Raw genomic sequence first — 56141 nt, 5'->3', positions numbered from 1 at the left:
CTTGTAGCCGCGACGGTATTCGAACTTGTCCACCGCCTTCATAAGGCCGATGTTGCCTTCCTGGATCAGGTCGAGGAACTGCAGGCCGCGGTTGGTGTACTTCTTGGCGATGGAGATCACCAGACGCAGGTTCGCCTCGACCATCTCTTTCTTCGCGCGGCGGGCCTTGGCCTCGCCGATCGACATGCGACGGTTGATGTCCTTGATCTCGGCGATGGTCAGGCCGGTTTCGGTCTCCAGCGCGACCAGCTTCTGCTGGCAACGGATGATGTCCGGCTGCAGGCGGGCAATGGCTTCGGCGTACTTGCCTTTGCCTTTGGCCAGGGCGTCGGACCAGCTCTCGTCGACTTCGTTGCCCGGGAACTGGCGCAGGAAGTCGGCACGCGGCATGCGGGCATCACGCACGCACAGCTGCATGATCGCGCGCTCTTGCTGACGCAGGCGGTCCAGGGCGCTGCGGACACGCTCGACCAGGCCTTCGAATTGCTTCGGCACCAGTTTGATCGGCATGAACAGGTCGGCCAGGACCAGCAGTTCGGCAATCGCCGCCTTGTTGTGGCGACCGTGCTTCTTCAGCGCCTTGCGGGTGATTTCCATCTGCTCGGCGACAGCGCCGAAACGCTGGGCGGCGATGACCGGATCCGGGCCGCTTTCGGCTTCTTCTTCGTCATCGGAAGATTCGGCCTCGTCATCGTCGTCGGACTCTTCCTCTTTCGCGGCCTTGGCGTCGAGCGGCGGCGGCACTTCGGCGGCCGGCGGCGCGGTGCCGTCGTCCGGATCGATGTAGCCGCTCAGCACGTCGGACAGGCGGCCGCCTTCGGACGTGACGCGGTCGTACTCGGAGAGGATGTGCTCGACGGTGCCGGGGAAGTGGGCGATCGCGCTCATCACTTCACGGATGCCTTCTTCGATCCGCTTGGCGATCTCGATTTCGCCTTCGCGGGTCAGAAGCTCGACCGTACCCATTTCACGCATGTACATGCGCACGGGATCCGTGGTGCGACCGATGTCGGTCTCCACCGCCGCGAGCGCGGCGGCTGCTTCTTCCGCAGCGGCCTCGTCGGTATCGGCGTCGGCCAGCATAAGGGCGTCCGCATCCGGAGCACTCTCGTGTACGGGGATCCCCATGTCGTTAATCATGCGGATGATGTCTTCCACCTGCTCCGGATCTGAAATATCCTCGGGCAGGTGGTCGTTGACCTCGGCGTAAGTCAGATATTTCTGCTCACGGCCCAGTTTGATCAACTCAATAATACGAGACTGCTGTTGCGCTTTTCCGGACATAACACCCTATCCACTGAAGGTCTTGGCGGGCAAAAAACAAGCCGAGGATTATACCTGAGCTATGACCTCACGCGCCAGTTGAGGTCGGGTTTGATGCGGGAGCATTGCGACTCAACAGGTCGCGCAGCTGGTTTTTTTCGTCGCTGCTCAGTTCGCTTTGACGGGCTTTCCTGAGCAGTTGTTCCAGATTCCGTTCGCGTTGACGGGCTGACAGACTGGAAATGGTGTCGAAAAACTGTTGTTCAAGGTTGTCTCCGTCGATCAGCCATTCCTTCTCGGCCAGCGCCCTGAGCAGGCGACCCTGTTCGGTTCCGTGCCATCGCGCGATCAACTGAATTGAGTTTAGCTTGGGATTCTTCTGTACGGCTTCGAGCAGGGCCACCAGCAATTGTGCGTTGGTCTGGCTTTCGTCCGCGAAGTGCCCGGCGTCCTCGACCTTGTCCGCCAGTTGCGGATGATGCAGCAAGGTCCGCAGGGCGGCCTGGATCGGCGGCTCGACGGCGGCAGGCACCCGAGGGGCGCGCGGCTGGTCGCGGTCACCGCCGCGCTTGCCGTTCTTGTCCCAGGGCTTCTTTTCCCATTTCTTGCCGCCGGAACCGGATTTCTTCGGCGTCCACTCCTGCTGCGGCGCGTACATGTCCGCCGCCTGCGGTTGATGGTAGTCGCTGTAGTCCGGCATCGCGCCGTAATCGATGCCGGGATCGTACGCCGGCGGCGCTTCCTGCGGTGCGCTCTGGGCCAGCTGGCTGACGGTTTCGCTGTTCAGGCCGGTGATTTCGGTCAGGCGCTGGCGCATCAGGATCCGCAGGTTGGCGCCTGGCACCTTTTCGATCAGCGGTGCCGCCAGTGTGACCATGTGCGCCTTGCCTTCGAGCGAACGCGGATCGGCCTCTTCGGTCAGTTGCTGGAAGAAGTAGTCCGCCAGCGGCTGCGCATGTTGGTTGATCCGGGCGCGGAAGGCATCGGTGCCCTCGGCGCGGATCAGCGTATCCGGGTCTTCGCCTTCGGGCAGGAACAGAAAGCGCGCGCGGCGGCCGTCCTGCAGGCTCGACAGCGTGGCTTCCAGCGCCCGCCAGGCGGCGTTGCGGCCGGCCTGGTCGCCGTCGAAGCAGAACAGGACGTTGGGCACCACGCGGAACAGGCGCTTCATGTGCTCTTCGCTGGTTGCCGTGCCGAGCGTCGCGACGGCGTTGCGCAGGCCTTGCTGGGCCAGGGCGATGACATCCATGTAGCCCTCGACGACGATGATCTCGTCGAGGTTGCGGTTGTTCTTGCGGGCTTCGTACAGGCCATAGAGTTCCTGGCCCTTGTGGAACACCGGGGTCTCCGGCGAGTTCAGGTACTTGGGCTTGTCGTCCCCCAGCACCCGGCCGCCGAACGCGATGATCCGGCCGCGGGTGTCGCGGATCGGGAACATCACCCGGTCGCGGAAGCGGTCGTAGCGCTTGCCGGTCTCGGCGTTCTCGATCAGCAGCCCGGCATCGATCATGGCCTTTTGCTGCAGGGTGTCGCTGCTCAAGTGCTTGAACAGGTTGTCCCAGCCCGGCGGGGCGAACCCCAGGCCGAAGTCCCGGGCGATCTCGCCGGTCAGGCCGCGGCCCTTGAGGTAGTCCACGGCGGCCTTGCGCGCCGGGTGGCTCTTGAGCGCCTGGCGGTAGAAATCGGCGGCCGCGGTGAGCAGCGGGTACAGCGGCGAATCGGTCGGCTGGCGCGGCTTGTGCGAGCGGCTGCCTTCCTCCCGCGGGACTTCCATGCCGGCGGCCTTGGCCAGGTCCTCGACCGCCTGGGGGAAGTCCAGGTTGTCGTGGTCCATGAGGAAGCCGAGGGCGTTGCCGCCCGCGCCGCAGCCGAAGCAGTAGTAGAACTGCTTGTCGGGGCTGACGCTGAACGACGGGGTCTTTTCCTTGTGGAACGGGCAGCACGCGGTGAAGTTCTTGCCGGCCTTCTTCAATTGCACGCGCGAACTGACCACGTCGACGATGTCGGTGCGGTTCAGAAGGTCGTCAATGAAGCTCTGGGGGATCAACCCGGCCATGGCGTTCTCGTCGTCTGCGCTCAAAGGATCCGATGCGATGGGCGCAAAGGACGTGGCTCATCCGGCGGGGCGCGTGCTTTCGGCGGCTCGACCGGTGTCGTCTGCGTGATCGCTGTCGGGAAGTGTATCTGCCGAAATTCCCTTGGCGTTAGCAGCCATCGGATTTCGACCGTTTGAAAGTGTTGCGCTGAATCCGCTGACGGCCGGATTGCGGCCTCGGATAGCTCATGAAGCAGGCAGGTGCCTTGGGCTGATCGTCGTGAGAGGAATCAGTGGGTGTGCTCGTCGGCAGCCTCGAAAGGCCCGTCAGAAAAGACGTGCACCGCTGGCAAAGAAGCCAGGCCTGACGCGGTGAAGCGGATTTGTCTCGGTCGCATGTGCGGCTTCGACGGTGAAGCATCAAGCGTTTTCCGCAAATGCCATAAGCCCGGCGGAAGGCCGGGCTTGGCAGAAGCTTGCTACGAACGTCTGTGTATCAGTACAGACGAACGGCGCGGCGCTGTTCGCGCTGAACTTTCTTGGCGTGACGCTTAACAGCGGCTGCTGCCTTGCGCTTACGCTCGGAAGTTGGCTTCTCGTAAAATTCGCGGCTACGAACCTCAGCCAGTACACCGGCTTTTTCGCAGGAGCGCTTGAAACGACGCAGAGCTACGTCGAAGGGTTCATTCTCTTTAACTTTGACGGCTGGCATCCAGAGCTACCTTCATTCATTACCGGGGTCAACATCCTCGCGGCAAAAGAGCACTTGAAGACGTCGGTTTTTAAGGGTTGCGGATGTTAACCCCTCAACGCTCGGAATGCAAAGCCTCTGATCGAAAACCGCTGGTCGGGGCATCACGCGGCGACTATCATGCGCGCCTTCGAATTTAGCCTAAACAAGGCCAGAACCCATGCTAGTACTGGGATTGGAAACGTCCTGCGACGAAACCGGCGTCGCGCTCTACGACAGTGAACGCGGCCTTCTGGCGGACGCGCTGTTCAGTCAGATCGACCTGCACCGCGTCTACGGCGGCGTGGTGCCGGAGCTGGCCTCCCGCGATCACGTCAAGCGCATGCTGCCGCTTATCCGGCAGGTGCTGGCGGAGGCCGACTGCGTGCCGACCGAGATCGACGCGATCGCCTACACCGCAGGCCCAGGCCTGGTCGGGGCCCTGCTGGTGGGCGCCTCCTGCGCCCAGGCGCTGGCGTTCGCCTGGGGCATTCCGGCGCTGGGCGTGCACCACATGGAAGGCCATCTGCTGGCGCCGATGCTCGAGGCGCAACCGCCGGAGTTTCCGTTCGTCGCTTTGTTGGTCTCCGGTGGCCATACGCAGTTGGTCCGGGTCGATGGCATCGGCCAATACGCCTTGCTTGGCGAAACCCTCGACGATGCCGCCGGCGAAGCCTTCGACAAGACCGCCAAGATGATGGGCCTGAACTATCCAGGCGGGCCCGAGATCGCCAAGGCCGCCGAGCGGGGCGTCGCCGGCCGGTTCACCTTCCCGCGTCCGATGTGCGACCGTCCGGGTCTGGACTTCAGCTTCAGCGGCCTGAAGACATTCGCCCTCAACACCTGGCAGCAGAGCGTCAGCGCCGGGGACGACGGCGAGCAAGCCCGTTGCGACATCGCGCTGGCGTTCCAGCAGGCCGTGGTGGAGACTTTGACCATCAAGTGCAAGCGTGCCCTCAAGCAGGCCGGCATGAAGCGCCTGGTGATCGCCGGCGGCGTCAGCGCCAACCGGGCGTTGCGTGCGTCGCTGGAGAAAATGCTCGGCGACATGAAGGGCAGCGTGTTCTATGCCCGTCCGCAGTTCTGCACCGACAACGGCGCGATGATCGCGTTCGCCGGTTGCCAGCGGCTGCAGGCCGGCCAGCAGGAAAGCCTGGCGATCACCGTGCAGGCGCGCTGGCCGATGGAGCAGTTGTCCGCGTTGGGATGAGCGTCGTTCAAGGGCGGCATTCAAAAATGCCGTTCGCGCCCGGCGAACAGGTCGCGTAGATTGCCCCGGTGCCGCCAGACGATCAGCAGCGTGAGCGTGCTCATCGGCAGCAGGGCGGCCGGTTCCTGCCAGGCCAGCAGCGGCAGGGTGAGGGGGGTGGCGATGAGGGCCGCGAGCGAGCTGGTGCGGGTCAGGTAGAACGTCAGCAGCCAGGCGGCTATGGCCAGCAGTGCGGCGGGCGGATACAGCCCCAGCAGCATGCCGGCCGCCGTGGCGACGCCTTTGCCGCCGCGGAAACGGAAATACAGCGGGAACAGGTGACCGATCACGGCGCAGACGCCGATCCAGGCCTGGTCCTGCGGCGACAGGCCTGCCGCCGAGGCGATCAGCACCGGCAGCAGGCCTTTGCACAGATCGCCGAGCAAGGTCAGGACCGCCAGTTTGCGGCCGGCCAGGCGCAGCATGTTGGTGGCGCCGGCATTGCCCGAGCCGCTCATTCGCGGATCCGGGTTTCCGGTCAGGCGGCTGAGCAAGATGGCGAAGGACAGCGAGCCGAGCAGGTAGGCGAAAACCGCCAGTGACCAAAACATGCTAACTATTCCGGGCGAGGACGCCCTGATTCTAACGGCGCAACGCGCCCTTGTCGTGCAACGGAGAAAAGTGCTTGGACAGAGTGTTTATCGAGGGCCTGGAAGTCGACACCGTGATCGGTGCCTACGACTGGGAGCGCGGCATCCGACAGTGCCTGCGCCTTGATCTGAGCTTCGCCTGGGACAATCGTCCGGCCGCCGCCGGCGACGACCTGACCCTGGCGCTCGACTACGCCAGCGTCTCCACGCGGATCCAGGCCTTCGCCGAGCAGGCGCAGTTCCAGTTGGTCGAGACCTTCGCCGAACGGCTGGTCGAGACGCTGATGGACGAATTCAAGATCACCTGGGTGCGCCTGAAGCTGACCAAGCCGGGCGCCGTGCCGGCCGCCAAGGGCGGCGTGGGTGTGGAGATCGAGCGCGGATGTCGCTGACTCAGGTCTACCTCGGCCTCGGTAGCAATATCGAGCGTGAAACCCATTTGCGCGCCGGGCTCGAGGCCTTGGCCGCGTTCCTGGTGGATATCCGCTGTTCGGCGGTGTTCGAGAGCCAGCCGGTGGGCATCAAGAGCGGTCCGTTCTTCAATTTCGTGGTGTCGGCGTTCACCGACCTGCCGCTGATGGAGCTGGATCGCCGCTTGAAGTTCATCGAGGCGGACAACGGCCGTTACGCGCCGGACCGCAAGGGCCTGCCGCTGGACATCGACGTGCTGCTGTACGGCGACCTGACGGGCAATTTCGACGGGCTGGTCCTGCCGCGGGCGGAGATCCTGAAAAACGCCTTCGTGCTGTGGCCGCTGTCGCTGATTGCGCCGGAGCGGGTGCATCCGGGCGTGGGAAAAAGCTTTGCTGCGCTGTGGGCAGAGGCGCAGATCGATCAGGAACTGGCACCGGTGGCCTTTGAGTGGCGGGGCGAGCCGTTGACCCCCGAGGATCTGTTGTCGGCCTGAGCGGTGTCTTCACTGACGCCCTCTTCAGCAGGCTGGCTCCCTCACTTTTGGGGGAGCACAGAATCCGTGAGCGCCGCCGTTCCCTGCGGGAGCGGCGGCGCGACGATTCGGACTGCCCGTTTCAGGAGGCCGCCGCCTCCTTGTACGCCTTCAACGCCTTGAGCCGTTCGCGCTTGAGCGCCTCGCCCAGTTCCGGGCCTTTGAAACCTTTCTCCAGCAACGGCTGTACCGCCACGCTGCGCGCCACCGTCGCGGCGCCGCGCAAGTAATCCGCCTGTGGATAACTGCGCTGTTCCAGGCCTTTTCGCCCGCGGGCGTCCATCTCGCAAGCGGCAATGAACTCCTCGAAACGCTGCGGCCGGCGGTAGACGTCGAAGCTCTGCAGCAACTCCAGCAGCGTCGTGGCTTTCAGCTCAAGGGCGCGGTGCCCGTGGGTGTGGTACTGGCCGACCAGCAGTGCCAGTTCCTGGCACTCCTTCGGAGCCTTGAAGCGTTCGTTGACCGCTTTGATCAACTTCAGCCCTGTGTGCTCGTGGGCGATATGCCTCGGCCATTCCTCTTGCGGCGTCAGGCCTTTGCCCAGGTCGTGCAGCAGGCAGGCCCAGCGCACGGTCAGCGGTTGCCTGTGCAGCGCCGATTGCTCCAGCACGCTCAAGGTGTGGATGCCGCTGTCGATTTCCGGGTGATGGGCTTCCGGCTGCGGCACGCCGAAGAGCGCATCCACTTCCGGCATCAGCACCTTGAGCGCGCCGCAGTCGCGCAGCACCTGAATGAACACCTGCGGCTGCTCTTCCATCAGGGCGCGGGAAATCTCCTTCCAGCTGCGTTCGGCGGTCAGGGCTTCCAGCTCCCCCGATTCGCTGAGGGTGCGCATCAGTTCAAGGGTCTCGGGCGCGACGGTGAACCCCAGTGCCGCATAACGGGCGGCGAAACGCCCCACCCGCAGCACCCGCAGCGGATCTTCGGCGAACGCCGGGGAAACGTGACGGAGTATGCGGTCTTCAAGGTCGCGCTGGCCGTTGTAGGGGTCGGTCAGGTTCTGACCGTCGTCCTCAGCCATGGCGTTGATGGTCAGGTCGCGGCGGATCAGGTCTTCCTCAAGCGTGACCTCGGGGCTGGCGTGGAAGGTGAACCCGCCATAACCGCGGCCGCTCTTGCGCTCGGTGCGGGCAAGGGCGTACTCCTCGCCGGTCTTGGGGTGAAGGAACACCGGGAAGTCCGCGCCGACCGGGCGAAAGCCCTGGGCGAGCATCTCTTCGGTGGTCGCGCCGACCACCACCCAGTCGATGTCGGTGACCGGTTTGCCCAGCAGGCGATCGCGCACGGCGCCGCCGACCTTGTAAATCTGCATAAAAAACCTCCGTTGGCCCGACAGGATAACCCTTGCGCCGGACTTTCGGAGGCTGGAACGGGATCAAAGATGAATGACGGCCAAGTCGAGCCGACCGTAGTCCCCTTCGCTGTGCTCGTTTCGCGGCGGCACATGGTGGGTCTTCATCACCTGGTCGCCCTGCAGGGTCTCCAGGTGGATGTCGAAGCCCCACAGCCGGTGCAGGTGCTTGAGCACTTCTTCCGTGGAATCGCCCAAGGGCTTGCGGTCATGCTGCTGGTGGCGCAGGGTCAGCGAGCGGTCGCCGCGGCGGTCGATGCTGTAGATCTGCACGTTCGGCTCGCGGTTGCCGAGGTTGTACTGCGCCGCCAGGGTCTCGCGGATGATCCGGTAGCCGCCCTCGTCATGGATGGCCGGCACCAGCAGGTCGTCCCGCTGGTCGTCGTCGAGGATGCTGAACAGTTTGAGGTCGCGGATCACCTTGGGCGACAGGTACTGCAGGATGAAGCTCTCGTCCTTGAAGCTGCTCATGGCGAACTTGATGGTCGACAGCCAGTCGGAGCCGGCGATCTCCGGGAACCAGCGGCGGTCTTCCTCGGTGGGCTCCTCGCACATGCGCCGGATGTCCCGGTACATCGCAAAGCCCAGGGCGTAAGGGTTGATGCCGCTGTAGTAGGGGCTGTCGAACCCGGGCTGGAACACCACGCTGGTGTGGGACGTCAGGAACTCCATCATGAAGCCGTCGGTGACCAGGCCTTCGTCGTACAGGTCGTTCATCAGCGTGTAGTGCCAGAAGGTCGCCCAGCCTTCGTTCATCACCTGGGTCTGGCGCTGCGGGTAGAAGTACTGGGCGATCTTGCGCACGATGCGCACGATTTCCCGTTGCCACGGCTCCAGCAGCGGCGCGTGCTTCTCGATGAAGTACAGGATGTTCTCCTGCGGCTCGGCGGGGAACCGGGCGTTGTCCTTGTCGCTGAGCTTGTCGGTGCCCTTGGGGATGGTGCGCCACAGGTCGTTGATCTGCTTTTGCAGGTGCTCTTCGCGGTCCTTCTGCCGCCGCCGTTCTTCCTCGGCGGAAATCGGATACGGCCGTTTGTAGCGGTCCACGCCGTAGTTCATCAGGGCATGGCAGGAATCGAGCAGATCCTCCACCGCATCGATGCCGTGGCGCTCCTCGCACTGCATGATGTACTGCTTGGCGAACACCAGGTAATCGATGATCGAGCTGGCGTCGGTCCAGGTGCGGAACAGGTAGTTGCCCTTGAAGAAGCTGTTGTGGCCGTAGCAGGCGTGGGCCACCACCAAGGCCTGCATGCAGATGGTGTTCTCTTCCATCAGGTAGGCGATGCACGGATCCGAGTTGATCACGATCTCGTAGGCCAGGCCCATCTGCCCGCGGCTGTAGGATTTTTCGGTGCTGAGGAAGTGCTTGCCGTAGGACCAGTGGTGATAGCCCAGCGGCATGCCGACCGACGCGTAGGCGTCCATCATCTGCTCGGCGGTGATCACCTCGATCTGGTTGGGGTAGGTGTCCAGCGCATAGCGGGCCGCGATGCGGGCGATTTCGCGGTCATAGGCCTGGATCAGCTCGAACGTCCATTCGGAGCCGGTGGAGATGGGTTGGCGCTTCTGCTCTTTGGCGGTCATGTCACTAACCTGCGCTGGAAGAGTTCACGGAAGACCGGATAGATATCCCCGGCCGAGACCAGTTGCTGCTGGGCAAACGTGTCGGAAAAGGCTTCGGCGATGCGTTCGTACTCGTACCAGAGGGCCTGGTGCTCGCGGGGGGTGATCTCCACATAAGTGTAGTACTGCACGAACGGCATGATCTGGTTGATCAGGATGTCGCGGCAGATGGGCGAATCGTCGTTCCAGTTGTCGCCGTCGGAGGCCTGGGCGGCGTAGATGTTCCACTCGTTGCTCGGATAGCGCTCGGCCATGATTTCCTGCATCAGCTTCAGGGCGCTGGAGACGATGGTGCCGCCGGTTTCCCGCGAATAGAAGAACTCTTCCTCGTCCACTTCCCGGGCGCTGGTGTGATGGCGGATGAACACCACGTCGATCTTGTCGTAGTTCCGCTTGAGGAACAGGTACAGCAGGATGAAGAAGCGCTTGGCGATGTCCTTGGTCGCCTGGGTCATGGAGCCGGACACGTCCATCAGGCAGAACATGACCGCCTTGGAGCTGGGGTTGGGCTGCTTGATCAGCAGGTTGTACTTGAGGTCGAACGTGTCGAGGAACGGCACCCGATGGATGCGGGCGCTGAGTTTCTCGATTTCCGCTTCCAGATCCTGGATATCGCCGAAGTTGTCCGGCTCTTCGCGTTTCAGCCGGGCCAGTTCTTCCTTCACCTCGCGCAGTTTCGCCCGGCTGCTGCCGGACAGCGCGATGCGCCGGGCATGGGCCGAGCGCAGGGTGCGGATGATGTTGATGCGCGAGGGGTTGCCCTCGTTGCTGATGCCGGCGCGCACGGTCTTGAAGGTGTCGGTGCCGGTCAGGTTGCGTTTGACCAGGTTCGGCAGTTCGAGGTCCTCGAACATGAATTCGAGGAATTCCTCCTGGGTGATCTGGAAGACGAACTCGTCCATGCCTTCGCCGGAGTTGCCGGCCTTGCCGGGCCCCCGGCCTCCGCCGCCTCCCGGCGGGCGGGCGATGTGTTCGCCGGCGGTGAACTCCTTGTTGCCGGGGTGCACGACGGTCTGCTTGCCCCCGCGGCCGTGGTGAAGCACCGGTTCGTCGATGTCGCGACCGGGGATGCTGATCTGCTCGCCGTGCTCCATGTCGGTGATGGAACGCCGGCTGACGGCTTCTTCGACAGCCTTCTTGATGTGGTCACGGTAGCGCCGCAGGAAGCGCTGGCGGTTCACCGTGCTCTTGTTCTTGCCATTGAGGCGTCGGTCGATCACATAGCTCATGACTGCTCCTTAGAAGCTGTCCTGCAAAGGGCCGAGCGCTCATGCAGCATTGAACCGAATGCCAAGGGACGTACACGCTCCCCCAAGCGCTTTGGGTGCTGCCTGAACCCCGCTACCGCCTTTGGAACACCTTCCTGAGGCCTGTGTAACAGAAAATGCGCACACAGGCCCCGGGCTGACGACAACCGGTCTGACCGGCCGCGGGTTACTGTGATTTCCTGACCCGCAGGTACCACTCGGAGAGCAGCCGTACCTGTTTGTCGGTGTAGCCGCGTTCGACCATCCTGGTGACGAAGTCGTTGTGCTTTTGCTGGTCCTCTTTGCTGGCCTTGGCGTTGAAGCTGATGACCGGCAGCAGGTCTTCGGTGTTCGAGAACATTTTCTTCTCGATGACCACCCGCAGTTTCTCGTAGCTGAGCCAGGTCGGGTTCTTGCCGTTGTTGTTGGCGCGGGCACGCAGCACGAAGTTGACGATCTCGTTGCGAAAATCCTTCGGATTGCTGATGCCGGCCGGTTTCTCGATCTTTTCCAGTTCCTCGTTGAGGGCGACGCGGTTGAGGATCTCGCCGGTTTCCGGATCGCGGTATTCCTGGTCCTGGATCCAGAAGTCCGCGTACAGCACGTAGCGGTCGAAGATGTTCTGGCCGTACTCGCTGTAGGACTCGAGGTAGGCGGTCTGGATCTCCTTGCCGATGAACTCGATGTAGCGCGGGGCGAGGTACTCCTTCAGGTAGCGCAGGTAGCGTTCGCGGGTCTCGGCCTGGAACTGTTCCTGTTCGATCTGCTGTTCCAGCACATAGAGCAGGTGCACCGGGTTGGCAGCGATCTCGTGCGGGTCGAAGTTGAACACCTTGGACAGGATCTTGAAGGCGAACCGAGTCGACAGACCGTTCATGCCCTCGTCGACGCCCGCCGCATCGCGGTATTCCTGGATCGACTTGGCCTTCGGATCGGTGTCCTTGAGGTTTTCCCCGTCGTACACGCGCATCTTCGAGTAGATGTTGGAGTTCTCGGGCTCCTTGAGGCGCGACAGCACGGTGAACTGCGCGAGCATCTTGAGGGTGTCCGGCGCGCAGTGGGCCCGGGCCAGGGAGCTGTTGAACAGCAGCTTGTCGTAGATCTTCACCTCATCGCTGACCCGCAGGCAGTAAGGCACCTTGACGATGTAGATCCGGTCGATGAAGGCTTCGTTGTTCTTGTTGTTGCGGAAGGTGTGCCACTCCGATTCGTTGGAGTGGGCCAGCAGGATCCCGGTGAACGGAATCGCGCCCAGGCCTTCGGTGCTGTTGTAGTTGCCTTCCTGGGTGGCGGTCAGCAACGGGTGCAGCACCTTGATCGGCGCCTTGAACATCTCGACGAACTCCATCAGGCCCTGGTTGGCCCGGCACAGCGCCCCGGAATAGCTGTAGGCGTCGGCGTCGTTCTGCGGGAATTCCTCCAGCTTGCGGATATCGACCTTGCCCACCAGTGCGGAGATGTCCTGGTTGTTCTCGTCGCCCGGTTCGGTCTTGGCCACGGCGATCTGGTTGAGGATCGAGGGGTACAGCTTGACCACGCGGAACTGGCTGATGTCGCCGCCGAACTCGGCCAGGCGCTTGGTCGCCCAGGGCGACATGATGGTGTTCAGGTAGCGGCGGGGGATGCCGAAGTCCTCTTCGAGGATCGCGCCGTCTTCGGTGGCGTTGAACAGCCCCAGGGGCGATTCGAACACCGGCGAGCCCTTGATGGCATAGAAGGGCACCTTCTCCATCAGTTGCTTGAGCTTCTCGGCCAGGGACGACTTGCCGCCGCCCACCGGGCCGAGCAGGTAGAGGATCTGTTTCTTCTCTTCCAGGCCCTGGGCCGCATGGCGGAAGTACGACACGATCTGGTCGATGCATTCTTCCATCCCGTGGAAGTCCTCAAAGGCCGGATAGCGGCGGATCACCTTGTTGGAGAAGATGCGTGACAGCCTCGAATTGGTCGAGGTGTCGAGCAGCTCGGGTTCGCCGATGGCCAGCAACAGACGCTCGGCGGCGGAAACGTAGGCGCTGCGGTCCTTTTTGCACAGTTCCAGGTATTCCTGCAGCGAGAATTCTTCCTGGCGTGTGGACTCGAAGCGTTGTTGGAAGTGGCTAAAGATACTCATGACGTCACCTCGCTCGATACGTGGAGCCGACGCCGGATCACTCAGTCGATGCTGGCAAGCAGCCGCTTGAGCAGCTGTTGTTTACCCCCCAGAACTCTTCCGCGCCGACAACCGCGAAAGCTACTCCCGATGACCCGTGCGCCGGTGTACCGGCTCTCCCCTGTTTTGGATGGCCTGGGCTTAAGGATAGTTGGGAATTGGCGAGGTAAAGGCGAGATGCGTAATTAGTTGTGGCAGACCGTTCGTCCGCCACCGTGCAAGCCCGCGGGAGCCGGGGCTTGCAGGTCGCAAAAAAATTATTCGGCGGCGCCTTGGGCGGTTTCCGAAGGATAGGTCGCACGCCACAGCTCGAAGCCGCCGTCCAGGCTGTACACGTCGGAGAAGCCCTGGCCCACCAGGTAGGCGGCCGCGCTCTGGCTGGAGTTGCCGTGGTAGCAGACCACCACCGTCGGGGCGTCGAGGTCGGCGTTGCGGATGAAGTCGGCGACCGAGTGGTTGTCCAGGTGGTGCGATCCGGTGACGTGCCCGCTGGCGAAGGCTTGCGGGTCACGGATGTCGACCACCACGGCGCCTTGCTCGCGCAGGGCCTTGGCCTGTTCCGGGGGGATGCGTTTGAATTCGCTCATGGCGGGTTCCTGTGGTCCGGCGGGTGACGCAGTCTAGCGCGGGGCGCTGGCTGACGTGGAGTGGGGGATAAGGGGGGCGACGGTCGGCAGGGCGTTGCCGTGGTCGTCGCATTTGCACGACAGGCGCTCGCCGCTGTCGACGTTCATCAGGGTGAGGCTGCCGCCCCACACGCAACCGGTGTCGAGGGCGCAGATGCCGGGCTCGTGGACGATGCCTTCGAGCGCCGCCCAATGGCCGAAGATGATCCGCAGGCCGCGGGTCCGGCGCTCCTTGTGCTGGAACCACGGCTTGTAGCCGGGCGGGGCGGTGTCCAGGCCTTCCTTGCTCTTGAGGTCGAGCTTGCCCTCGGGGGTGCAGAAACGCATCCGGGTGAAATAGTTGGTGATCACCCGAAGGCGCGTCACGCCCTTGAGGCTGTTGTCCCATTTCGCCGGATCGTTGCCGTACATGCCGTCCAGGTAGGCGGGGAACAGGTTGTCGTCGCGCAGGGCCGACTCGACCTCTTCGGCGCACTTGAGCGCCTTGCGCAGCGACCACTGCGGCGGGATCCCGGCGTGCACCATGGCGATCTCGCGCCGCTCGTCGTAGTGCATCAGCTTCTGCCGGCGCAGCCAGTCCAGCAGCTCGGGGCCGTCGGGGGCTTCGAGGATCTCGCGCAGGGTGTCGCTCTTCTTCATGCGCTCGATGTTCTGGCCGGCGGCCAGCAAGTGCAGGTCATGGTTGCCCAGCACGCACACCAGCGAGTCGCGCAGCCCGTACAGGTAGCGCAGGGTCTCCAGGGACTGCGGGCCGCGGTTGACCAGATCGCCCACCAGCCACAGACGGTCCAGCGCCGGGTCGAAGGCGACCTGGCCGAGCAGGCACTTGAGCGGTTCGAGGCAGCCTTGCAGGTCGCCCACGGCGTAGGTCGCCATCAGTGCAGGGCTCCGGGCACGGCGAGGCGGAAAGGCTTGATGACGGCGTCGAAATGCTTGCCGTCGTCGGCGACCATTTCGTAGGAGCCCTGCATGGTGCCGACCTGGGTGGTCATCACCGTGCCGCTGCTGTAGGTGTGGCTCTGGCCCGCTTCGATCAGCGGTTGCTGGCCCACCACGCCGGCGCCGCGGACTTCCTCGACATGCCCGTCGCCATCGGTGATGACCCAGTGCCGCGACATCAGTCGGGCCGGTCGGTCGCCGTTGTTCTGCACGGTGATGGTGTAGGCGAAGGCGAAGCGGTCGTGCTCGGGTTGCGATTGGTCTGCCAGGTAGCGGGTGACCACGCTGACGTCGACCTGATAACGGGGATCGGACATGCAAAAGGCCTTAAGAGCGAAGCGCAACGCAGGGGTGCGGCTGATGGGGATTCAGTCTAGGCAAGTATCGGGCAACAGACCAGCGCGGCGGTTGCCCGATGACGCCGTCAGTCGGCCTTGGGCGGCTGCTGGGGTTTCTCGGCGAGCTGGTCGGCCAGGCGTACGAACGCCGCCAGGTCCAGTTGCTCGGGGCGCAGGCTGCCGTCGACGCCCGCCGCTTCGATCTCGGCGCTGGTGAGCAGTTGCTTGAGGGTGTTGCGCAGGGTCTTGCGGCGCTGGTTGAACGCCTCGCGCACCACGCGCTCGAGCAGCCGGTGATCCTTGGCCGGGTGCGGCAGCACGGCGTGGGGCACCAGGCGGACGATGGCCGAGTCGACCTTCGGCGGCGGGTTGAACGCGCCGGGGCCGACGTTGAACAGATGTTCGACCCGGCAATGGTACTGGACCATGATCGACAGGCGACCCCAGTCGCCGCCGCCGGGGCCTGCGGCCAGGCGCTCGACCACTTCCTTCTGCAGCATGAAGTGCATGTCGCGGATCAGGTGCGAGTTGTCCAGCAGGTGGAAAATCAGCGGGGTGGAGATGTTGTACGGCAGGTTGCCGACCACCCGCAGCGTGTTCGGCGCGGCGTTGAGGGTGTTGAAGTCGAACTTCAGCGCATCGCCCTGGTGCAGGTTGAAGTTGCTCTTGCCGGCGAACTGACTGTTGAGGATCGGGATCAGATCCTTGTCCAGCTCGACCACGTCGAGCTGGGCGCCGGCGCCGAGCAGGCCTTCGGTCAATGCGCCCTGGCCCGGGCCGATCTCCAGCATGCGGTCTTCGGGCTTGGCGTGGATGGCGCGCAGGATGCGGTCGATGATGCCCGCATCGTGCAGGAAGTTCTGGCCAAAGCGTTTGCGCGCCTTGTGTTGGTATTGCTCGGTCATAAACGGGTCTCGGCCATCTGGTAGGCGGTTTCCAGGGCGACCTGCAGGCTGCCGGTGTCGATCCGGCCGCTGCCGGCCAGGTCCAGGGCGGTGCCGTGGTCGACGGAGGTGCGGATGATCGGCAGGCCCAGGGTCACATTGACCGCTGCGCCGAAGCCTTTGTACTTCAGCACGGGCAGGCCCTGGTCGTGGTACATCGCCAGCACCGCGTCGCAGTGCTCCAGATATTTGGGGGTGAACAGGGTGTCGGCCGGCAGCGGGCCGCGAAGGTCCATGCCTTCGCTGCGCAGACGCTCCAGCGTCGGTTCGATGATGTCGATTTCTTCATGGCCCAGGTGGCCGCCTTCGCCGGCGTGCGGGTTGAGCCCGCAGACCAGGATGCGCGGCCGGGCGATGCCGAACTTGTCTTGCAGGTCGGCGTGCAGGATCCGCGTGACCCGCTCCAGCCGCTGCGGCGTGATCGCGTCGGCGATCTCGCGCAGGGGCAGGTGGGTGGTGACCAGCGCCACGCGCAGGCCGCGGGTGGCGAGCATCATCACCACCTGGGCGGTGTGGGTCAGGTCGGCGAGGAATTCGGTGTGCCCGGAGAAGGCGATGCCGGATTCGTTGATCACGCCCTTGTGCACCGGGGCGGTGATCATCCCGGCGAAGTCGCCGTTCAGGCAGCCTTGGCCGGCGCGGGTCAGGGTTTCGAGGACGAACGCGGCGTTGGCCTTGTCCAGTTGCCCGGCGACCACCGGGGCGCTCAGCGGCGTGTCCCAGACGTACAGGCTGCCGGCCGGCGCCGGAGCGTCCGGCCAGTGGTCAGGGGTGACGGCCAGCACGTCGACGGCCAGCCCCAGCTGCGCGGCCCGCTCAAGGAGCAGGTCGCGGCTGGTGATGGCGATCAGGGGGTGCGGCTGGGCCTGCGAGGCGAGCAGCAGGCACAGGTCGGGACCGATGCCGGCCGGTTCGCCGGGTGTCAGCGCGAAACGCTTGGGTTTCACTGCGCTGCCTGGTCTGCGCCAGGGAGTTTGATTTCAACGTAGGCTTCGTCACGGATCTGACGCAGCCAGGTCTGCAGCTCTTCGTCGTACTTGCGGTTGCGCAGCACGGTCATCGCTTGCTGCTCCCGCGCCTGGGCGGTGCTGTCGGTGGCGCGGCGGCCAAGGACTTCCAGCACGTGCCAGCCGTACTGGGTCTGGAACGGCTTGGACAGCTGACCCTGCGGGGACTTGGCCATCACGGCGCGGAACTCCGGCACCAACGCGTTCGGGTCGATCCAGTTCAGGTCGCCGCCGTTGAGGGCGGAACCCGGATCTTCCGAGTACTTCTTCGCCAGCTCGGCAAAGTCTTCGCCGGCTTCGATGCGGTTGTACAGCGACTGGGCCAGCTCTTTGGTCTTCGCCTCGTCACGGACCGGACTTGGCTTGACCAGGATGTGGCGCACATGCACTTCGTCGCGCACCTGGCCTTCACCGCCGCGCTTCTCCAGCAGCTTCAGGATGATGAAGCCGCCCGGGGTGCGGGCCGGTTGGGTGATTTCGCCCGGCGACATGCTGCTCAGTTCGCGGTCGAACGGCGGCGGCAGCTGGGCGGCCTTGCGCCAGCCCATGTCGCCGCCTTCCAGCGCGTTGTCGCTGGCGGACTTGGCCACGGCCATCTGGCCGAAGTCGGCGCCTTGCTTAAGCTGCTGGTAAACGTCCATGGCCTGGCGGGCGGCGCTCTGAATCGCTTCGGAGTTGGCGCTTTCCGGGGTCGGGATCAGGATGTTGGCCAGGTGCAACTCTTCGGAGAGCTGCATCTTGCCCAGGTCCGAGGCCAGGAAGTTCTTCACTTCCTGTTCCGACACCTGGATGCGTTCGGCCACACGGCGCTGACGCACGCGGCTGATGACCATCTCGCGGCGGATCTGGTCGCGGGCTTCGTCGTAGGACAGGCCGTCGCGGGACAACGCGGCGCGGAACTGGTCCACGGTCATGTTGTTGCGCTGGGCGATGGTGCCTACGGCCTGGTTCAGCTCTTCGTCGGTGATGCGGATGCCGGAGCGTTCGCCGATCTGCAGTTGCAGGTTCTCGACGATCAGGCGTTCCAGCACTTGCTGGTCCAGCACGCCCGGAGGCGGCAGGCCGCCGCCGCGCTTGGCGATGGTTTTCTGCACCTCGTGGACGCGTTGGTCCAGCTGGCTCTGCATGACCACGTCGTTGTCGACGATGGCCACCACTTTATCGATGGACTGCACCGCGGCGCCGGCCGAAGTACCGAGGAACAGCGCGCCCAGCATCAGCGGGCGCAGACAATCAGAAAGCTTGGTCTTCACGTTGACGATAACCTTGGATGCCTTTGTCGAGGAAGCTCTCTACCTTGGTGCCTACGACACCGCCGAGGCCTTTCAGGACGATTTGGAGGAAGACGCCGTGGTCGCCTTTTTCGTTTTGCGGAGCCTGCTGACTGAACTCGTCGTAGGACACCCAATAACGGTTGATCAGGCGCAGTTTCCAGCAGCAGTTGTCGTACTCGAAACCACCGAAGGCTTCCAGCGTGCGATTGCGGTTGTAGTCGTACTGCCAGCGGCTGATGGCGCTCCACTGCGGCACGATCGGCCAGATCGCCGAGAAGTCGTGCTGCTTGATCTTGTAGTAGTCCTTCACGTAGTTCGGATCGCCCGGTACGCCGTAGTCGCCGCCGCCCACCGACCATTTGCCGGTGTTCTGGTCGTAGCGGACCTGGTCGTTGCGGTAGCGGTAACCGAAGTTGACCACCTTGTTCGGGTTGTCTTCAGGCTGGTAGTGGAACATCGCGCTGCCCGAACGCGGGCTGCGGCTGTCCGGATCCCAGTTGTAGTCCGCGGTGGTGCGCCAGTCGCGGTTCCAGCGGTACTCGTATTCCAGCGCGTACGGCGAGACGTTGGAGTGCGCGTCGTCGCGGGTCTTGGCGTCGATGCCCGGCAGCTGGACTTCGCGATCCTTGAAGTAGAGGGCCTGGCCGACGCTGATGCGTTGACGCTCGAAGCCGTCGTCCTCGATCCAGCGGCTGGTCACGCCCAGCGACAGCTTGTTCTCGTCGCCGACGCGGTCGGCGCCGGAAAAGCGGTTGTCGCGGAACAGCGAGGCATAGTTGAACGTGTATTCGCTGGTGTCGAATACCGGGATGTCCTCTTGGTCGACCTCCGGTACGTAGAGGTAGAACAGGCGCGGTTCCAGGGTCTGGCGGTAGTTCTTGCCGAAGTAGGACGTGTCGCGGTCGAAGTACAGGCCGCTGTCGATGCTGGCGATCGGTACGCCGCGGTTCTGGTTGCTGCCGAACTTGCCGCCGAGGTACTTGGTGCCGGCAGCGGCTGCCGCCGCTTCCTGCTGCACGATCTGGTTCTTGCCGGTGCTGTCCAGGTCCAGCTGGTACTGGGTGTACTGGTACTTGAGCGATGGCTTGAGGAAACCATAGGTCCAGTTCAGCGGCAGGCTGACACCCGGCTTCAGGTTCAGGCGGTCGCCGTTGGCGCGGGCCAGGCCGGTAACGTTGTTGTCGAGACGGCTTTCGACGCTGCCGTCCTCGTTCACGAAGTTGCCGTTCTTCAGGTCACGGTCGAAGCGAACCAGCTCCGTCTCGTAGTCGAAGTCCAGGCCTTCCGGATGGTAAGGCAGCTGGCCGTTGAAGGTGATCTGCGGCAGGCGGTCATACGGCGTGATGTTCGACACGGTCGCCAGTTGGTAAGCCTGGGCGTTCAACCGGGCGGTGTAGCTGTCGCCGCGGTAGGTGACCGAGCCTTGCTGGTTTACGTAGTCGGCGCTCTTCACGCCGATCTGGTCGGTTTCCAGGTCTTGGAAGTAGTACGGGTCGCTGATCTTGGTGTAGTCGACCTGGGTGAACACGCGGGAGTCGAGACCGCCCTTGTGCTGCCAGTTGTACATGTACCGGTTCTTCTGGTAGTCGGTCTGCTTGCTGCGGTCGGTGTCCTCGTCATTGAGGTACGCCGCACCGAACTGCCCTTCGCTGGACTTGGTCAGGTAGCGGAACTCGCCTTCCATCAGCAAGCCGCGCTTGGCCATGTAGCGCGGGTACAACGTGGCGTCGTAGTTCGGCGCCAGGTTGAAGTAGTACGGGGTGACCAGCATGAAGCCGGTGTCGCTGCTGGTGCCGATGCTCGGCGGCAGGAAGCCCGACTGGCGGCGGTCGTCGATCGGGAAGTAGATGTACGGGGTGTACAGGACCGGAATGTCCTTGACCCGCAGCGTCACGTTGGTCGCGGTGCCGAAGCCGGTGGCCGGGTTCAGGGTGATGTTGTTGCCCTTGAGCTGCCAGGCGTTGCTGTTCGGTTCGCACGTGGTGTACGTGCCGTCCTTGAGGCGGATGATCGCGTTCTCGGCCCGTTTGGCGTACAGCGCGTTGCCGCGGATGCGCGACTTGTGCATCACGTACTCGGCGTTGTCGACCTTCGCTTCACCGGTGTCCAGCTGCACGTCGGCGTGGTCGCCGACGATCAGCGCGCCGTTGTCGCGGATGCGCACGTTGCCCGCCAGTTCGCCGCGGCTCTCGGCCTGGTACAGGTTGGCCTCGTCGGCCTCGACCTGCATGCTGCCCTGACGCATGACCACGTCGCCGGCCAGGCTCGCGACCTGCGAATCCTGCTGGTAGCGGGAGGCCTTGGCGCCGATGAAGGTCGGTGCGTCACTTTTGTTCGTCTTGTCATTCATGCCAGGACGAATCGGTTCGATATAGGAACCAGAGCAGTAAGGACCTGTTTCGGCCAGTTGGGCGGCGGTGAGCTTCTCGCGCGGCACCCAGTCGAGGTGACTGTAGTCTTCGCTGCGGGATTTCAGGCCACGGCCCTTGGACTCGGTGACGAGCACGGGTTTGGGGCCGGTGTCCTGGCTGGCGCCGCTTTCGGCCGGCGCTTCGCCGGCGGCGCTGACGGCGCTGCCGTCATGCACCGGACGCGGCGGCAAGGCAGCGGCCGTGGACTTGGGCGCACAGGCCCAGCCGCCCGACTCCGAGACGGAGCAGTCATACTGCTCGGCCGCGGTGACGAAGGAACTGGCCAGAGGTTGCATGGCCAGCAGGCTGCCGGTCATCAACAACGGAAATTTTTTACGAAACGCGGGGGATTTCAATGCCATCTTATTAGTCCGGGCTTCCTGCGTGCCATCTGCCCGCGGTGTGGGCCGCACGCCTCTCGATGGTCTGAAAAAGATGCTGGATAATAAAGCATGACCCGCTTGACGGCTAGCGCCGTCGGAGACCCTTGCAATGCCTGACCAAGATGTACGCTTGCAACACCTGAAAGTTTGGCTCGACGAACAGCTGGCGACGCTTTTCGCCGAGCAGCAGTGGGGCGCCGTCCCCCCGGCCACCTTGACCGCGGCCAGCAGCGACGCGAGTTTCCGCCGTTATTTCCGCTGGGAAGGCGCCGGGCGCAGCTTCATCGTGATGGACGCCCCGCCGCCCCAGGAAAACTGCAAACCCTTCGTGGATATCGCGTTTCTGCTGGCCAAATCCGGCATCAACGTGCCGAAAATTTATGCGCAGGACCTGGAACGCGGCTTCCTTTTACTCAATGACCTGGGTAACAAGACCTATCTGGACGTGATCGGCAGCGACAACGCCGACGCGCTTTTCGACGATGCCCTGAAGGCGCTGCTGGCGTTTCAGCAGTTGCCGATGGTGGCGCCGCTGCCCAGTTACGATGTCGCCTTGCTCACGCGCGAGCTGGAGCTGTTCCCGGAGTGGTACGTCAAGCGCGAGCTGGGCATCGAGTTCGATCCGGCCCAGCAACGGCAGTGGCAGCAGGTCAGCGAGCTGCTGATCGACAGCGCCCTGGCCCAGCCCAAGGTGCTGGTGCACCGCGACTACATGCCGCGCAACCTGATGCTCAGCGAGCCGAACCCCGGCGTGCTGGATTTCCAGGACGCCGTGTACGGCCCGGTGACCTACGACGTGACCTGCCTGTTCAAGGATGCCTTCCTCAGCTGGCCGCCGGAGCGTGTGCGCGGCTGGCTGCATGGCTACTGGCAACAGGCCTCGGCGCTGAACATTCCGGTGCAGCCGGATTTCGAGGCGTTCCTGCGTGCCAGCGACCTGATGGGGGTGCAGCGCCACCTCAAGGTCATCGGCATCTTCGCCCGCATCTGCCACCGTGACGGCAAGCCGCGCTACCTGACCGATGTGCCGCGCTTCTTCGCCTATATAGATGAAGTGATCGCCCGCCGTCCGGAGCTTGAGCCGTTGCAGGCGCTGCTCGTCAGCCTGCGTGCCGGGGTGAATGCATGAAGGCGATGATTCTGGCGGCAGGCAAGGGCGAGCGCATGCGCCCGCTGACCCTGACCACCCCCAAGCCGCTGGTGCGCGCCGGCGGCATCCCGCTGATCGAGTACCACCTGCACGCCCTGGCGGCGGCCGGTTTCGATGACATCGTGATCAACCACGCCTGGCTCGGCCAGCAGATCGAGGACTACCTGGGCGACGGCTCGCGCTACGGCGTGCGCATCCGCTATTCGCCGGAAGGCGAGCCGCTGGAGACCGGCGGCGGGATATTCCGGGCGTTGCCGCTGCTGGGCGACGAGGCGTTCCTGGTGGTCAACGGCGACATCTGGACGGACTACGACTTCAGCGTGCTGCATCAGCCGATCGCCGGTCTGGCGCACCTGGTGCTGGCGGACAACCCGGCCCATCACCCGGCCGGCGATTTCGTCCTCGACAACGGGCGTGTCCAGGATGGACAGCCACAGGCGCGGACCCTGACCTACAGCGGCATCGCCGTCCTGCACCCGCAGCTGTTCGACGGCTGCGGGGCGGGCGCGTTCAAGCTCGCGCCGCTGCTGCGCGACGCCATGGCGCGCGGCCAGGTGACGGGCGAACGGCTGAAGGGGCAGTGGGTGGATGTCGGCACCCATGAACGTCTGGCCGAAGCCGAAAAACTGATAGAAGCGAGCCGTTGATATGTTGTGGCCAGGGACTCTGATTGGAGCCGGAGCGGGTTTTGCGATCGCCAGCATTCCGGGGGCCATGCTTGGGGCGTTGTTGGGGCAAGCGCTGGATCGGCGCCTGCACCTGCAGAGCTGGGGACATTTGCGCGAACGGCTCGGCGGCAGGCCGATGCTGCGCAACGATGAATTGCTGTTCGTGCTGCTGGGGCGTCTGGCCAAGAGCGACGGGCGCGTCACCGACGGGCATATCCAGCAGGCGCGCCACGAAATGCGTGCGCTGGACATGGGCGAACCGGCCCAGCGCCGGGCGATCGCCGCGTTCAACCGCGGCAAGTCCGGCAACGACAACCTGCGCAGCTATCTGCGGCGGCTGGGGGCCCAGCCCCATGCGGCCGAAGGCGTGCTGCGCGCGTGTTGGCGGATGGTCTGGGCCGACGGCCGGGCCGGCGTGAGCGAGCGCGAACTGTTGGCGCAGTGGGGCAAGTGGCTGGGCTGGACGACGCATCAGGTGCAGGCGCTGGCGACGGACTACGAGCCGCACAAGCGGCCCATCGTCAGTGCGGCGGTGAGCTATCAGGAAGCGATGCGCCTGCTCGGGGTGTCGGCGACCAGCGAGCCGGCGCAGATCAAGCGGGCGTACCGGCGGCTGCTCAGCCGCCATCACCCGGACAAGGTCGCCGGCAGCGGCGCGACGCCTGCGCAAGTGCGTGAAGCCACGGAGAAGACCCGCGAACTGCACACCGCCTACACCTTGATCCGTGAGCGGCGGGATTTTCGCTAGGCACGGTGTTCCGGGGTGTTTGGATCAGTCGAATCGCGAGCAGGCTCGCTCCTACAGTTGACCGTGTTCAAACTGTAGGAGCGAGCCTGCTCGCGATGGGTTCGACGGGTTCTCTCAGTCCGCGCTCTGCGGATTCAGCCAGCCCTTCACCCGACGGAACAGTTGTTCCTGCTCGGCCTTCTTGTCCGGCAGCGCCTTGAGCCCCACCTGGCTGAACGCCGAGGTCTTCAGGCGTTTGCTGGCTTGCAGGCGCTCCAGAGCCGCGTTGCGGTCCGGCGCCTTGTCCATGTAGTAGAGGTCGGCCGTCGGCAGTTTCAGGGTCGGCGTCAGTTCCGCCAGCTCAGGCTTGGCCTTGAGCGGTGCCTGGGCGGCGACCATCACCAGTTTTTCCACTTGCGCGGTCTGCCGTTCGCTCAGGTAGCGCGCCGCCCAATAGGCGCCGGTGCCGTGGCCGAGCACGACGACGCTGCGGGCGCTCTGCTGTTCGGCGTAGGCGATGGCGGCGTCGATGCGGGCGAAGATCCGCTCGGCGTCGGCCTTGGCCTGCTCTTCGGTGGTTTCGGCGACGACCTTGTCGGCCACCTCGGCCTCGCCGCCGGCGGCCTGTTCGATCGGCTCGGCGGTGGTGGAGTCCTTGCTGCCGGGATCGGCGGCTTTCGGCGCCGCCGGCGCTTCGGCGGTGCGCGGCGCGATGGCGTCGCCTTGCAGGTCCGGCAGGGTGATGCTGAGGCTGCTCCACTGCGCATCCGGCAGCTTCTGCCGCAGCGGCGCGATCGCCTGGGGCCAGTCGGCGGTTTCGCCGGCGCCGGGGACGATGATCACCGCACCTTTGGGTTCGGCGGTATTGGCGGGTTTCCACAGGGCGAGGAAACTGTCGCCGCCGGCCTGCAACTGCTGCTGTTCCTGCGCCGGAACCTTGCGTTCGAGTGCCGCCGACTCTTCCTGACTACGCTCAGGCAGTGGCTGGCGTTCGGCCGGCTTCTCGCCGGCAGGTTGTTCTGCCTGGGCGGCAGGGGCCGTATCGGCGGCTTCGACAGAAAACGCACAAGGCAGGATCAGCGACAGGCACAATGCTGGCATTGCCAGGCGGTAGACAGGGGGCATCGGTTATTCCAGGCCAGAAAGTATCCCGGCAGCCTAATGGGTTGGTCAGAATTTGTCAGTGTACGAGACTTCGATGATGCGATTTTGCTGCCTGTGGGTTATCGGCTGTTTGTGGTTTCCCTTGATGGGCTGGGCTGCGCCTGCGCCCACGGCCCATGCCGCGCAGTTGACAACCGGCGAGCGGCAATGGCTGGCGCAGCACCGCGAGCTGCGGGTCGGCCTGGTGCTGCAGGCGCCGTATGCGCAGTACGACCGGCGCCTGCAGCGGTTGTCCGGGCCCAACGTCGACCTGATGAACTGGCTGGCCAAGGCCCTCGACGTCGAACTGACCTGGCGTAACTTCCCTGACCTGGCGCAGTTGGAGGCCGCCGCCCAGGACGGCGAGATCGACATCGCGCCGGGCCTGACCCAGACGCCGGCTGCGCTGCGCCTGTGGCAGTTCTCCGATCCGTACATGCGCGTGCCGCAACTGGTGGTCAGCGACCAGAAGGCCGGCGGCACGGTGGAGCTGGAGAAGCTCGACAGCCAGACCCGCGTCGCCGTGCGCATGCCGAGCGTGACGGCGGACTATCTGCGCAGCAACTACCCGCACCTCAACCTGCAAGGCGTGCCGATGGAGCGTCAGGCCCTGCAATTGCTGCTCAGCCAGCAGGCCGGCTACGCGGTGGTCGACGAGGCGCAGCTGGGGCGCCTGTCGGTGGAGCCGGAGTTCTCCGGTCTGGTGGTGGTCGGCGACATCGGCCTGCCGCAATTGCTGCGGGTGGCCACGCGCCGGGACTGGCCGGAGCTGGCCGGCATTGTCGAAAGCGCGCTGCGGTCGGTTCCGGCCAAGGATCTGGAGCGTCTGCACAGCCGCTGGCTGCAGCCCAAGTATCCGCGGCTGACGGAGTCGCCGGGGTTCTGGCAGAACCTGAGCCTGCTGTTCGCGGTGCTGCTGCTCATCTGCGCGGCCCTGGTGGCCTGGCAGCGGCGCCAGCAGCACAGCCTCGAACAGCGCCTGCTGGCCGCACGGGAGGACATCGCCCTGCGCGCCGCCAGCGAAGAGGCCCTGCGCCTGACCCAGTTCTCCATCGACCAAAGCACCGTCGGCATCCTCTGGGTCAACTGGGACAGCCATGTGCGCTACGCCAACCGGGCGGCGGAGACCATGCTCGGCTATCCGCCGGGCGGGATCATCGAGCGTCCCCTGATCGACTTCGAACCGGGCCTGCACATGGATCGTTGGCTGAACCTGTGGAAGCGCGCCAGGACCCGCGAGGAAGAACCGCTGAGCTTCGAAAGCCTGTGCGTGCGGGCCGACGGCAGCGTGCTGCCGGCGGATGTGTCGCTGAGTTTCCTCAGGTTCCGCGACAGCGAGTACCTGGTGGTCTACCTCACCGACGTCACCGAACGCCGCCGGGCCCTGGCGGCCTTGCAGGAAAGCGAAGCGCGGCTCAAGGGCATCGCTGCCAACGTGCCGGGCCTGGTGTTCCGGCTGGAGCGGGCGCCGGTGACCGGGCAAATCGATTTCGCCTACATCAGCGAAGGCAGCGAGACCCTGGTGGGCTACGCCCCGGCCGCCATCGCCCACCGCGACATGGGCCTGCGCAGCCTGGTGCATCCGGATGACCGGGCCAGCTATCACCAGACCCAGGATCGCGCCCTGGACACCGACAGCGACTGGTCGTGGCAGGGCCGCATCCTCACCCGCCAGGGCGAGCAGCGCTGGGCCGAGATCAAGGCGATCACCCGTCGACTGGAGGACGGTGCCTACGTCTGGGACGGCATCGTCTGGGACATCAGCGAAAGCAAGCGCATCGAACTGGAGCTGGCGGCTTCCCGCGAGCAGCTGCGTGAACTGTCGGCGCACCTTGAGAGCGTGCGCGAAGAGGAAAAGGCGCGCATCGCCCGGGAAGTGCACGATGAGCTGGGGCAAATGCTCACGGTGCTGAAACTGGAGACATCGATGTGCGAACTGGCCTACGCGCAGCTCGACCCTGGGCTGCACGAACGCCTGAACAGCATGAAGCGCCTGATCGCCCAGCTGTTCCAGTTGGTGCGCGACGTGGCGACGGCGCTGCGCCCGCCGATCCTCGACGCCGGGATCGCGTCGGCCATCGAGTGGCAGGCCCGGCGCTTCGAGGCGCGCACCCAGATCCCGTGCCTGGTGCAAGTGCCGGACAACCTGCCGGCCCTCAGCGACGCCAAGGCCGTCGGCCTGTTCCGGATCCTCCAGGAGGCGCTGACCAATGTCATGCGCCATGCCCAGGCGCATACTGTGGAAGTGACGCTGGCCCTTGAAGGCGACGAACTGTGTCTGACGGTCAGTGACGATGGCGTAGGATTTGTCGCCGCAGCCGGCCGGCCGACATCGTTCGGCCTGGTGGGCATGCGCGAGCGGGTGTTGATCATGGGCGGCAGCCTGCAGCTCGACAGCGAGCCGGGAGAGGGCACCAGCCTGGTGGTGCGGGTGCCGGTGAATGAGGCCTGACGGTGCGGCGCCTTGTCCGCGAATGAAATGGGCTCTGAAACAACAAGAATGGAGAGCGACGTGATCCGTGTACTGGTAGCCGAAGACCACACCATCGTGCGCGAGGGCATCAAGCAATTGATCGGCCTGGCCAAGGACCTGCAGGTGGCGGGGGAGGCGAGTAATGGCGAACAGTTGCTCGACACCCTGCGCAACGTGCCGTGCGAGGTGGTGCTGCTGGACATCTCGATGCCGGGCGTCAACGGCCTGGAGGCGATTCCGCGGATCCGTGCGCTGAACAACCCGCCGGCGATCCTGGTGCTGTCGATGCACGACGAGGCGCAGATGGCCGCCCGGGCGCTGAAGGTCGGCGCCGCCGGCTACGCCACCAAGGACAGCGACCCGTCGCTGCTGCTGACCGCCATCCGCAAGGTCGCGGCGGGCGGGCGCTACATCGACCCGGAACTGGCCGACCGCATGGTCTTCGAAGTCGGCCTGACCGATGCCCGGCCGTTGCATTCCTTGCTGTCGGAGCGCGAATTCTCCGTGTTCGAACGCCTGGCCCAGGGCGCCAACGTCAACGACATCGCCCAACAACTGGCCTTGAGCAGCAAGACCATCAGCACCCACAAGGCGCGGCTGATGCAGAAGCTCAACATCACCTCCCTCGCTGAACTTGTGAAGTACGCCATGGAACACAAGCTGCTCTGACCTTTGCCGTTGCCCTGTGGCCGCCATCGCCAGCAGGCTGGCTCCCACAGGGGGTTTGGTTGAACGCAACGTTTGCGGTCACTGTAGAACCCTGTGGGAGCGGGCTTGCCCGCGAAGGGGCCGTCACATTCAACACCCATGCTGGCAGGTCCGACGCTTTCGCGGGCAAGCCCGCTCCCACAAGGAAAGGTGTCGGCATATCCATCCGCGACACGGCCCCTGCCCGCACTGGCGGCACGTAGCTGCAAGCGTGCCGCTGCATTTGCCCAAACGCGCCATCCTTGTAGGGCGATCCCTACCCCCAACCTTCCATCCGGCTGAGGCGAATCTCTCCTGCACCCCGATTTGCGCGGCTGGGGACAGCCACTAGGCTTAAGCCCACAGCAGTCATCAACAACAAAGGTGCGGGTATGAGCCAGGTCGAAACAAACGCAGGGGCCAGCGATGTGCTGGTCAGCTTTCGTGGAGTGCAGAAGAGCTACGACGGCGAGAACCTGATCGTCAAAGACCTCAACCTGGACATCCGCAAAGGCGAGTTCCTGACCCTGCTCGGGCCGTCCGGGTCGGGCAAGACCACCAGCCTGATGATGCTCGCCGGCTTCGAGACGCCGACCGCCGGGGAAATCCTGCTGGCGGGCCGTGCGATCAACAACGTGCCGCCGCACAAGCGCGACATCGGCATGGTGTTCCAGAACTACGCCCTGTTCCCGCACATGACCGTGGCCGAGAACCTGGCGTTCCCCTTGACCGTGCGCGGCCTGAACAAGAGCGACGTCACCGACAAGGTGAAGAAGGCCCTGGGCATGGTGCAGCTCGATGCGTTCGCCCAACGCTATCCGGGGCAGTTGTCCGGCGGCCAGCAGCAGCGTGTGGCCCTGGCCCGCGCCTTGGTGTTCGAGCCGCAATTGGTGCTGATGGACGAACCTCTGGGCGCCCTCGACAAACAGCTGCGCGAACACATGCAGATGGAGATCAAGCACCTGCACCAGCGCCTCGGCGTGACCGTGGTCTACGTGACCCACGACCAGGGCGAAGCCCTGACCATGTCTGACCGCGTCGCGGTGTTCCACCAGGGCGAGATCCAGCAGATCGCGCCGCCGCGCACCCTCTACGAAGAGCCGAAGAACACCTTCGTCGCCAACTTCATCGGCGAGAACAACCGCCTCCACGGCCGACTGGTCAGCCAGGACGGCGAGCGCTGCGTAGTCGAGCTCGGCCGCGGGGAGAAGGTCGAGGCGCTGGCGGTCAATGTCGGCCAGAGCGGCGAGCCGGTGACCCTGTCGATCCGTCCGGAGCGGGTGAGCCTCAACGGCTCCAGCGACCGCTGCGTCAACCGCTTCTCCGGACGGGTGGCCGAATTCATCTACCTGGGCGACCACGTCCGGGTGCGCCTGGAAGTCTGCGGCAAGACCGACTTCTTCGTGAAACAGCCGATCGCCGAGCTCGATCCTGCGCTCAGCGTCGGCGACGTGGTGCCGCTCGGCTGGCAGGTCGAGCACGTCCGCGCGCTCGACCCTCTTCAAGAGGCGCATTGATCGCCCCCGCAACACCAACACCAACCTGCACGTGGAGAGAACAATAAATGTTGAGATCCCTGAAGTTCACCGCCCTGACCCTGGGCCTGATGGGTGCGGCAAGCGCTATGGCCGCAGGTCCCGACCTGACGGTGGTGTCGTTTGGCGGTGCGAACAAGGCCGCGCAAGTCAAAGCCTTCTACGCCCCGTGGGAAGCGGCGGGCAACGGCAAGATCGTCGCCGGCGAGTACAACGGCGAGATGGCCAAGGTCAAGGCCATGGTCGACACCAAGAGCGTGTCGTGGGACCTGGTGGAGGTCGAGTCGCCGGAGCTGTCCCGCGGTTGCGACGAAGACATGTTCGAGCAGCTCGACCCTGCGCTGTTCGGCAAGGGCGAAGACTACGTCAAGGGCGCGATCCAGCCGTGCGGCGTCGGCTTCTTCGTGTGGTCGACCGTGCTGGCCTATAACGCCGACAAGCTCAAGACCGCACCGACCAGCTGGGCCGATTTCTGGGACACCAAGAAATTCCCGGGCAAGCGCGGCCTGCGCAAGGGCGCCAAGTACACCCTCGAATTCGCTCTGATGGCCGACGGCGTCGCGCCCAAGGACGTCTACAAGGAGCTGGCCAGCAAGAACGGCCAGGATCGTGCCTTCAAGAAACTGGACGAGCTGAAGCCGAACATCCAGTGGTGGGAAGCCGGCGCCCAGCCGCCGCAGTACCTGGCCTCCGGTGACGTGGTCATGAGCTCGGCCTACAACGGCCGGATCGCGGCGGTGCAGAAGGAATCCAACCTCAAGGTCGTGTGGAACGGCGGCATCTACGACTTCGACGCCTGGGCCATCCCGAAAGGCCTGGACAAGGCCCGCGCGGAAGCGGCGAAGAAGTTCATCGCGTTCTCGGTGCAGCCGCAGCAGCAGAAGACCTACTCGGAAAACATCGCCTACGGTCCGGCCAATACCCAGGCAGTGCCGCTGCTGGCCAAGGATGTCCTGAAGGACATGCCGACCACCCCGGAAAACATCGCCAACCAGGTGCAGATCGACGTCAGCTTCTGGGCTGACAACGGCGAGCAACTGGAGCAGCGCTTCAACTCCTGGGCAGCGAAGTAACACGCCCCGCAGGGGTGGGTTCGCCCCCACTCCTGCGGGAGCGAGCCTGCCCGCGAAAGCGCTCGTCCGGTCAGCCTGAAAGTTGTACGTGCTGACCTCTTCGCGAGCAGGCTCGCTCCCACATTACCGATCCCGAAGATTTGCGGAGTACGTCATGGCCATCGCCGTTCCCCTGAACGAGGGCAACAGCCCCACCTTGAAGCAGCGGCTCAAGCACGCCGAGCGGGTCAACCGCTGGAAGGCCCAGGCGCTGATCGCGCCGCTGGTGCTGTTTCTGTTGCTGGTGTTCCTGGTGCCGATCGTGGCGCTGCTCTACAAGAGCGTCGGCAACCCGGAGGTGGTCGGCGGCATGCCGCGCACCGTGGCGGCCATTGCCGGCTGGGACGGCCGCGGCCTGCCCGCCGAAGCGGTCTACAAGGCGGCCGGCGAAGACCTCGCCGAGGCCCGCAAGAATCAGACGCTGGGCGATCTGTCCAAGCGCTTGAACATGGAGTTGGCCGGCTACCGCAGCCTGCTGACCAAAACCGCCCGGGGCCTGCCGTTCGCCACCGAACCCGCCTCCTATAAAGAAGCGCTGGAAGGCCTCGACGAACGCTGGGGCGATCCGGCCTACTGGCAAGCGGTGAAGCGCAACACCAGCAGCCTCACCCCGTTCTACCTGCTGGCGGCGGTCGATCACCGCATCGACGACCTCGGCGAACTGGCCCCGGCCACCCCGGACCAGGCGATCTACCTGGACATCTTCGCCCGCACGTTCTGGATGGGGCTGGTCATCACCGGCATCTGCCTGGTGCTGGCCTATCCGCTGGCGTACCTGCTGGCGAACCTGCCGTCGCGTCAGAGCAACCTGCTGATGATCCTGGTGCTGCTGCCGTTCTGGACCTCGATCCTGGTGCGGGTCGCCGCGTGGATCGTGCTGCTGCAGTCGGGCGGCCTGATCAACAGCGCGCTGATGGCCATGGGCATCATCGACAAGCCGCTGGAACTGGTGTTCAACCGCACCGGGGTCTACATCTCGATGGTGCACATCCTGCTGCCGTTCATGATCCTGCCGATCTACAGCGTGATGAAGGGCATCTCGCCGACCTACATGCGCGCCGCGATCTCCCTCGGCTGCCATCCGTTCGCCAGCTTCTGGCGGGTGTACTTCCCGCAGACCTACGCCGGCGTCGGCGCCGGTTGCCTGCTGGTGTTCATCCTCGCCATCGGCTACTACATCACCCCGGCGCTGCTGGGCAGCCCGAACGATCAGATGGTCAGCTACTTCGTCGCGTTCTACACCAACACCAGCATCAACTGGGGCATGGCCACCGCGCTCGGCGGGCTCTTGCTCCTGGCCACCGTGGTGCTTTATCTGATCTACAGCTGGCTGGTGGGCGCAAGCCGCCTGCGCCTGGGCTAAGGGGAATACCGAGATGCTGAGTCCTTACATGTCGCCCGTCGAACGGGTGTGGTTCTACAGCCTGCGGATCCTCTGCGGCCTGATCCTGCTGTTCCTGATCCTGCCGGTGCTGGTGATCGTGCCGCTGTCGTTCAACTCGGGGAGTTTCCTGGTGTACCCGCTGCAGGGCTTCTCGCTGCAGTGGTACCACGATTTCTTCGCCTCGGCCGAATGGATGCGTTCGCTCAAAAACAGCATCATCGTCGCCCCGGCAGCGACCGTGCTGGCGATGGTGTTCGGCACCCTGGCGGCCATCGGCCTGACCCGCGGGGACTTCCCCGGCAAGTCGCTGGTGATGGCGCTGGTGATTTCGCCGATGGTGGTGCCGGTGGTGATCATCGGCGTGGCCAGCTACCTGTTCTTTGCGCCGCTGGGGCTGGGCAACAGCTTCTTCTCGCTGATCGTGGTGCATGCGGTGCTGGGGGTGCCGTTCGTGATCATCACCGTGTCCGCGACCCTGCAGGGCTTCAACCACAACCTGGTGCGCGCCGCCGCCAGCCTCGGCGCCTCGCCGCTGGTGACCTTCCGCCGGGTGACCTTGCCGCTGATCGCGCCGGGGGTGATCTCCGGGGCGCTGTTCGCCTTCGCGACGTCGTTCGACGAGGTGGTGGTGACCCTGTTCCTCGCCGGCCCCGAGCAGGCGACGCTGCCCCGGCAGATGTTCAGCGGCATCCGCGAAAACCTCAGCCCGACCATCGCCGCCGCCGCCACGCTGCTGATCGCCTTTTCGGTGATCCTGCTGCTGACCCTGGAATGGCTGCGCGGGCGCAGCGAGAAACTGCGTACCACCCAGGTCTGAGGCCGTCCCATCCACTGCGGGAGCCACTGTCTTGCGGCGCCTTCACCGGCGCCATCGCCAGCAGGCTGGCTCCCACAGGGATACTCGCTGGATACGGCATCCGCATTCAACGCAGCCAACATTGTGGGAGCCAGCCTGCTGGCGATGGCATCCGCGCGGCGGCCATTCATGCGCTGAATGGCAGACAACCCCGAATCCCCAGCTACGCTTGTGCTCAGCTCCCATACCTATAAGAGGCTGCGCACAATGAGTCTTTCCTCGTTCAAGATCGCTCACAAACTGATCACCGGCGCCGGGGCCATCGAGCAACTGGCGGCGGAACTGACGCGGCTGGATGTCGACAACCCGCTGATCGTCACCGACGCCGCGCTGGTCAAGTCCGGCACCGTGGAGCTGGCGCTGGCGCAGATGGGCGGGCGCGACTACGAGATCTTCGACCGGGTGCAGCCGGATCCGGAAACCGCCATCGTCGAGGACTGCATGCGCACCTACCGCGAGGGCGGGCACGACGGGCTGATCGGCCTGGGCGGCGGCAGCGCCATCGACATCGCCAAGAGCGTCGCGGCGTACGCCGGCTACCACGGGGCGCTGGAGGACCTGTTCGGCGTCGACCAGGTGCCGCGCAAGGGGCCGCCGCTGATCGCCATCCCGACCACCGCCGGCACCGGTTCGGAGGTCACCAACGTCGCGATCCTCTCGGACAAGGCCGCGCAGCTGAAAAAGGGCATCGTCAGCGACTACCTGTTGCCGGACGTGGCGCTGGTCAGCCCGCAGATGACCCTGACCTGCCCGCGCGGCGTCACCGCCGCCAGCGGCATCGATGCCCTGGTGCATGCCATCGAATCCTACCTGTCGGTCAATGCCTCGCCGATCACCGATTCCCTGGCCATCGGCGCGATCCGGCTGATCGCCAAGGCGTTGCCCAAGGCCTACGCCAACGGCGCCAACCTGCAGGCGCGGGAAGACATGGCCACCGCCAGCCTGATGGCCGGCATGGCGTTCGGCAATGCCGGGGTGGGCGCGGTGCATGCGCTGGCCTACCCGCTGGGCGGGCGCTTCAACGTCGCCCATGGCCTGAGCAATGCGTTGCTGCTGACCCATGTCATGACCTGGAACAAGATGGCCTGCGTCGAGCGGATGCAGGATATCGCCGAAGCCATGGGGGTGAAGACCGCCGGCCTGAGCCTCAACGAAGCGGCGGACAAGGCCGTGCAGGCCATGGCCGAGCTGTGCGCGGCGGTGGAGGTTCCGGCGGGGCTGCGCAGCGTCGGCGTCACGCAGGAGGCGATCCCGGCCATGGCCGTGGAGGCCGCCGGGATCGAGCGCCTGATGCGCAACAACCCGCGCCGGCTCAGCGCCGCCGACATCGAGAAGATCTACCGCGCAGCCTACTGAGGCGCGGCGGCCGTCCGTCATGGCACAACCCAATCATCGCGGTCACGGTGCGCGCGCCAAAGCATGAGGCTACAATGCGCGCCATCGTGATTTGGCTCAGAAAAGGTGCGTCATGCAGCCCTTCGTAATTGCTCCGTCGATTCTCTCCGCCGACTTCGCCCGCCTGGGCGAGGAAGTGGACAACGTCCTGGCCGCCGGCGCCGACTTCGTTCACTTCGATGTCATGGACAACCACTACGTGCCGAACCTGACCATCGGCCCGATGGTCTGCGCGGCGCTGCGCAAGTACGGCGTCACCGCACCGATCGACGCGCACCTGATGGTCAGCCCGGTGGACCGCATCGTCGGCGACTTCATCGAGGCCGGCGCCACCTACATCACCTTCCACCCGGAAGCCTCGCTGCACGTCGACCGTTCGCTGCAGCTGATCCGCGAAGGCGGCTGCAAGTCGGGCCTTGTGTTCAACCCGGCCACGCCGCTGGACGTGCTCAAGTACGTGATCGACAAGGTCGACATGGTGCTGCTGATGAGCGTCAACCCAGGCTTCGGCGGGCAGAAGTTCATTCCCGCCACCCTCGACAAGCTGCGCGAGGCGCGGGCGATCATCGACGCGTCGGGCCGCGACATCCGCCTGGAGATCGACGGCGGCGTCAACGTCAACAACATCCGTGAGATCGCCGCGGCCGGCGCCGACACCTTCGTGGCCGGCTCGGCGATCTTCAACGCGCCGGACTACAAGGAAGTCATCGACAAGATGCGTTCCGAACTGGCGTCGGCCCGTCCATGAGCGGTTTTGAGCAGCTGTTCCCGGGGCAACTGCCGCGGTTGGTGATGTTCGATCTGGATGGCACGCTGATCGATTCGGTTCCTGACCTGGCGGCCGCTGTGGACAACATGCTGCTCACCCTCGGCCGCGAGCCTGCTGGCCTTGAGGCGGTGCGCGAATGGGTCGGCAACGGCGCGCCGGTGCTGGTGCGCCGGGCGCTGGCCGGCGGTCTGGACCATTCGGCGGTGGACGACGCCGAGGCCGAGCGGGCGCTGGAGGTCTTCATGGAGGCCTACGGCGCCAGCCATGAGCTGACCGTGGTCTACCCCGGCGTGCGCGACACCCTCAAATGGCTGCACAAGCAGGGCGTGGCCATGGCCCTGATCACCAACAAGCCGGAGCGTTTCGTCGCGCCGCTGCTGGACCAGATGAAGATCGGCCGCTACTTCAAGTGGATCATCGGCGGCGACACCCTCCCGCAGAAGAAGCCGGACCCGGCGGCGCTGTTCTTCGTCATGAAGATGGCCGGCATCCCGGCCTCGCAGTCGCTGTTCGTCGGCGACTCGCGCAGCGATGTGCTGGCGGCGAAAGCGGCGGGGGTCAAGTGCGTCGGCCTCACCTACGGTTACAACCACGGGCGGCCGATCGCCGAGGAGTCCCCGGCGCTGGTGATCGACGATTTGCGCACGCTAATTCCCGGTTGCCTGGATCCGGCCGCTGGGATAACGTTGCCCGACGCTTCTCAATCCCCTTCTGGAAACGCCATCGTGGTGGTCACCCGCAAACTCTGGATGAAAGTCATCAAGGCCTTGGCCCGTTGGCGTTGGCGCGCCTGACGTGATCCTGGCCGGCCCTGCCGGCGCGTTTGCACACCTGACCGATTTGCACCTCACACCACGAGGCACCCCATGATCCGCGAAGAATTCCTGCGCCTGGCCGCTGCCGGCTATAACCGCATCCCGCTGGCCTGCGAAACCCTGGCCGACTTCGACACGCCGCTGTCGATCTACCTGAAACTGGCCGACCAGCCCAACTCCTACCTGCTCGAATCGGTGCAAGGCGGCGAGAAGTGGGGCCGCTACTCGATCATCGGCCTGCCGTGCCGCACCGTGCTGCGGGTCCATGACCACCACGTGAGCGTCACCGTCGACGGCGTCGAGACCGAAAGCCACGACGTCGAGGATCCGCTGGCGTTCGTCGAGGCCTTCAAGGCCCGCTACAACGTGCCGACCATCGCCGGCCTGCCGCGCTTCAACGGCGGCCTGGTGGGCTACTTCGGCTACGACTGCGTGCGCTACGTGGAAAAACGGCTGGGCAAATGCCCGAACCCGGATCCGCTGGGTGTGCCGGACATCCTGCTGATGGTCTCCGACGCCGTGGTGGTGTTCGACAACCTCGCCGGCAAGATGCACGCCATCGTCCTGGCCGATCCGTCCCGGGCCGACGCCTATGAGCAGGGCCAGGCGCAGCTGCAGGCCTTGCTGGAGAAACTCCGTCAGCCGATCACCCCGCGCCGGGGCCTGGATTTCGGCAAGCAACAGGCGGCCGAGCCGGTGTTCCGCTCCAGCTTCACTCAAAACGACTACGAAAAAGCCGTCGACACCATCAAGGAATACATCCTGGCCGGCGACTGTATGCAGGTCGTGCCGTCCCAGCGCATGTCGATCGACTTCAAGGCCGCGCCCATCGACCTGTACCGCGCGCTGCGCTGCTTCAACCCGACGCCGTACATGTACTTCTTCAACTTCGGCGACTTCCACGTGGTCGGCAGTTCGCCGGAAGTGCTGGTGCGGGTCGAGGACAACCTGATCACCGTGCGCCCGATCGCCGGCACCCGCCCGCGCGGGGCCACCGAAGAGGCGGATCTGGCGCTGGAAGAGGACCTGCTGTCGGACGACAAGGAAATCGCCGAGCACCTGATGCTGATCGACCTGGGCCGCAACGACACCGGGCGCGTCTCGGAAGTCGGCTCGGTGAAGCTCACCGAGAAGATGGTCATCGAGCGCTATTCCAACGTGATGCATATCGTCTCCAACGTCACCGGCCAACTGAAGGAAGGCCTGACCGCGATGGACGCGCTGCGGGCGATCCTGCCGGCCGGCACCTTGTCCGGCGCGCCGAAGATCCGCGCGATGGAAATCATCGACGAGCTGGAACCGGTCAAGCGCGGCGTGTACGGCGGCGCGGTGGGTTATTTCGCCTGGAACGGCAACATGGACACCGCCATCGCGATCCGCACGGCGGTGATCAAGGACGGTGAACTGCATGTGCAGGCCGGCGGCGGCATCGTGGCCGACTCGGTGCCGGCGCTGGAATGGGAAGAGACCATCAACAAGCGCCGGGCGATGTTCCGTGCCGTGGCGTTGGCCGAGCAGGCCCCGGACTGACATCGGGTCACCCTCGCCACAAAAAGAAAGCGGCGCCTGAAAAGGCGCCGCTTTTTTGTTGCCTGCCTGTCAGAAGTCCAGGCTCACCCCGACATTCACCCCTTGCTGGGTGAAGTCGTCGTCCTTGCGGATGTTGTAGCTGGCGCGCAGGGCGACTTCCTTGCTGAGGTTGTGGCTCACGCCCAGGTTCAGGCGGTTGAGGTTGGTCTGCGGCTTGTAGCCTTCGAGGGTGAAGCGGTTGTTCGGCAGGCTGTTGAGGTTGATGGTCAGGTCCTGGGCATCGTCGTTGTATTCGCGCTCATGGGCGAATTCGCCGAACACCTGGGTCTGTGCAGTGACCTGGTACTTGCCCTGGATGCCGAGGCCCAACCGGCGGGAGATGCGCGACTGGTCGTCGAAGGTCAGCGCCGTGGCGTCCGCGCCTTTTTCCGAGTAGCCATCCACCTGCGCCTTGCCGAAGTCGGCGCTGACGAACGGCGACAGGTGCCACGGACTGCTCGCCTCGGGCGCGATGTCGTAGCCCACGCGGCCGCCGATGGCCAGCACGTAGCCGTCGGTGTCGCCTTTCTCCCCGCGCTCGTTGACCCCCAGCTGGAACTTGCGCTTGAGGCTGTCGTAGTCCAGCCGGCCGGCGGTCATCGCCAGGTCGCCCCACCAGCGGTTCTGCTGGTACTGGGCGAACACGGTGCCCATGTAGGAATTGAGCTTGTAGTCCGAGTCGTTGTCGCCGGCCTCGAGCTTCTGGTGATAGAGCCCGGCCGCGACGCCGACGCGCCAGGCGTCGTCGAGGCGGTAGCTGGCGCCGATGTTCAGGTTGTAGCCGTTGCCGTCGGCGCTTGCCCCGGCGCTCTGGTCGTCGAAGTCCTGATGCTGGCCGCCGGCGGCCACGATGGCCCGCCATTGGCCCACGCCCTGCCAGTTCTCCCAGTCGGCCAGCCATTGGTTGCGCAGCTCGTCCTGGTGGGCGCGCAGCGAGCCCTGGGCCATTTCCGGCAGCAGGGTCAGTTCCCACGGCGCGGCCAGCAGCGAGTAGGCGTAATCGGCGATCAGGCGTTGCCCGGCCTCGGTCGGGTGCACCGAGTCGTTGAAGATCAGTTTGGTCGGATCCGGCGTGGCGCTGTTGATGCCGTACCGGGCGTTCTCGGTGCAGCCGCTGCCGCTGAAGCAGGTGGCGACCAGGTTCTGGTCGGTGGCCAGGCCGAACTGGGCCGGGTTGGCGAACACTTCGCCCAGCAGCAGCGGAATGTTCAGCGGAATGACGTTGGCGTTGACGCCTTGCAGCTGGCTGACCAGTTCGTTGTTGAACTGGGCGCTGAGCTGCGACGTGAAGGCTTGCAGCGGCGAGCCGTTGATGGCCGGGGTCAGGCCGATGTCCGGCAGCAGCCAGACCATGATGTAGCGGGCGCCGGCGCCTTGCAGGGTCTGCACGCTGTCGACCAGTCGGTCGGCGGCGGCGCTGGCCTGGGCGAGGCTGGTGACACGGCCCTGGAGGAAGTCGTTGCCGCCCCCCGTCAGGTAGTACAGCGCGTTCGGATCGGCGCGAAAACCGTTGGACGGCAGGTAGCCGGTGCGGGTGCGTTCGCCGGAGGCGGACGAGCTGGTGATCGAGTCCAGGATCTGGTCGGTGCGGTAACCGCCGACGGCCCAGTTGTTGCCGTCCGGCAGGCCTTGGTTGGCGCGCACCGCCGAGTCGGCGGAGGCGGTCTGGTCCGGCGTGAAACCCAGCCGTCCGCCGAGCAGTTGGGTGGCGTTGAGCGAATAGAATTCGCCGCTGCCGTCCCGGTAGGCGGGACCTGTGCGGTTGGTGAAGCGCTTGCCCGAGCCGGCCGGGCCGCCGCTGTCGGTGAACGTCCCCGCGTCGCTGAGGCTGTCGCCGAAGACGACGAAATTCGAGTAAGGGTTTGGGGCGGCGACCGCCTGGGCGCAGGCCATCGCGAGCAAGCATCCGGCCAGCGGTACGAACAACGTCTGTTTGATCATGAGCAAGTCCGTTTATTTATTGTTGTAGTGAACGAAACGACAGTACCAAAAACATCCGGCGTTTTGCCATCTGTCGCGAACACTCCCCGGGTTTGACGCGCTTTGTCCGATTTGGCCGCCGGCCGGCCCCGCCATCATATTGCACGCTCTGCCCAGCTAAGTTACTGTGCCGGAACGTATGAACGAGACCTTCCCCGTGTTGATCGTCAGCAAACTCCTGGATCAAGTCATCAAGGCGCACGCCCGCTGGCGTTGGCGCGCCTGAATCTTCTCTGCCGGCCCCGCCGGATCTGTACTGCTTTGCCTTCCTTGCCTGTCTGAACCGCCGCTGTGCCGACGCGATCCGCGCGTCCGACATCGTGCAGCGCCCTGCGGGCAAACCGTTCGAAGGCTGTCTCCAAGCCAGAATTCAAGAGGTTCGAAACGCCATGTTGCTGATGATCGACAACTACGACTCCTTTACCTACAACGTTGTGCAATACCTCGGCGAACTGGGGGCCGAGGTCAAGGTCGTGCGCAACGACGAACTGACCGTCGCCCAGATCGAAGCGCTCAACCCGGAGCGCATCGTGGTGTCCCCGGGCCCCTGCACCCCGACCGAAGCCGGCGTCTCCATCGAGGCGATCAAGCACTTCGCCGGCAAGCTGCCGATCCTCGGCGTCTGCCTCGGGCACCAGTCCATCGGCCAAGCCTTCGGCGGTGACGTGGTGCGTGCCCGCCAGGTGATGCACGGTAAGACTAGCCCGGTATTCCACGAGGACAAGGGCGTGTTCGCAGGCCTGAACCGGCCGTTGACCGTCACCCGCTATCATTCCTTGATCGTCAAGCGCGAGACCTTGCCCGACTGCCTGGAACTGACCGCCTGGACGCAGCGCGAGGACGGCTCGGTGGACGAGATCATGGGCCTGCGCCACAAGACCCTGAACATCGAAGGCGTGCAGTTCCACCCGGAATCGATCCTGACCGAACAGGGCCATGAACTGTTCGCCAACTTCCTCAAACAGACCGGCGGCGTGCGCTAAGGACCTCTCATGAACATCAAGACAGCCCTGAGCCGCATCGTCGACCACCTCGACCTCAGCACCGATGAAATGCGCGATGTGATGCGCGAGATCATGACCGGCCAATGCACCGACGCGCAGATCGGCGCGTTCATGATGGCCATGCGCATGAAGAGCGAGAGCATCGACGAGATCGTCGGCGCGGTCTCGGTCATGCGCGAGCTGGCGGACAAGGTCGAACTCAAGACCCTCGACCGCGTGGTGGATGTGGTGGGCACCGGCGGCGACGGCGCCAACATCTTCAACGTCTCCACCGCCTCGTCGTTCGTCGTCGCGGCGGCCGGCTGCACCGTGGCCAAGCACGGCAACCGCGCGGTGTCGGGCAAGAGCGGCAGCGCCGACCTGCTGGAAGCCGCCGGCATCTACCTGAACCTGACCCCGACCCAAGTGGCCCGCTGCATCGACAACGTCGGCATCGGCTTCATGTTCGCCCAGACCCACCACAAAGCGATGAAGCATGCCGCCGGCCCGCGCCGCGACCTCGGCCTGCGCACCCTGTTCAACATGCTCGGCCCGCTTACGAATCCGGCCGGTGTGAAGCATCAGGTGGTGGGCGTGTTCACGCCGGCCTTGTGCCGGCCGCTGGCCGAAGTCTTGCAGCGCCTGGGCAGCAAGCATGTACTGGTGGTGCATTCGAAGGACGGCCTGGACGAGTTCAGCCTTGCGGCGCCGACCTTCGTCGCCGAGCTGAAGGATGGCCAGATCAGCGAATACTGGGTCGAGCCGGAAGACCTGGGCATGAAGAGCCAGAGCCTGCACGGCCTGTCGGTCGAAGGCCCGGAAGCGTCGCTGGCGCTGATCCGCGATGCGCTGGGCAAGCGCAAGACCGAGAGCGGCCAGAAAGCCGCTGAAATGATTGTGCTTAACGCCGGTGCGGCGCTGTACGCCGCCGACCTGGCCAGCAGCCTGAAAGAGGGCGTGGCGCTTGCGCACGACGCCCTGCACACCGGCCTCGCTCGGGAGAAGCTCGAGGAGCTGGGCGCCTTTACCGCGGTATTCAAAGTGGAGAATGAGGGATGAGTGTACCGACGGTTCTGGAAAACATTCTGGCCCGCAAGTTTCAGGAAGTCGCCGAGCGCAGCGCCCGTGTGAGCCTGAGCGAGCTGGAAAGCCTGGCCAGGACGGCCGATGCACCCCGCGGATTTGCCGGCGCGCTGCTGGCGCAGGCCAAGAAGAAACAGCCGGCGGTGATTGCCGAGATCAAGAAGGCTTCGCCGAGCAAGGGCGTGATCCGGGAGAACTTCGTGCCCGCCGACATCGCCAAGAGCTACGAGAAGGGCGGGGCGACCTGCCTGTCGGTGCTGACCGACATCGACTACTTCCAGGGCGCCGACGCCTACCTGCAGCAGGCCCGCGCGGCCTGTGCGCTGCCGGTGATCCGCAAGGACTTCATGATCGATCCGTACCAGATCGTCGAAGCCCGGGCCCTGGGCGCCGACTGCGTGCTGCTGATCGTCTCCGCCCTGGATGACGTGAAAATGAAGGAGCTGGCGTCGGTCGCCAAGGACGTCGGCCTCGACGTGCTGGTGGAAGTCCACGACGGCGATGAGCTGGAGCGCGCGCTGAAGACCCTCGACACGCCGCTGGTGGGGATCAACAACCGCAACCTGCACACGTTCGATGTCAGCCTGGAAACCACCCTCGACCTGCTGCCGCGCATCCCGCGCGACCGCCTGGTGATCACTGAGAGCGGCATCCTCAACCGCGCCGACGTCGAACTGATGGAAATCAGCGACGTTTACGCGTTCCTGGTCGGCGAAGCGTTCATGCGTGCCGAAAGCCCGGGCACCGAGCTGCAGCGCCTGTTCTTCCCGGAACGCGGCGTTCCGGTGAGCGGTTCGACCCTCGACTGATTTTCCGTTCGTCCAGTCAAGCTTTTCGCGAGCAGGCTCGCTCCTACAGGTTTTGCGCTGTCCCTGTGGGAGCGGGCTTGCCCGCGAAGGCGGCATAAGATTCACCTCAGACCGCAAGTCCCATGGAAACCTTATGATCCCCACCTCCCTGACCATTGAATCCGGACTGCAAGCCGAACAGGACTTGCTGGCCTCCGTCTGCGCCGGCGATTCCGAATGCGGCCTGCTGTTCTGGCAGCCGAGCGACCGGGCGCTGGTCATGCCGCGCCGCCTCAACCGCCTGCCCGGTTTCGATCGGGCCTGCGAAGTGTCGGCCGCGGCCGGCTGGCCCGTGCTGCTGCGGGAAACCGGCGGCGAACCGGTGCCGCAGTCGGCCTCGACCGTCAACATCGCACTGGTGTACGCGCCGCCGCGCAGTGAGGGCGACCTGAACCGGATCGAGACCGGCTATCGGCGTTTGTGCGATCCGATATGCCAGCTGTTGGATGAGTTGGGTGGCATGTCTTCCCTGGGCGAGATCGACGGTGCGTTCTGCGACGGCCGGTTCAACGTCAACCTCGACGGACGCAAGATGGTCGGCACCGCCCAGCGCTGGCGCCAGAGTCAGGGCGGTCAGCGGCCGGTGGGGCTGGTGCACGGGGCGATGCTGATGGATGACGAACGTGAGTCGATGGTCGCGGCCGTCAACCGCTTCAACGAAGCCTGCGGGCTGGAGCAGCGGGTGCGTGTGCAAAGCCACATTGCGCTGCATGAGAAATTTCCGGATGCGCAGGCCTTGGCGCGGCTCGACGTGCTCTTGCGGGCAATGCTGGCGCAAATCTACGCTTGAGCCTGCGGGCTCAGCGTGTCCCGAAGACCACCATGGTCTTGCCTTTCACGTCCACCAGGTTGCGGTCCTCGAGATCCTTGAGCACCCGGCCGACCATCTCCCGCGAGCAGCCGACGATCCGCCCGATTTCCTGACGTGTCACCTTGATCTGCATACCGTCCGGGTGGGTCATCGCATCGGGCTGCTTGCACAGTTCCAGCAGGCAGCGGGCCACGCGGCCGGTCACGTCGAAGAACGCCAAGTCGCCGACCTTGCGTGTGGTGTTGCGCAGGCGTTGTGCGATTTGTCCGCTGAGCACGTAAAGAATGTCCGGATCCTGTTGCGACAGTTCGCGGAATTTCGCGTAGCTGATTTCCGCGACTTCGCATTCGACCTTGGCCCGCACCCAGGCGCTGCGCTCCTGTTCCTGGCCGGCCTGTTCGAACAGCCCCAGTTCGCCGAAGAAGTCCCCGGCGTTGAGGTAGGCGATGATCATCTCCCGGCCGTCGTCATCCTCGATCAGGATCGTCACCGAACCCTTGATGATGAAGTACAGCGTGTCGGAACGGTCGCCGGCGCAGATGATGTTGCTCTTGGCCGCATGGCGGCGGCGCTGGCAATGCATCAACAGCTTGTCGAGGTTCTTGATTTTGGGGGTGGGGGTAATACCAACCATGGTTGTATCCCGAAAAGACTGCACGGTTATGTTTGATTTTTTTATGAGGCGCCGAGAGCGGTCGTTGACAGGTCGACCGGGCGTCAGTGATTTGGCGCCAGCTTACCAGACACTTCCTTGAAGATTCGAGAATTTACCTACGTCATGGCCGTATCCGTCCTAGGAATGGCAGTCGCTGTCAAAGCGTAGCCCTGTGCTAAGCTGGCGGCCCTTTTTTCTACAGTGGAGTCTTGGCGATGAAGGCACGCATCCAATGGGCTGGCGAAGCCATGTTCCTCGGCGAATCCGGCAGCGGCCATGTCGTGGTCATGGACGGTCCGCCGGAGGCCGGTGGCCGCAACCTGGGTGTCCGCCCGATGGAGATGCTCTTGCTGGGCGTCGGCGGCTGCAGCAATTTCGACGTGGTCAGCATCCTGAAGAAGGCCCGCCAGGCCGTCGAGAGCTGCGAAGCGTTCCTGGACGCCGAACGCGCGACCGAAGACCCGAAGGTCTTCACCAAGATCCACATGCATTTCGTGGTCAAGGGCCGCGGCCTGAAGGAAGCCCAGGTCAAGCGCGCCATCGAGCTGTCCGCCGAGAAGTACTGCTCGGCCTCGATCATGCTGGGCGCGGCCGGTGTGGCCATCACCCACGACTACGAGATCGTCGAGCTCGGCTGAGCCGACATTCAACTATCATAAAAGCAGTGCAGACTCTGGCGATCCCCCGCCGACGTCTGCATAATGCGCCACTTTTTTCAGGGCTGTGACCGGTCTGCCGACGGGTCATCCGCCTGAACAGATAACCAAAATCGCCATCGCGAAGAGGTGTTAACCGTCCTACGCAGGTGCGTCGTTCGCACTTGACGGGCATGCTTGATCACGCGGCCGTGCCGCATACATAGAGAGTTTTCAACGGTGAAAAGCAAACTCAAGCTCCACGGGTTCAATAACCTGACAAAGACCTTGAGCTTCAACATCTATGACATCTGCTACGCGGAAACCCCGCAAGACCAGCAGGCCTACGTCGAGTACATCAACAAAGAGTACAACGCGAAGCGCCTGACGCAGATCCTCACGGAAGTTGTCGATATCATTGGTGCCAACATCCTGAACATCGCCAGTCAGGACTACGAGCCACAAGGCGCCAGCGTCACGATCCTGATCTCCGAAGAGCCGGTGACCCCGACCGAGAGTCAGATCGAAGAGTCTCCGGGCCCGCTGCCCGAGATCATCCTCGCCCACCTCGACAAGAGCCACATCACGGTGCACACCTATCCGGAAATCCATCCGGACGACGGTATCGCGACGTTCCGTGTGGACATCGACGTGTCGACCTGCGGCGTGATTTCACCGCTCAAAGCGCTCAACTTCCTGATTCACCAGTTCGATTCGGACATCGTGACCGTGGATTACCGTGTGCGCGGCTTCACCCGTGACGTCGAAGGCAACAAGCACTTCATCGACCACGAGATCAACTCGATCCAGAACTATCTCTCCGAAGACACCCGCGACGCGTACCAGATGACCGACGTGAACGTGTACCAGGAAAACCTGTTCCACACCAAAATGCTGCTGAAGAACTTCGAACTGGACAACTACCTGTTCGGCGACGCCACCAGCAACCTGTCGGCCGAGCAGCGTGCCCAGGTGACCGAGCGTGTGAAACACGAAATGCTGGAGATCTTCTACGCCCGCAACATGCCGAGCTGAGATCCCCGAGCACAAAAAAAGGCGACTGCCCCGGGGCAGTCGCCTTTTTTATTGTGGAGGCGTTCAGATCCGGTAGGTGCTCTTGGTCATCACCTTCGCCAGCAGGCTCATCCCGAACTTCACCGGCGCCGGGAAGCGGAAGCCGCCGGCCTGCAGCGCGCTTTCGGCATGGTGTTCCTCATCGACGCGCATCTGCTCCAGGATCGCCCGGGACTTTTCGTCCTCGGCGGGCAGTTGCTCCAGGTGCTCGTTCAAGTGCTTGCACACCTGATGTTCGGTCGCCGCGACGAATCCGAGGCTGACCTTGTCGCTGATCAGTCCGGCCACGGCGCCGATGCCGAACGACATGCCGTAGAACAAGGGGTTGAGCACGCTGGTGTGGCTGCCCAGCTGATGGATACGTTGCTCGCACCACACCAGGTGGTCGATCTCTTCTTCGGCGGCATGCTCCATCGCTTCGCGCACCTGCGGCAGCTTGGCGGTGAGCGCCTGGCCCTGGTACAGCGCCTGGGCGCAGACCTCGCCGGTGTGGTTGATGCGCATCAGGCCGGCGACATGGCGGGTGTCTTCGTCGCTCATCTGCGCATCGGGCTGCACGATGGCCGGCGACGGGCGATGCGGCTGGCCGCTGAACGGCAGCAAGGTGCGCATGGCGGCATCGGCTTGCAGCAGAAGACGGTCAATGGGCGAGTAGTGACGTTGGGTAGTCATGCTGACCTCCGGGGGGAATCTCGGCGGCCAGTTTAACCGAATCGGCCCGAGAAGGATTGCGCTGGGTCATCGTGACTCAGAGGGGATGGAGACTTCGGCGGGAGCGGGCAAGCCCCCTCCCGCGGAAAGACTCAGCCCGGCGGCCAGTTCATCTGACGCTGACCGAGCACATGCATATGAATGTGGTAGACGGTCTGTCCGCCCTTTTCATTGCAGTTCATCACCACCCGGAAGCCTTCCTCGCAACCCAGCTCCAGCGCCAGGCGCTGGGCGGTGAACAGGATGTGCCCGGCCAGTGCCTTGTCGTCTTCGGTCAGGTCGTTGAGGGTGCGCACCGGTTTTTTCGGGATCACCAGAAAATGCACCGGCGCCTGTGGGGCGATGTCGTGGAAGGCCAGGACCTGGTCGTCCTCGTAGATGATCTTCGCCGGGATCTCCCGGTTGATGATCTTGGTGAACAGAGTATCCACAGCTGTTTTCTCCGTTGTGTGGGGCGGGTCGAGTGTACCCATGCGGGTTCACCGCGCCCAGCCGTTTGCCTGCCGGCCTTTCAGCGCGGGCAGTAAGCCTTGTTGACCATGCCGGTGACGGTGCGGTTGAGCCAGCGCGAGCCGAGGCGCGGCAGGAAGGCGAACCAGCGGTTCATCCGGCCGGGGATGATGATCGCGCGGTTCTTCTCCAGGGCGCGCACGGTGTACAGCGCGACCTCTTCCGGGCTCATCAGCAGCCGGCTGTCGTTGAGCTTTCCGTCGTTCAGTTGGGCGGTGCGGAAGAACGCCGTACGGGTCGGCCCCGGGCAGAGCACCGAGACCTTCACCGCGCACTTCTTCAGCTCGACCCGCAGTGCTTCGGAGAAGTGCAGCACATACGCCTTGCTGGCGTAGTAGGTGCTCATCCACGGGCCGGGGTTGAACGCCGCGACCGAGGCGACGTTGAGGATCTGCCCGCCGCCCTGCAGCGCCATGCTGTTGCCGATGGCGTGGCAGAGGCGGGTGAGGGCGAGGATGTTCACCTCGATCAGGTCCTGCTCGGTCATCCAGTCCTGGGCCAGGAACGGCCCGCAGGTGCCGATGCCGGCGCAGTTCACCAGCAGATCGATCTGCCGGTCGCCTTCTTCCAGTTCCAGCAGGAAGCCGGACAGGCGCAAGGGTTCGCCCAGATCGCAGGCGCGGAACAGCACCTCGACGCCGAAGCGCTGGGTCAGTTCGATCGCAATGCTTTCCAGCTGATCACGCTGTCGGGCCACCAGGATCAGGCTGCGGCCGCGGCGGGCAAGGGCTTCGGCCATGGCCAGGCCGATGCCGCTGGAGGCGCCGGTGATCAGAGCGTAACGGGTCATGCAGTTCTCCATCGCAACAGCTCCGGCCGGCGACGCAGGTGTCGCGGGCCGGAGCGCTGTTCATTCTTTGCCAGAGTCTACAGGGGGCGGGGCCGCTTCGGCTGCTTCGTCCTCGGAAATCGTTGCCGGTTCGGCCACGGCGTCGATCTCGTCGGTGGTCACCGAGCCGCTTTCGTAGCTGCTTTCCAGGCTGGTTTCGTACTCCTCCTGGATCGCCGAAATACCGCCGACCATCGCGCCCGCGAAGATGAGCCCGACGAACACGATCCACAGCGAGCACAGCACCTTGACCGCCGTGGTGTTGGGCGGTGGCGGCGGGCCATAGCGGTTGGCGCCGTCGTTGCCCGGCATGGCCATCATCACCAGCGGAAAAATGCTGCCCACGAACGGCACTAGGTTCAGCAGCCAGAGCCAGCCGGACCAGCCGATGTCATGCAGGCGCTGCACGCTGAACAGGATGCTGACGAGGCTGAAGGCCAGGAACAGAAAGAACGCGACGATGCCGCCGATGATCAGCCCGGTGGTGGAGTCCGTGCTGACCAGGCCCAGCCCGATGAACGCAAAGATGCCGATGATCGGCAGGGTCACCAGGCTCAACACCATCGTCCAGGCCAGGAAACGCAGGCGGCCGATCCGGCCTTCGACACTGAACGGCTTGAGGGTGGCGAACTCGGGGAGGCGGTCGCCGACGTCGGCCCGGGGCGGGGCGTAGGGCGAATCCGGTTCCGCCTGAGCGGGCGCCTGTTCGTGCACGTCCGCCAGGTTCAGTTCGACCGTGGTTTCGGGCTCGATCCGGGCTTCGATGCCGGTCTTGCCCAGTGCCTGCAGGTAAACCTGCGCATCGCTGTGGGACAGGTCGCGCTTGAGTGCGACGGTGCGCCCGTTGAACAGCCGCTCGATGGCGGCGACATCGCTCTTGAAAAGATCCGCCAGGTTGAGCTTGGCGGTGGTGATGTCGACTCCGGGCTGCAGAGCGCCGTCGAACATGATCTTGTAACGGGTTTCGCTCATGGCCGGGCATCCTTGTCGCGAGATGGATTGAAGTGGGGTGTCGCAGTCGGTGAGTGTAAGGCCGGCCGCGGATCGGCTGGCCTTTTTCTCAGCGTGGCCAGCGGTTCGGCAACTGCGCCGCGTGCGCCAGTGCCTGGCGATACTCGCTGTCCAGGCGGGCCACCAGTTGCTCCACGCTCGGCAGATCCTTGATTCCGCCTACGCCCTGGCCCGCCGACCAGACGGTTTTCCAGGCCTTGGCCTCATCGCTGAGGGGCTTGAGCTTTTCGCCGAAGTTCACGTCGCCCTTGCCCTGCAGGGCCGCCATGTCGAAGCCGGCGGCCTCCAGGCTCTGGCGCATGAAGCTGGCCGGTACGCCCGACACGGCAGGAGTATGGATGATGTCCGCCGCTTTGGCAGTCAGCAGCATGTCCTTGTATGCGTCAGGCGCGTGACTTTCGGTGGTGCCGATAAATCGGGTGCCGAAGTAGGCCAAATCCGCGCCCAGCACTTGGGCAGCAAGAATCTCATGCCCGTGGTTCAGGCATCCTGCGAGCAGCAGGGTTTTGTCGAAGAACTGACGGATCTCCGCGATCAGCGAGAACGGGCTCCAGGTGCCGGCATGGCCGCCGGCGCCCGCCGCTACGGCGATCAGACCGTCGACACCGGCCTCGGCGGCTTTCTCCGCGTGGCGGCGGGTGGTCACATCGTGGAACACCAGGCCGCCGTAGCTGTGGACGGCATCGACCACTTCCTTGACCGCGCCCAGACTTGTGATGACGATCGGCACCTGGTGTTCGACGCAGATGTTCAGATCCGCCTGCAGCCTCGGGTTGGTGGGGTGGACGATCAGGTTCACCGCATACGGCGCCGGGTTTTCCATGAGCGCCAGGCCCGCCTCGATCTGTTCCAACCAGGCCTTGAAGCCGCTGCTTTCGCGCTGGTTCAGCGCGGGGAAGCTGCCGACCACGCCATTGCGGCAACAGGCTAGCACCAGATCCGGGTTGGAAATCAGGAACATCGGCGCGGCCACGACGGGCAGGCGCAAGCGTTGGTCGAGCAAAGCGGGCAGCGACATGGGACATCCCCCGATGAGTTGTGCTTATGAAGGTTAAAACGGCCGAACCACGACCAGAATTACAATAACAAGCAGTATCAGAACTGGCACTTCATTGAACCAGCGATAAAAGACATGGCTGCGGGTGTTTTCGCCACGGGCGAAGCGTTTGACGTACGCGCCGCACACATGGTGATAGCCGATCAGAAGGGCGACCAGCGTGAGCTTGGCGTGCATCCACCCGCCTTGGGTGAAATAGGCGCTCGGGTTGAGGCTGATCAGCCAGCCGCCGAAGATCAGCACGGCGATCATCGAAGGCCCCATGATGCCGCGGTACAGCTTGCGCTCCATGACGCTGAACCGTTCCTTGCTGACGGCGTCCTCGCTTTGCGCGTGATAGACGAACAGCCGCGGCAGGTAAAACAGCCCGGCAAACCAGCAGACCACGCTGACGATATGAAACGCTTTGAGCCACAGATAGAGCATTGGATTGATTCCCAGGTTCACGGTAGCCGGATAGTAGAGGCTCGGGCGGCCGCACGTCACCTTGACGGTTGTCGCAGGGGCGCGCGGCCCCTATTATCGACGGCTTTCCAGTGGGTTCGTTGAGGGCAGGTTCATGGTCAAGGTCGGTATCGTCGGCGGCACGGGTTACACGGGTGTCGAACTGTTGCGTCTGCTGGCGCAGCATCCGCAGGCAGAGGTGGTGGTCATCACTTCCCGATCCGAGGCCGGCATGGCCGTCGCCGACATGTACCCGAACCTGCGCGGCCATTACGACGGTCTGGCGTTCAGCGTTCCGGACATCAAGACCCTGGGCGCCTGCGATGTGGTGTTCTTCGCCACGCCCCACGGTGTCGCCCACGCCTTGGCGGGTGAACTGCTGGCCGCCGGCACCAAGGTCATCGACCTGTCGGCGGACTTCCGCCTGCAGGACGCCGACGAGTGGGCCAAGTGGTACGGCCAGCCGCACGGCGCGCCGGAACTGTTGGACGAGGCAGTCTACGGTCTGCCGGAAGTCAATCGTGAGCAGATCCGCAAGGCGCGCCTGATCGCGGTGCCGGGTTGCTACCCGACCGCCACGCAGCTGGGGTTCCTGCCTTTGCTCGAGGCCGGCCTTGCCGATGCCTCGCACCTGATCGCCGACTGCAAGTCGGGCATCAGCGGTGCCGGTCGTGGTGCCTCTGTAGGATCGCTGTACTCCGAGACGTCGGAAAGCTTCAAGGCTTATGCGGTGAAAGGTCACCGTCACTTGCCGGAAATCCGCCAGGGGCTGCGCCGTGCGGCGGGCAAGGACGTCGGCCTGACGTTCGTTCCGCACCTGACGCCGATGATCCGTGGCATTCACTCGACGCTGTACGCAACCGTGACCGACCGTTCGGTGGATCTCCAGGCGCTGTTCGAGAAGCGTTACGCCAATGAACCGTTCGTCGACGTCATGCCGGCCGGCAGCCACCCGGAGACCCGCAGCGTGCGCGGCGCCAACGTGTGCCGGATCGCCGTGCACCGTCCGCAGGACGGCGACCTGGTAGTGGTGCTGTCGGTCATCGACAACCTGGTCAAGGGCGCGTCGGGCCAGGCGGTGCAGAACCTCAACATTCTGTTCGGCCTGGATGAGCGCATGGGTCTGTCCCATGCCGGCATGCTGCCGTAACACGTCCTTGCGAACAGCGAAAAGGCCCGGAACACGGGCCTTTTCGCATTCGGGCCAGTGAAAGGCTTTATTGATATACCGTAACAATAGTTGACCGATTTTCTAGGACAAGCGGATAATGCGCGTCATCACGCAATATGACGGCTTAGCGCCGGGAGATAGTCAGCATGAGCGTCGAATCCTTCACCCCCACGGCTTTGCAATTCACCCAGGGTGCCGCGCACAAGGTGAAGAGCCTGGTCGATGAAGAGGGGAATGATCGCTTGAAGCTGCGCGTATTCGTTACGGGCGGCGGTTGTTCAGGTTTTCAGTACGGCTTCACCTTCGATGAGGATGTGGCCGAAGACGACACCATCGTCGAGCGCGAAGGGGTCAGCCTGGTGGTCGACCCGATGAGCTTCCAGTACCTGGCCGGTGCCGAGGTGGATTACCAGGAAGGTCTTGAGGGCTCGCGGTTCGTGATCAAGAATCCGAACGCCACCACCACCTGCGGATGCGGCTCTTCGTTCTCGATCTGAATTTTTCTTGCGCAAACAGCAAAACGCCGCAGTTCCTCACGGAGCTGCGGCGTTCTGCTGTTTGCGGTTCGGTCAGTTGGGGTAGATCGCGCCAAGCACGCGTAAGCCTCGGGCGCCGGTGACGCTCGGGCGATTGGCCGTGATGCCTTCGAGACAGCAATGCGCCAGCCAGGCAAACGCCATGGCCTCCACCCAGTCGGGGTCGACCCCGTGGGTCGCTGTGCTGGCAACGGTGGTGTCCGGCAGCCGCTCGGCCAGGCGCTTCATCAGTGTGGCGTTATGGGCGCCGCCGCCGCAGACCAGAAGCTCCCGCGTCTCGGTTTGAGCCGCCTGCAGGGACTGGACGATGGTATGCGCCGTCAGTTCCAGCAGCGTCGCCTGGACATCCTCTGGCGCAACCTGCGGCAGGCGTGACAGGTGTCGCTCCAGCCAAGGCAGGTTGAATACCTCGCGCCCCGTGCTTTTCGGGCCCTGAGTGGCGAAGAACGGGTCGCTCAGCAACGCTTCCAGCAGGGCCGGATCTATGCTGCCGCTGGCCGCCCACTCGCCGTTGCGGTCATAGTTTTCGCCGCGCTGCCGGTGGATCCAGGCGTCCATCAGCACATTCCCAGGGCCGCAGTCGAAACCGGCTACAGGTGCGTTCGGCTCAATCAGGCTCAGATTGCTGAAACCGCCGACATTCAGAACGGCGCGATTGCCGTTACGCTCCTCAAACAACGCTTCATGGAAGGCCGGAACCAAAGGCGCGCCTTGGCCGCCGGCGGCCACATCGCGGCTGCGGAAGTCGCTGACCACCGTGATGCCGGTCAGCTCGGTCAGCAGGGCGGGATTGCCGATCTGCACCGTAAAGCCACGCGCCGGCTCATGGCGGATGGTCTGGCCGTGGCTGCCGATTGCGCGGATGTCGTCGGCGCTGAGCCGCTGCTGTTCGAGAAGGGTGTGAATGCCTTGCGCTGCGAGCGTCACCCAGTGCTGCTGGGCAATGGCCGAGCGGGCGATCTCATCGGGGCCGCTGGCGCACAAGCCAAGCAGCTCGGCGCGCAGGGATTCAGGCATGGGGAGGTAGTGCGTGGCGATCAGGCGGATCGCCGAGGTCTGTTCGATCAGGGCGATGTCCAGACCGTCGAGGCTGGTTCCGGACATCACGCCGATGTAAAGGGCCATGGCTTAACGCTTGCTCGAGGCCAGCAAGGTGGCCTTCTCTTGATCCATGCGCGCCATCAGCGGCTGGCTCTGCGCGAGGAAGCGGGCGCGTTCGGACTTGGCGATCGGGTCGGCCATCGGCAGCTTCTGGCCCAGCGGGTCGACGTGAACGCCGTTGACCTGGAACTCGTAGTGCAGGTGCGGGCCGGTGGACAGGCCGGTCGTGCCGATGTAGCCGATCACTTGGCCTTGCTTGACGGTTCCGCCGGTCTTCACGCCTTTGGCGAAGCCCTGCATGTGGCCGTACAGCGTGCGGTAGGTGTTGCCGTGCTGGATGATCACGGTGTTGCCGTAGCCGCCGCGGCGACCGGCCAGCAGCACCTTGCCGTCGCCGGCTGCCTTGATCGGCGTGCCGCGGGGGGCCGCGTAGTCGACGCCTTTGTGGGCGCGGATCTTGTTGAGGATCGGATGCTTGCGGCCCATGGAGAATTTCGAGCTGATGCGGGCGAAGTCGACCGGCGTGCGGATGAACGCCTTGCGCATGCTGTTGCCGTCAGCGGTGTAGTAGCTGCTGTTGCCTTGCTTGTTGGTGTAGCGCACGGCGGTGTAGGTCTTGCCGCGGTTGGTGAAGCGTGCCGACAGGATGGGGCCGTTGCCCACGGCTTTGCCGTTGACCACTTTCTGCTCGTAGATCACGTCGAATTCGTCGCCCTGACGGATGTCCTGGGCAAAGTCGACGTCGTAGCCGAATACGCTGGCCATGTCCATGGTCAGGCTGTGGGACAGACCGGCGCGGGCGGCGGACTGCGACAGGGAGCTGTTGATCACGCCGTGGACGTAAGCGGTGCGGACGGTCGGCTTGGCGGTGACGCGGTTGAACGCGAAACCTTTGTCGTTGCGGGTCAGGGTGATGGTTTCAACATCGCTGACCTTGCTGTGCAGGTTGACCAGCTGGCCTTCGGGGTTCAGTTCGAATTCAAGCTTCTGGCCATGCTTGAGCTGGCTGAATTGCTTGGCTTGCTTGTCGCTGGCCAGCACTTCGTGCACGGCGGCGGCCGGAAGGCCGACCTTTTCGAAGAGGGTGGAAAGCGTATCGCCTTTGGCGACGACCACTTCCCTGTGGCCCGGGGCCTTCTTTGCTTCGGCCGGCGCGGCAGGGGCGGCGGGCGCCTGGGCGGTTTCCGGAGCCGTTTCGTCGCTGTTTTCAATCTGTGCGAAAGGGGAAGTGACGGGCTCGCTTGTGGCTTGGACGGCGTCGGCGGCGTCTTGATCCTGTGTCAGTTGTTCAGCAGGACTTTCCAGTTCAAGGCTCAAGGTTGTCTTTTTGGCTTCAACATCGCTGGAAGGGAATACCAGCAGGGCCAGGCTGAGGAGAGCGGCGATTCCACTTGCGGCCAGCAGGTGGGTTTTCGGGTAAAGCGGCGGCGCTTTAGACGATTCTGTGGTCATAAAGGACTTTTGACTTTGAAAAAGATGAATTGGAAAAGATGAATGACATGATGAAGATGAAATAACTGTATAAAATATAACCAAATCATCTCTGAAGCAAGTCTGCGGGCGACGTGCCTGCGGATTGGCGTCCGCGTGCCGGGCAAACCTTGTATTTGGTGCGCGATCTTGTATGGTTGGTTCCCTTTGAATCTGAGCCTTGCGGGTCTGTTATGAAGTCGGTTGAAGAGCAGCTAGCGCTGATTAAACGTGGTGCGGAAGAACTGTTGGTCGAGTCCGAGCTGATCGAAAAGCTCAAGCGTGGCCAGCCGCTGCGTATTAAGGCCGGCTTCGATCCGACTGCGCCGGATCTGCACTTGGGGCACACCGTGCTTATTAATAAGCTGCGCCAGTTCCAGGAGCTGGGGCATCAGGTGATCTTTTTGATCGGAGACTTCACCGGCATGATCGGCGATCCGAGCGGCAAGAGCGCGACCCGTCCGCCGCTGACCCGTGAGCAAGTGCTGGAGAACGCCGAGACCTACAAGAGTCAGGTGTTCAAGATTCTGGATCCGGCGAAGACCGAAGTCGCCTTCAACTCCACCTGGATGGATCAGATGGGGCCGGCGGACTTCATTCGCCTGACTTCGCAGTACACGGTTGCCCGCATGCTCGAGCGTGACGACTTCGACAAGCGCTATACCACCAATCAGCCGATCGCCATTCATGAGTTCCTCTATCCGCTCGTTCAGGGCTACGACTCGGTCGCTTTGCGTGCCGATGTCGAACTGGGCGGTACCGACCAGAAATTCAACTTGTTGATGGGGCGTGAGCTGCAGCGTGGCTACGGTCAGGAGGCTCAGTGCATTCTGACCATGCCGTTGCTCGAGGGGCTGGACGGCGTCAAGAAGATGTCCAAGTCGCTGGGCAACTACGTCGGTATCCAGGAGGCTCCAGGTGTCATGTACGGCAAGCTGGTTTCCATTCCCGATACGTTGATGTGGCGTTATTTCGAACTGCTCAGCTTCCGCTCGATGGACGAGATCGATGCCTTGCGTGCGGATGTCGAGGCGGGTGCCAATCCGCGTGACATCAAGATCAAGCTGGCAGAAGAGATTGTCGCTCGCTTCCATGGTGAAGAGGCCGCGGCCAATGCGCATCGTGCCGCAGGCAACCGCATGAAGGATGGCGAGCTGCCGGAGGATTTGCCGGAGATCCAGCTGACCGCTGCTGAGGACATGCCGATCGCGGCGGTGCTTAATAAGGCAGGCTTGGTGAAGAACTCGGCAGTTGCGCGCGACTTGCTGGGTTCTGGCGGTGTGCGTGTCGATGGTGAGGTGGTCGATCGTTCCTTCATGTATGTGCTGGGTGCGACCCATGTCTGCCAGGCTGGCAAGAAGGCGTTTGCGCGTATCACGCTGAAATCTGAATAAGATTGAAACAAAGGGTTGACGGCGAGTTTTAGTTCTCTATAATTCGCCCCACTTCTGGCGCAGTCGAAACGGAAAACTCCTTGAAATTCAACGAGTTACGAAGTTTTCGGCAGCGGATCGCTTCAGTTCAGCGAAGCCCGGAGGGAGTCGAAGAGGGCGGTGATGTTTGGCCCTTTCGGTGTTTCGATCCTCCCGGTCGAAGGCGGAAAAAAAGAGGTGTTGACAGCAGCGTGCAACGCTGTAGAATTCGCCTCCCGCTGACGAGAGATCGAAAGCGCAAGTGGTTGAAGTTGAAAAAGAAATTTTGAAAACTTCTGAAAATAACCGCTTGACAGCAAATGAGGCTGCTGTAGAATGCGCGCCTCGGTTGAGACGAAAGGCTTGACCAACCGCTCTTTAACAACTGAATCAAGCAATTCGTGTGGGTGTTTGTGGAGTCAGACTGAC

General features: G+C 64.1%; 51 protein-coding genes (1 of these 51 running past the window's edge). 25 read left to right on the top strand and 26 right to left on the bottom strand.

Annotated features, from left to right (window positions below):
• The 3 genes from rpoD to rpsU all read right to left on the bottom strand — a co-directional run.
• On the bottom strand, positions 1-1284 hold the 5' portion of the coding sequence (rpoD, locus tag CAG33_RS02905; RefSeq protein ID WP_085586292.1) for an RNA polymerase sigma factor RpoD. It extends 564 nt beyond the left edge of the window; the window shows 1284 of its 1848 coding nt (coding positions 1-1284); the start codon lies at positions 1282-1284; the stop codon falls past the left edge of the window.
• A 67-nt stretch (positions 1285-1351) separates the two neighbouring features.
• Complete coding sequence (gene dnaG, locus CAG33_RS02895; protein ID WP_085637143.1) at positions 1352-3319, bottom strand: DNA primase; 1968 nt, start codon at positions 3317-3319, stop codon at positions 1352-1354.
• A 475-nt stretch (positions 3320-3794) separates the two neighbouring features.
• Entirely contained in the window at positions 3795-4010 is a 216-nt protein-coding gene (gene rpsU / locus CAG33_RS02890) for a 30S ribosomal protein S21 (RefSeq protein ID WP_002551877.1), read from the bottom strand.
• 199 nt (positions 4011-4209) lie between these two features.
• Between rpsU and tsaD the strand changes: the two genes are divergently transcribed.
• Positions 4210-5238 carry a tRNA (adenosine(37)-N6)-threonylcarbamoyltransferase complex transferase subunit TsaD gene (gene tsaD, locus CAG33_RS02885; RefSeq protein ID WP_085586288.1) on the top strand — a complete coding sequence of 343 codons (1029 nt, stop codon included), beginning with the start codon at positions 4210-4212 and terminating at the stop codon, positions 5236-5238.
• A gap of 20 nt (positions 5239-5258) precedes the next feature.
• On the opposite strand, the gene plsY is transcribed toward tsaD, so the two are convergent.
• A complete protein-coding gene (plsY, locus tag CAG33_RS02880) occupies positions 5259-5828 on the bottom strand; it encodes a glycerol-3-phosphate 1-O-acyltransferase PlsY (RefSeq protein ID WP_085586286.1) in 570 nt (189 codons plus the stop codon).
• 74 nt (positions 5829-5902) lie between these two features.
• Here plsY and folB point away from each other — a divergent pair, with 74 nt between their 5' ends.
• Entirely contained in the window at positions 5903-6259 is a 357-nt protein-coding gene (gene folB / locus CAG33_RS02875; protein ID WP_085586284.1) for a dihydroneopterin aldolase, read from the top strand.
• A complete protein-coding gene (folK, locus tag CAG33_RS02870; RefSeq protein WP_085586282.1) occupies positions 6250-6774 on the top strand; it encodes a 2-amino-4-hydroxy-6-hydroxymethyldihydropteridine diphosphokinase in 525 nt (174 codons plus the stop codon). The genes folB and folK overlap by 10 nt, the downstream gene beginning before the upstream one ends.
• A 121-nt stretch (positions 6775-6895) precedes the next feature.
• On the opposite strand, the gene CAG33_RS02865 is transcribed toward folK, so the two are convergent.
• The 11 genes from CAG33_RS02865 to CAG33_RS02815 all read right to left on the bottom strand — a co-directional run bounded on the left by CAG33_RS02865 (position 6896) and on the right by CAG33_RS02815 (position 21087).
• Complete coding sequence (locus CAG33_RS02865) at positions 6896-8125, bottom strand: multifunctional CCA addition/repair protein (RefSeq protein ID WP_085629944.1); 1230 nt, start codon at positions 8123-8125, stop codon at positions 6896-6898.
• Positions 8126-8188: 63 nt separating this feature from the next.
• Complete coding sequence (locus CAG33_RS02860; RefSeq protein WP_085586278.1) at positions 8189-9751, bottom strand: SpoVR family protein; 1563 nt, start codon at positions 9749-9751, stop codon at positions 8189-8191.
• Positions 9748-11019, bottom strand: coding sequence for a YeaH/YhbH family protein (locus tag CAG33_RS02855; protein ID WP_007959907.1), 1272 nt, complete (start codon positions 11017-11019; stop codon positions 9748-9750). The genes CAG33_RS02860 and CAG33_RS02855 overlap by 4 nt, the downstream gene beginning before the upstream one ends.
• Before the next feature lie 205 nt (positions 11020-11224).
• On the bottom strand, positions 11225-13147 hold the full coding sequence (locus CAG33_RS02850; RefSeq protein WP_085586276.1) for a PrkA family serine protein kinase: 1923 nt from the start codon (positions 13145-13147) through the stop codon (positions 11225-11227).
• A gap of 296 nt (positions 13148-13443) precedes the next feature.
• The gene (glpE, locus tag CAG33_RS02845; protein ID WP_085586274.1) at positions 13444-13773 is read right to left on the bottom strand and encodes a thiosulfate sulfurtransferase GlpE; all 330 of its coding nucleotides are present in this window, start codon (positions 13771-13773) and stop codon (positions 13444-13446) included.
• 33 nt (positions 13774-13806) lie between these two features.
• Positions 13807-14688, bottom strand: coding sequence for a symmetrical bis(5'-nucleosyl)-tetraphosphatase (locus tag CAG33_RS02840; protein WP_085586272.1), 882 nt, complete (start codon positions 14686-14688; stop codon positions 13807-13809).
• A complete protein-coding gene (apaG, locus tag CAG33_RS02835; RefSeq protein WP_085586270.1) occupies positions 14688-15068 on the bottom strand; it encodes a Co2+/Mg2+ efflux protein ApaG in 381 nt (126 codons plus the stop codon). Before apaG ends, CAG33_RS02840 begins: the two co-directional genes overlap by 1 nt.
• A gap of 107 nt (positions 15069-15175) precedes the next feature.
• Positions 15176-15994: a 16S rRNA (adenine(1518)-N(6)/adenine(1519)-N(6))-dimethyltransferase RsmA gene (gene rsmA / locus CAG33_RS02830; protein ID WP_085586268.1), complete on the bottom strand. Its 819-nt coding sequence runs from the start codon at positions 15992-15994 to the stop codon at positions 15176-15178.
• Complete coding sequence (pdxA, locus tag CAG33_RS02825) at positions 15991-16980, bottom strand: 4-hydroxythreonine-4-phosphate dehydrogenase PdxA (protein ID WP_085629942.1); 990 nt, start codon at positions 16978-16980, stop codon at positions 15991-15993. The genes rsmA and pdxA overlap by 4 nt, the downstream gene beginning before the upstream one ends.
• Positions 16977-18293, bottom strand: coding sequence for a peptidylprolyl isomerase SurA (surA, locus tag CAG33_RS02820; RefSeq protein ID WP_139831412.1), 1317 nt, complete (start codon positions 18291-18293; stop codon positions 16977-16979). The genes pdxA and surA overlap by 4 nt, the downstream gene beginning before the upstream one ends.
• Positions 18274-21087 (bottom strand): LPS-assembly protein LptD, encoded by a 2814-nt coding sequence (locus tag CAG33_RS02815; protein WP_085636824.1) that lies wholly within the window; start codon positions 21085-21087, stop codon positions 18274-18276. The genes surA and CAG33_RS02815 overlap by 20 nt, the downstream gene beginning before the upstream one ends.
• Positions 21088-21217: 130 nt before the next feature.
• On the opposite strand from CAG33_RS02815, the gene CAG33_RS02810 reads away from it, so the two are divergent.
• From CAG33_RS02810 to CAG33_RS02800, 3 genes are read left to right on the top strand one after another with little or no spacing between them, the layout of a single operon-like run.
• Positions 21218-22237, top strand: coding sequence for an aminoglycoside phosphotransferase family protein (locus tag CAG33_RS02810; RefSeq protein ID WP_085586260.1), 1020 nt, complete (start codon positions 21218-21220; stop codon positions 22235-22237).
• Positions 22234-22905: an N-acetylmuramate alpha-1-phosphate uridylyltransferase MurU gene (murU, locus tag CAG33_RS02805; protein ID WP_085586258.1), complete on the top strand. Its 672-nt coding sequence runs from the start codon at positions 22234-22236 to the stop codon at positions 22903-22905. Before CAG33_RS02810 ends, murU begins: the two co-directional genes overlap by 4 nt.
• A gap of 1 nt (position 22906) precedes the next feature.
• Positions 22907-23674, top strand: a complete 768-nt coding sequence (locus CAG33_RS02800) for a TerB family tellurite resistance protein (RefSeq protein WP_085586256.1) — start codon at positions 22907-22909, stop codon at positions 23672-23674.
• 114 nt (positions 23675-23788) lie between these two features.
• Here CAG33_RS02800 and CAG33_RS02795 read toward each other — a convergent pair whose 3' ends face one another.
• Positions 23789-24778, bottom strand: coding sequence for an alpha/beta hydrolase family protein (locus CAG33_RS02795; RefSeq protein ID WP_085636821.1), 990 nt, complete (start codon positions 24776-24778; stop codon positions 23789-23791).
• 73 nt (positions 24779-24851) lie between these two features.
• Here CAG33_RS02795 and CAG33_RS02790 point away from each other — a divergent pair, with 73 nt between their 5' ends.
• The 10 genes from CAG33_RS02790 to trpE all read left to right on the top strand — a co-directional run bounded on the left by CAG33_RS02790 (position 24852) and on the right by trpE (position 37352).
• The gene (locus tag CAG33_RS02790; RefSeq protein WP_085636818.1) at positions 24852-27248 is read left to right on the top strand and encodes a PAS domain S-box protein; all 2397 of its coding nucleotides are present in this window, start codon (positions 24852-24854) and stop codon (positions 27246-27248) included.
• A 48-nt stretch (positions 27249-27296) separates the two neighbouring features.
• Entirely contained in the window at positions 27297-27938 is a 642-nt protein-coding gene (locus CAG33_RS02785; protein WP_170929946.1) for a response regulator transcription factor, read from the top strand.
• Between the two features lie 410 nt (positions 27939-28348).
• Positions 28349-29473 carry an ABC transporter ATP-binding protein gene (locus CAG33_RS02780; RefSeq protein WP_085586250.1) on the top strand — a complete coding sequence of 375 codons (1125 nt, stop codon included), beginning with the start codon at positions 28349-28351 and terminating at the stop codon, positions 29471-29473.
• 47 nt (positions 29474-29520) lie between these two features.
• On the top strand, positions 29521-30564 hold the full coding sequence (locus CAG33_RS02775; RefSeq protein ID WP_085586248.1) for an ABC transporter substrate-binding protein: 1044 nt from the start codon (positions 29521-29523) through the stop codon (positions 30562-30564).
• Positions 30565-30718: 154 nt separating this feature from the next.
• Positions 30719-31966 (top strand): ABC transporter permease, encoded by a 1248-nt coding sequence (locus tag CAG33_RS02770; protein ID WP_085586246.1) that lies wholly within the window; start codon positions 30719-30721, stop codon positions 31964-31966.
• Positions 31967-31979: 13 nt separating this feature from the next.
• Complete coding sequence (locus CAG33_RS02765) at positions 31980-32804, top strand: ABC transporter permease (RefSeq protein ID WP_085586244.1); 825 nt, start codon at positions 31980-31982, stop codon at positions 32802-32804.
• 246 nt (positions 32805-33050) lie between these two features.
• Positions 33051-34199 (top strand): iron-containing alcohol dehydrogenase, encoded by a 1149-nt coding sequence (locus CAG33_RS02760; RefSeq protein ID WP_085586242.1) that lies wholly within the window; start codon positions 33051-33053, stop codon positions 34197-34199.
• A gap of 112 nt (positions 34200-34311) precedes the next feature.
• Positions 34312-34986: a ribulose-phosphate 3-epimerase gene (gene rpe, locus CAG33_RS02755; RefSeq protein ID WP_085586240.1), complete on the top strand. Its 675-nt coding sequence runs from the start codon at positions 34312-34314 to the stop codon at positions 34984-34986.
• Complete coding sequence (locus CAG33_RS02750) at positions 34983-35801, top strand: phosphoglycolate phosphatase (protein ID WP_085629932.1); 819 nt, start codon at positions 34983-34985, stop codon at positions 35799-35801. Before rpe ends, CAG33_RS02750 begins: the two co-directional genes overlap by 4 nt.
• Positions 35802-35873: 72 nt before the next feature.
• Complete coding sequence (gene trpE, locus CAG33_RS02745) at positions 35874-37352, top strand: anthranilate synthase component I (protein ID WP_085629930.1); 1479 nt, start codon at positions 35874-35876, stop codon at positions 37350-37352.
• Between the two features lie 69 nt (positions 37353-37421).
• On the opposite strand, the gene estP is transcribed toward trpE, so the two are convergent.
• Positions 37422-39332, bottom strand: coding sequence for an esterase EstP (estP, locus tag CAG33_RS02740; RefSeq protein ID WP_085636815.1), 1911 nt, complete (start codon positions 39330-39332; stop codon positions 37422-37424).
• Between the two features lie 428 nt (positions 39333-39760).
• On the opposite strand from estP, the gene CAG33_RS02735 reads away from it, so the two are divergent.
• From CAG33_RS02735 to CAG33_RS02720, 4 genes are all read left to right on the top strand, one after another.
• Positions 39761-40354, top strand: a complete 594-nt coding sequence (locus CAG33_RS02735; RefSeq protein ID WP_085636812.1) for an aminodeoxychorismate/anthranilate synthase component II — start codon at positions 39761-39763, stop codon at positions 40352-40354.
• A 9-nt stretch (positions 40355-40363) separates the two neighbouring features.
• Positions 40364-41413, top strand: coding sequence for an anthranilate phosphoribosyltransferase (gene trpD, locus CAG33_RS02730; RefSeq protein ID WP_085586230.1), 1050 nt, complete (start codon positions 40364-40366; stop codon positions 41411-41413).
• Positions 41410-42246: an indole-3-glycerol phosphate synthase TrpC gene (gene trpC, locus CAG33_RS02725; protein ID WP_085586228.1), complete on the top strand. Its 837-nt coding sequence runs from the start codon at positions 41410-41412 to the stop codon at positions 42244-42246. Before trpD ends, trpC begins: the two co-directional genes overlap by 4 nt.
• A gap of 133 nt (positions 42247-42379) precedes the next feature.
• Complete coding sequence (locus CAG33_RS02720) at positions 42380-43075, top strand: lipoate--protein ligase family protein (protein ID WP_085636809.1); 696 nt, start codon at positions 42380-42382, stop codon at positions 43073-43075.
• Positions 43076-43085: 10 nt separating this feature from the next.
• Here CAG33_RS02720 and crp read toward each other — a convergent pair whose 3' ends face one another.
• Complete coding sequence (gene crp, locus CAG33_RS02715) at positions 43086-43730, bottom strand: cAMP-activated global transcriptional regulator CRP (protein WP_085586224.1); 645 nt, start codon at positions 43728-43730, stop codon at positions 43086-43088.
• Between the two features lie 236 nt (positions 43731-43966).
• Here crp and CAG33_RS02710 point away from each other — a divergent pair, with 236 nt between their 5' ends.
• Positions 43967-44389, top strand: a complete 423-nt coding sequence (locus CAG33_RS02710; protein ID WP_085586222.1) for an OsmC family protein — start codon at positions 43967-43969, stop codon at positions 44387-44389.
• A 237-nt stretch (positions 44390-44626) separates the two neighbouring features.
• Positions 44627-45421, top strand: a complete 795-nt coding sequence (gene speD / locus CAG33_RS02705) for an adenosylmethionine decarboxylase (protein ID WP_085586220.1) — start codon at positions 44627-44629, stop codon at positions 45419-45421.
• A gap of 63 nt (positions 45422-45484) precedes the next feature.
• Here the strand turns inward: speD and coq7 are convergent, their stop codons facing one another.
• The 6 genes from coq7 to hemJ all read right to left on the bottom strand — a co-directional run bounded on the left by coq7 (position 45485) and on the right by hemJ (position 50004).
• Positions 45485-46132, bottom strand: coding sequence for a 2-polyprenyl-3-methyl-6-methoxy-1,4-benzoquinone monooxygenase (gene coq7, locus CAG33_RS02700; RefSeq protein WP_085586218.1), 648 nt, complete (start codon positions 46130-46132; stop codon positions 45485-45487).
• 131 nt (positions 46133-46263) lie between these two features.
• Complete coding sequence (locus tag CAG33_RS02695; protein WP_003228789.1) at positions 46264-46602, bottom strand: histidine triad nucleotide-binding protein; 339 nt, start codon at positions 46600-46602, stop codon at positions 46264-46266.
• Between the two features lie 80 nt (positions 46603-46682).
• Positions 46683-47471, bottom strand: coding sequence for an SDR family oxidoreductase (locus CAG33_RS02690; protein WP_085586350.1), 789 nt, complete (start codon positions 47469-47471; stop codon positions 46683-46685).
• Positions 47472-47531: 60 nt separating this feature from the next.
• On the bottom strand, positions 47532-48482 hold the full coding sequence (locus CAG33_RS02685; RefSeq protein ID WP_085636806.1) for a DUF805 domain-containing protein: 951 nt from the start codon (positions 48480-48482) through the stop codon (positions 47532-47534).
• 88 nt (positions 48483-48570) lie between these two features.
• Positions 48571-49539 (bottom strand): nitronate monooxygenase family protein, encoded by a 969-nt coding sequence (locus tag CAG33_RS02680; protein WP_085629920.1) that lies wholly within the window; start codon positions 49537-49539, stop codon positions 48571-48573.
• A 33-nt stretch (positions 49540-49572) separates the two neighbouring features.
• Entirely contained in the window at positions 49573-50004 is a 432-nt protein-coding gene (gene hemJ, locus CAG33_RS02675; protein WP_085586212.1) for a protoporphyrinogen oxidase HemJ, read from the bottom strand.
• Positions 50005-50137: 133 nt separating this feature from the next.
• On the opposite strand from hemJ, the gene argC reads away from it, so the two are divergent.
• Both argC and erpA read left to right on the top strand, forming a co-directional pair.
• Positions 50138-51172 (top strand): N-acetyl-gamma-glutamyl-phosphate reductase, encoded by a 1035-nt coding sequence (argC, locus tag CAG33_RS02670; RefSeq protein ID WP_085586210.1) that lies wholly within the window; start codon positions 50138-50140, stop codon positions 51170-51172.
• A 167-nt stretch (positions 51173-51339) separates the two neighbouring features.
• The gene (gene erpA / locus CAG33_RS02665) at positions 51340-51690 is read left to right on the top strand and encodes an iron-sulfur cluster insertion protein ErpA (RefSeq protein WP_003228776.1); all 351 of its coding nucleotides are present in this window, start codon (positions 51340-51342) and stop codon (positions 51688-51690) included.
• Positions 51691-51762: 72 nt separating this feature from the next.
• Here the strand turns inward: erpA and CAG33_RS02660 are convergent, their stop codons facing one another.
• Positions 51763-52854 carry an anhydro-N-acetylmuramic acid kinase gene (locus tag CAG33_RS02660; protein WP_085636803.1) on the bottom strand — a complete coding sequence of 364 codons (1092 nt, stop codon included), beginning with the start codon at positions 52852-52854 and terminating at the stop codon, positions 51763-51765.
• Between the two features lie 3 nt (positions 52855-52857).
• Positions 52858-54282 (bottom strand): peptidoglycan DD-metalloendopeptidase family protein, encoded by a 1425-nt coding sequence (locus CAG33_RS02655; RefSeq protein ID WP_085586206.1) that lies wholly within the window; start codon positions 54280-54282, stop codon positions 52858-52860.
• Between the two features lie 212 nt (positions 54283-54494).
• Between CAG33_RS02655 and tyrS the strand changes: the two genes are divergently transcribed.
• Positions 54495-55694 (top strand): tyrosine--tRNA ligase, encoded by a 1200-nt coding sequence (tyrS, locus tag CAG33_RS02650; RefSeq protein ID WP_085586204.1) that lies wholly within the window; start codon positions 54495-54497, stop codon positions 55692-55694.
• Positions 55695-56141 lie beyond the last annotated feature (447 nt).

The sequence above is a fragment of the Pseudomonas sp. B3(2017) genome (assembly GCF_002113595.1).
Lineage (GTDB): Bacteria > Pseudomonadota > Gammaproteobacteria > Pseudomonadales > Pseudomonadaceae > Aquipseudomonas > Aquipseudomonas ekonensis.
This window is presented reverse-complemented; position numbering and strand designations above follow the sequence as displayed.

What these genes read in the sequence shown, in the direction of transcription:
- murU (WP_085586258.1), top strand. Translation starts at nt 22,234, where the DNA reads ATGAAGGCGATGATTCTGGCGGCAGGCAAGGGCGAGCGCATGCGCCCG.
- CAG33_RS02750 (WP_085629932.1), top strand. Translation starts at nt 34,983, where the DNA reads ATGAGCGGTTTTGAGCAGCTGTTCCCGGGGCAACTGCCGCGGTTGGTG.
- apaG (WP_085586270.1), bottom strand. Translation starts at nt 15,068, where the DNA reads ATGTCCGATCCCCGTTATCAGGTCGACGTCAGCGTGGTCACCCGCTAC.
- trpD (WP_085586230.1), top strand. Translation starts at nt 40,364, where the DNA reads ATGAACATCAAGACAGCCCTGAGCCGCATCGTCGACCACCTCGACCTC.
- argC (WP_085586210.1), top strand. Translation starts at nt 50,138, where the DNA reads ATGGTCAAGGTCGGTATCGTCGGCGGCACGGGTTACACGGGTGTCGAA.
- CAG33_RS02840 (WP_085586272.1), bottom strand. Translation starts at nt 14,688, where the DNA reads ATGGCGACCTACGCCGTGGGCGACCTGCAAGGCTGCCTCGAACCGCTC.
- tyrS (WP_085586204.1), top strand. Translation starts at nt 54,495, where the DNA reads ATGAAGTCGGTTGAAGAGCAGCTAGCGCTGATTAAACGTGGTGCGGAA.
- CAG33_RS02735 (WP_085636812.1), top strand. Translation starts at nt 39,761, where the DNA reads ATGTTGCTGATGATCGACAACTACGACTCCTTTACCTACAACGTTGTG.
- CAG33_RS02795 (WP_085636821.1), bottom strand. Translation starts at nt 24,778, where the DNA reads ATGCCCCCTGTCTACCGCCTGGCAATGCCAGCATTGTGCCTGTCGCTG.
- CAG33_RS02800 (WP_085586256.1), top strand. Translation starts at nt 22,907, where the DNA reads ATGTTGTGGCCAGGGACTCTGATTGGAGCCGGAGCGGGTTTTGCGATC.
- CAG33_RS02775 (WP_085586248.1), top strand. Translation starts at nt 29,521, where the DNA reads ATGTTGAGATCCCTGAAGTTCACCGCCCTGACCCTGGGCCTGATGGGT.
- trpE (WP_085629930.1), top strand. Translation starts at nt 35,874, where the DNA reads ATGATCCGCGAAGAATTCCTGCGCCTGGCCGCTGCCGGCTATAACCGC.
- CAG33_RS02765 (WP_085586244.1), top strand. Translation starts at nt 31,980, where the DNA reads ATGCTGAGTCCTTACATGTCGCCCGTCGAACGGGTGTGGTTCTACAGC.
- glpE (WP_085586274.1), bottom strand. Translation starts at nt 13,773, where the DNA reads ATGAGCGAATTCAAACGCATCCCCCCGGAACAGGCCAAGGCCCTGCGC.
- CAG33_RS02770 (WP_085586246.1), top strand. Translation starts at nt 30,719, where the DNA reads ATGGCCATCGCCGTTCCCCTGAACGAGGGCAACAGCCCCACCTTGAAG.
- tsaD (WP_085586288.1), top strand. Translation starts at nt 4,210, where the DNA reads ATGCTAGTACTGGGATTGGAAACGTCCTGCGACGAAACCGGCGTCGCG.
- hemJ (WP_085586212.1), bottom strand. Translation starts at nt 50,004, where the DNA reads ATGCTCTATCTGTGGCTCAAAGCGTTTCATATCGTCAGCGTGGTCTGC.
- crp (WP_085586224.1), bottom strand. Translation starts at nt 43,730, where the DNA reads ATGGTTGGTATTACCCCCACCCCCAAAATCAAGAACCTCGACAAGCTG.
- rsmA (WP_085586268.1), bottom strand. Translation starts at nt 15,994, where the DNA reads ATGACCGAGCAATACCAACACAAGGCGCGCAAACGCTTTGGCCAGAAC.
- CAG33_RS02790 (WP_085636818.1), top strand. Translation starts at nt 24,852, where the DNA reads ATGATGCGATTTTGCTGCCTGTGGGTTATCGGCTGTTTGTGGTTTCCC.
- CAG33_RS02785 (WP_170929946.1), top strand. Translation starts at nt 27,297, where the DNA reads ATGGAGAGCGACGTGATCCGTGTACTGGTAGCCGAAGACCACACCATC.
- CAG33_RS02660 (WP_085636803.1), bottom strand. Translation starts at nt 52,854, where the DNA reads ATGGCCCTTTACATCGGCGTGATGTCCGGAACCAGCCTCGACGGTCTG.
- CAG33_RS02815 (WP_085636824.1), bottom strand. Translation starts at nt 21,087, where the DNA reads ATGGCATTGAAATCCCCCGCGTTTCGTAAAAAATTTCCGTTGTTGATG.
- plsY (WP_085586286.1), bottom strand. Translation starts at nt 5,828, where the DNA reads ATGTTTTGGTCACTGGCGGTTTTCGCCTACCTGCTCGGCTCGCTGTCC.
- CAG33_RS02850 (WP_085586276.1), bottom strand. Translation starts at nt 13,147, where the DNA reads ATGAGTATCTTTAGCCACTTCCAACAACGCTTCGAGTCCACACGCCAG.
- CAG33_RS02810 (WP_085586260.1), top strand. Translation starts at nt 21,218, where the DNA reads ATGCCTGACCAAGATGTACGCTTGCAACACCTGAAAGTTTGGCTCGAC.
- rpsU (WP_002551877.1), bottom strand. Translation starts at nt 4,010, where the DNA reads ATGCCAGCCGTCAAAGTTAAAGAGAATGAACCCTTCGACGTAGCTCTG.
- CAG33_RS02720 (WP_085636809.1), top strand. Translation starts at nt 42,380, where the DNA reads ATGATCCCCACCTCCCTGACCATTGAATCCGGACTGCAAGCCGAACAG.
- CAG33_RS02860 (WP_085586278.1), bottom strand. Translation starts at nt 9,751, where the DNA reads ATGACCGCCAAAGAGCAGAAGCGCCAACCCATCTCCACCGGCTCCGAA.
- coq7 (WP_085586218.1), bottom strand. Translation starts at nt 46,132, where the DNA reads ATGACTACCCAACGTCACTACTCGCCCATTGACCGTCTTCTGCTGCAA.
- rpe (WP_085586240.1), top strand. Translation starts at nt 34,312, where the DNA reads ATGCAGCCCTTCGTAATTGCTCCGTCGATTCTCTCCGCCGACTTCGCC.
- CAG33_RS02780 (WP_085586250.1), top strand. Translation starts at nt 28,349, where the DNA reads ATGAGCCAGGTCGAAACAAACGCAGGGGCCAGCGATGTGCTGGTCAGC.
- CAG33_RS02680 (WP_085629920.1), bottom strand. Translation starts at nt 49,539, where the DNA reads ATGTCGCTGCCCGCTTTGCTCGACCAACGCTTGCGCCTGCCCGTCGTG.
- CAG33_RS02685 (WP_085636806.1), bottom strand. Translation starts at nt 48,482, where the DNA reads ATGAGCGAAACCCGTTACAAGATCATGTTCGACGGCGCTCTGCAGCCC.
- erpA (WP_003228776.1), top strand. Translation starts at nt 51,340, where the DNA reads ATGAGCGTCGAATCCTTCACCCCCACGGCTTTGCAATTCACCCAGGGT.
- CAG33_RS02865 (WP_085629944.1), bottom strand. Translation starts at nt 8,125, where the DNA reads ATGCAGATTTACAAGGTCGGCGGCGCCGTGCGCGATCGCCTGCTGGGC.
- CAG33_RS02655 (WP_085586206.1), bottom strand. Translation starts at nt 54,282, where the DNA reads ATGACCACAGAATCGTCTAAAGCGCCGCCGCTTTACCCGAAAACCCAC.
- CAG33_RS02855 (WP_007959907.1), bottom strand. Translation starts at nt 11,019, where the DNA reads ATGAGCTATGTGATCGACCGACGCCTCAATGGCAAGAACAAGAGCACG.
- CAG33_RS02690 (WP_085586350.1), bottom strand. Translation starts at nt 47,471, where the DNA reads ATGACCCGTTACGCTCTGATCACCGGCGCCTCCAGCGGCATCGGCCTG.
- estP (WP_085636815.1), bottom strand. Translation starts at nt 39,332, where the DNA reads ATGATCAAACAGACGTTGTTCGTACCGCTGGCCGGATGCTTGCTCGCG.
- trpC (WP_085586228.1), top strand. Translation starts at nt 41,410, where the DNA reads ATGAGTGTACCGACGGTTCTGGAAAACATTCTGGCCCGCAAGTTTCAG.
- CAG33_RS02710 (WP_085586222.1), top strand. Translation starts at nt 43,967, where the DNA reads ATGAAGGCACGCATCCAATGGGCTGGCGAAGCCATGTTCCTCGGCGAA.
- dnaG (WP_085637143.1), bottom strand. Translation starts at nt 3,319, where the DNA reads ATGGCCGGGTTGATCCCCCAGAGCTTCATTGACGACCTTCTGAACCGC.
- folK (WP_085586282.1), top strand. Translation starts at nt 6,250, where the DNA reads ATGTCGCTGACTCAGGTCTACCTCGGCCTCGGTAGCAATATCGAGCGT.
- CAG33_RS02760 (WP_085586242.1), top strand. Translation starts at nt 33,051, where the DNA reads ATGAGTCTTTCCTCGTTCAAGATCGCTCACAAACTGATCACCGGCGCC.